The organism is Pseudomonas sp. HN2-3 (assembly GCF_020691745.1).
GTDB classification, from domain to species: domain Bacteria; phylum Pseudomonadota; class Gammaproteobacteria; order Pseudomonadales; family Pseudomonadaceae; genus Aquipseudomonas; species Aquipseudomonas capeferrum.
Genome location: NZ_CP085704.1, coordinates 2,956,076 through 3,012,008 on the forward strand (window position 1 = coordinate 2,956,076; position 55,933 = coordinate 3,012,008).

Sequence of the window (55,933 nt, forward strand, 5' to 3'; positions counted from 1 at the left end):
TGATCATGTATCACGATAAATGTCACCGTCAATTGCTGATTCTTTGTATCGCTTTTTAAGGTGCACCTCCCAGCCCATAAAATTTGACTTTAACGCTGTATTTGCTGGGCTTTAAAAGCCTAATCCGGGCCTGGCTTGAAGGAATATCTCGCATTAAGGGACACGTAATGCAATCTTTGCTATTGCTGTTCTGTATCAGAAAAGGCATATACTGGACCTCACCCGGGCAGGCCTCAGTGTTTTCCCCTGCCCCTGCAGACAATTCCAATAAATGCCGGCCCACGTGCCGTGCGTGCAGCCTGAGGAAACCGACATGCCTCGCTATCTCGTTGTGCAGGCGCCTGAGGACGGCGTCCGCCTGATCACCCTGCAGCGGCCCGAAGCCCTCAATGCGCTGTGTACCGAACTGCTCGCCGAGCTTGCGGCCGAGCTGGAAAGTGCCGAGCGCGACCCGGCAACCCTCGCCGTAGTGCTCACCGGCAGCCGCAAGGCCTTCGCTGCCGGCGCCGACATCCGTGAAATGGCCGAGCGCGACCTGGTCGGCATCCTCAATGACCCGCGTGTCGCCCATTGGCAGCGCATCGCCAGTTTTGCCAAACCGCTGATTGCAGCGGTCAACGGCTTCGCCCTGGGCGGTGGCTGCGAGCTGGTGATGTGCGCCGATATCGTCATCGCCGGCGAAGACGCACGCTTCGGCCAGCCCGAAATCAACCTGGGCATCATCCCCGGTGCGGGCGGCACACAACGGCTGTTGCGCGCGGTCGGCAAGCCGCTGGCCATGCAGATGGTTCTGACCGGCGAGCCGATCACCGCCCGGCAGGCCCAGCAGGCCGGCCTGGTCAGCGAGCTGACGCAGCCCGAGCTTGCCGTCGAGCGCGCCCTGCAAGTGGCGGCCAGCATCGCCCGCAAGGCACCGCTGGCCGTGCGCCTGGCCAAAGAAGCCCTGCTCAAGGCCGGGGACACCGACCTGGCCACCGGCCTGCGCTTCGAACGCCACGCGTTCACCTTGCTGGCCGGTACCGTCGACCGCGACGAAGGCATCCGCGCCTTCCAGGAAAAACGCCCGGCGCACTTCTTGGGCCAGTAACCCCCTCTTCCCCACCGACTGACGGAGCGAGCCTGTCATGGCTTTCGAGCACATCCTGTTTTCCATCGAGGACGGTGTCGCCCTCCTCTCGCTGAACCGGCCTGACCAGCTGAACAGCTTCAACACGCAGATGCACAAGGAAGTGCGCGAGGCGCTCAAGCAGGTACGCCAAGCCCCGCAGGTACGCGTGTTGCTGCTGACTGGCGAAGGGCGTGGCTTTTGCGCCGGGCAAGACTTGTCTGACCGCAACGTCGCGCCTGGCGCGCAAGTGCCGGACCTGGGCGAGTCCATCGAGGCGTTCTACAACCCGCTGGTGCGCGCCCTGCGCGACCTGCCGATGCCGGTCATCTGCGCGGTCAACGGCGTGGCGGCCGGTGCGGGCGCGAACATTCCGCTGGCCTGTGACCTGGTGCTTGCGGCCCGCTCGGCCAGCTTTATCCAGGCGTTCTGCAAGATCGGCCTAGTGCCGGACTCGGGTGGTACCTGGCAACTGCCGCGCTTGGTCGGCATGGCTCGGGCCAAGGCGCTAGCCATGCTCGGTGAACGCCTGAGTGCGGAAAAAGCCGAGCAATGGGGCCTGATCCACCGGGTGGTCGACGACGCCGCACTGCGTGACGAGGCGCTGGCCCTCGCCCGCCAGCTGGCGACCCAGCCGACTTACGGGCTGGCCCTGATCAAGCGTGCGCTTAACGCCAGTTACGACAATCACTTTGACCAGCAGCTCGAACTTGAGCGTGACCTGCAGCGCCTGGCCGGGCGCAGCGAGGACTACCGCGAAGGCGTCGCGGCGTTCATGGCCAAGCGCGCACCGGCCTTCAAGGGGTGCTGACATGAGTGCACTTAACGGTAACGCCCAGGTCGCGGTGATCGGCGCCGGTGCGATGGGGGCCGGCATTGCCCAGGTGGCCGCCCAGGCGGGGCATCCGGTTTGCCTGTATGACAATCGCCCAGGCGCTGCGGCCCTGGCCGTGCAAGGCATCGACCGCCAGCTCGGCCGCCTGGTCGAAAAAGGCAAGCTCGACGCTACCGCACGCCAGGCGATCAGCGCGCGCCTGCGGCCCGTGGAAGCGCTCGAAGCACTGGCCGATGCGCAACTGGTAATCGAAGCGATCGTCGAAAACCTGCAGGTCAAACAGGCACTCTTGCAGCAGCTCGAAGCCCTGTGCAGCGACAGCTGCATATTGGCCAGCAACACCTCATCGCTGTCGATCACCAGCCTGGCCGCCGGCCTGCGGCGGCCCGAACGGGTGATCGGCATGCACTTTTTCAACCCTGCGCCGTTGATGGCGTTGGTCGAGGTCGTTTCAGGCCTGGCCACCGCCCCCGCCTTGGCTGCCACGCTGTACGACACGGCCACGGCCTGGGGCAAGCAGCCGGTGCATGCGCGTTCGACGCCGGGCTTCATTGTCAACCGGGTGGCGCGGCCGTTTTATGCCGAGAGCCTGCGCCTGTACCAGGAAGGCGCCGCTGATTGCGCGAGCCTCGATGCGCTGATGCGTGACGCCGGTGGTTTCCGCATGGGCGCTTTCGAGCTGACCGACCTGATCGGCCACGATGTCAATTACGCCGTGACCTGCTCGGTGTTCGGCGCCTTTTATGGTGACTTCCGCTTCCAGCCCTCGCTGGTACAGAAAGAGCTGGTGGATGCCGGCCGTCTTGGGCGCAAGAGCGGCCAGGGTTTCTACGATTACAGCGAAGGTGCGCTGCGGCCGCAGCCCGCCGAGGTGCAAAGCGCGGCGCGTGTCGAGTGCTGCGTGGTCGAAGGCAGCCTGGGCGTGATGCAGCCCTTGCTGCAGCGCATCCAGGCCAGCGGCATCCAGGTCACCGAGCGCCCGGGCAGCGGCCTGCTGCGGGTAGGTGATGCCACCCTGGCGTTGTCTGACGGCCGCCTGGCCAGCCAGCGCGCGCGTGAAGATGGGCTGCGAAACCTGGTGCTGGTGGACCTCGCGCTGGATTACAGCAAGGCCGAACGGATTGCCATCAGCACTTGCCCCGACACCACCCGCGAGGCGCGCGAACACGCCGTGGCGTTGCTGCGCCAGGCGGGCCTGAAGGTTTGTCTGGTCGCCGACCTGCCGGCCCTGGTGGTGTTGCGCACCGTCACCACGCTCGCCAACGAAGCTGCCGATGCCGTGCTGCAAGGCGTAGGCTCGGCAGCCGACATCGACCTGGCCATGCGCGCCGGGGTCAATTACCCGCGCGGGCCGTTGGCCTGGGCCGAGCAGATCGGCATCGGCTACACCCTGCGCGTGCTGGACAACCTGCAGCGCTGCTACGGCGAGACCCGCTACCGCCCTTCGCTGCTGCTGCGCCGCGTGCATGCCCAAGGAGGCCGACTGCATGACTGAAGCCCAACGAACCCCCGAGCAACTGGCACGTGCCTGCGCCGATGCAATGTTTTCCCGCGACCGCGCCACCCAGGCCCTGGGCGCTCGGCTGCTCGACGTCGGCCCCGGCCAGGCCCGCCTGAGCATGCCGGTGCGCGCCGACATGATTCAGGGCCACGGCAGCTGCCATGGTGGTTTCTTGTTCAGCTTGGCGGACTCGGCGTTTGCCTTCGCCTGCAACAGCTACGACGAAGCCACCGTGGCCTTGGGCTGCAGCATCGACTACGTGGCGCCGGCGTTCGAGCATGACGTGCTCACCGCTACCGCCAGCGAACTCACCCGCAAGGGCCGCACCGGCCTGTATGACGTGCGCCTGGAAAACCAGCGCGGCGAACTGATTGCCCTGTTCCACGGAAAATCCTACAAAGTGCGCGGCACGGTGTTGCCGCAGGAGACCCAGGATGACTGACCAGACCTTCGACCAGGCGTTGATCATCGACGCCGTGCGCACGCCGATCGGCCGTTATGGCGGCGCGTTAAGCAGCGTGCGCGCCGACGACCTCGCGGCCGTGCCGATCAGGGCGCTGATGGCCCGCCACCCCGAACTCGACTGGGCCGCCATTGATGACGTGATCCTCGGCTGCGCCAACCAGGCGGGCGAAGACAACCGTAACGTGGCACGCATGGCTAGCCTGCTGGCCGGCCTGCCCGATGCCGTGCCGGGCACCACCCTTAATCGCCTGTGCGGTTCCGGGCTGGATGCCGTCGGCAGCGCCGCCCGCGCCCTGCGCTGCGGCGAGGCCGGGCTGATGCTGGCTGGTGGCGTCGAGTCGATGTCGCGGGCACCCTTCGTCATGGGCAAGTCAGAGCAGGCCTTCGGCCGTAGCGCCGAGCTGTTCGACACCACCATCGGCTGGCGTTTCGTCAATAAACTGATGCAGGCGCAGTACGGCATCGACTCGATGCCCGAGACCGCCGAGAATGTCGCCGCGCAGTTCGGTATTTCGCGCGAAGACCAAGACGCTTTCGCCTTGCGCAGCCAGCACAAGGCGGCCGCCGCCCAGGCCCGGGGCCGGCTGGCACGGGAGATCGTGCCGGTCGAGATCGCCCAGCGCAAAGGCCCGGCCAAGCGTGTCGAGCATGATGAGCACCCGCGCGCCGACACCACCCTGGACCAGTTGGCCAGGCTCGGCACGCCGTTCCGTGAAGGCGGCAGCGTGACAGCAGGCAACGCTTCGGGCGTCAACGACGGCGCTTGCGCCCTGCTGCTGGCCAGCACTGATGCGGCCCGCCGCCATGGCCTGAAGCCGCGCGGCCGGGTCCTCGGCATGGCCGCCGCTGGGGTCGAGCCGCGCATCATGGGCATCGGCCCGGTCCCGGCGACCCGCAAGGTACTCGCGCAGGCCGGCCTGAGCCTGGCCGACATGGACGTCATCGAGTTGAACGAGGCATTTGCGGCCCAAGGCCTGGCGGTGCTGCGCGAGCTGGGCCTGGCTGACGACGACAAGCGCGTCAACCCCAATGGCGGCGCTATCGCCCTGGGGCATCCGCTGGGCATGAGCGGCGCACGGCTGGTGACCACCGCCCTGCACGAGCTGGAAGAACGCGGCGGCCGCTACGCCTTGTGCACCATGTGCATCGGCGTTGGCCAAGGCATTGCCCTGGTCATCGAGCGCCTCTGAGCACATCAGACCAATGGCCTGAGACTGAACACGACACGGGCAGTATGCTGCCCGCATGACACTCAAGGCCTTAGCGCCTACGTACAAGAACAATTCGAGTGAAGCCATGAACATGTACCACGATGCCGAACGCGCCCTGCTTGACCCGATCGAGACCGCCAGTGTCGACGAGCTGCGCCAGCACCAGCTGGACCGCCTGCGCTGGAGCCTGAAGCACGCCTACGACAATGTACCGCTGTACCGCCAGCGTTTCGACGAGTGCGGCGCCCACCCAGACGACCTTACCGCGCTTGAAGACCTCGCCAGGTTCCCCTTTACCGGCAAGAACGACCTGCGCGACAACTACCCCTATGGCATGTTCGCCGTGCCCCAGGAAGAGGTGGTGCGCCTGCACGCCTCCAGCGGCACCACGGGCAAGCCGACCGTGGTCGGTTATACCCAGAACGACATCAACACCTGGGCCAACGTGGTCGCCCGTTCGATCCGCGCGGCCGGCGGGCGCAAGGGCGACAAGGTGCACGTGTCCTATGGCTATGGCCTGTTCACCGGCGGCCTGGGCGCGCACTACGGTGCCGAACGGCTCGGTTGCACGGTGATCCCCATGTCGGGCGGCCAGACCGAGAAGCAGGTGCAACTGATCCGCGACTTCCAGCCTGACATCATCATGGTCACGCCCTCGTACATGCTCAACCTGGCTGACGAGATCGAACGCCAGGGCATCGACCCGCACGACCTCAAGCTGCGCCTGGGGATCTTCGGCGCCGAGCCGTGGACCGACGAGTTGCGCCGCTCGATCGAGCAGCGCCTGGGCATCAATGCCCTGGATATCTATGGCCTGTCGGAGATCATGGGGCCAGGGGTGGCCATGGAATGCCTGGAAACCAAGGACGGGCCGACCATCTGGGAAGACCACTTCTACCCCGAGATCATCGACCCGGTCAGCGGTGAGGTGTTGCCGGACGGGCAGCTGGGCGAACTGGTGTTCACCTCGTTGAGCAAGGAAGCGCTGCCAATGATCCGCTACCGCACCCGCGACCTGACACGCCTGTTGCCGGGTACGGCGCGGCCGATGCGGCGGATCGGCAAGATCACTGGGCGCAGTGACGACATGCTGATCATCCGCGGGGTCAACGTGTTCCCCACGCAGATCGAAGAGCAGGTGCTTAAAATAAAACAGCTTTCAGAGCTGTATGAGATACACCTGTATCGCAATGGCAACCTGGACAGTGTCGAGGTGCACGTGGAGCTGCGTGGCGAATGCCAGGTACTCGACGAGGCGCAGCGCAAATGGGTGGTGGCTGAGTTGAGCAAACAGATCAAGACCTACATCGGCATCAGCACCCAAGTGCGGCTGCAGCCTTGCGGCACGCTCAAGCGCTCCGAAGGCAAGGCATGCCACGTTTACGACAAGCGCTTGGCTGGCTGATCGTTCAGCGCTGAATCCTTTTTTCCCCGGGGCCACCAGGTGCTTGGCTTGGCATTTTCAGCGCCTATCAGATCGAGCGCCGCGCGGGCGGCGCTCGATCTCCGCCCCACCTCCAAACCCAAGACAGGCACCTAGCCGCCATCACCCTATCTCCCGACCAGCACATAGCAGCCGCTGTGGGCGCTTCTTCCCGGCAATCCGATACAAAAATATTATCTGATACCTAATAATCTGTTTGATGTTGTGTTTTGTATCGCTTATAAATGACTCATGCCCCACCCAGCCCTGAGGCAGGAGTCAGAACATGTACGCACAGCTAGTCGAAACCGGTGTAAAACGCGTCAAGTCGCTGGACGAGATGTCGCCTGAAGAGCGCAACTTCCAGGAAAAGATCGACGCCGAGATCAAGATCGAAGCCAAGAACTGGATGCCCGAGGCCTATCGCCAGACCCTGATCCGGCAGATCTCCCAGCACGCCCATTCGGAAATCGTCGGCATGTTGCCCGAAGGCAACTGGGTCACCCGCGCCCCAAGCCTTAAGCGCAAGCTGCAACTGATGGCCAAGATCCAGGACGAAGCCGGTCACGGCCTGTACCTGTACAGCGCCATGGAAACCCTCGGCGCCGACCGCGACGAAGAAATCGCCAAGCTGCACAGCGGCAAGGCCAAGTACTCGAGCATCTTCAACTACCCGACCCTGAGCTGGGCCGACATGGGCGCGGTAGGCTGGCTGGTCGATGGCGCCGCGATCGTCAACCAGGTGGTGCTGCAGCGCACCTCCTACGGCCCCTACTCCCGCGCCATGATCCGTATCTGCAAGGAAGAGAGCTTCCACCAGCGCCAGGGCTACGAGCTGCTGCTGACCATGATGCGCCACGGCACCCAGGCGCAGAAGGACATGGTCCAGGACGCCATCAACCGCCTGTGGTGGCCGTCGCTGATGATGTTCGGCCCAAGCGACGAGCACTCCCCCAACAGCGCCCAGTCGATGGCCTGGAAGATCAAGCGCCAGACCAACGACGAGCTGCGCCAGCGTTTCATCGACCAGACCGTGCCACAGCTCGAACTGCTCGGCTGCACCGCGCCCGACCCGCACCTGAAGTGGAACGAGGCCCGCGGCCACTACGACTTCGGCGACATCCAGTGGGACGAGTTCTACGAAGTCATCAAGGGCAACGGCCCGTGCAACCTGGAGCGTGTCGCCACCCGGCGCAAGGCCATCGAGGACGGTGCCTGGGTGCGCGAGGCCGCCGTGGCCTATGCGCGCAAGCAACAGAACAAGAACGCCGCCTGAGCGGCGATTGATGCGGAGATTGAAAATGTCTGTCTGGACCCTCTACGAAGTGTTCGTGCGCAGCAAGCACGGCTTGAACCACAAGCATGTCGGCAGCGTGCATGCCGCCGACGCCGCCATGGCCATCGAGAATGCCCGTGAGCTGTATACCCGCCGCAGCGAAGGCGTGAGCCTGTGGGTGGTGCCTTCGGCGCTGATCACCGCCTCCTCACCTGACGAGAAAGACCCGTTGTTCGCCCCTTCGGACGACAAGGTCTACCGCCACGCCAGCTTTTACGAACTGCCCGACGAAGTCGGACACATGTGAGGTTGGCCATGCATACACAAACGCTTATCCCGTATTTGCTGCTACTGGGCGACACCGCCCTGGTGCAGGGCCAGCGCCTTTGTGAATGGTGCGGCCATGCGCCGGCCATCGAAGAAGAGCTGGCCTTGATGAACGTCGGCCTCGACCTGGTCGGCCAGGCCCGCAACTGGCTGGAGTACGCCGCCGAGCTGCTCGATGACGGCCGTGATGCCGACGCCCTTGCCATGCGTCGCGACGAACGCGCCTACCGCAACCTGCTGCTGGTCGAGCAACCCAATGGCGACTTTGCCGTGACCATGACCAAGCAGTTCTTCTATGACGCCTGGCATTACCCGGTGCTGCAGGGCCTGGCCGCGTCCAGCGACGAACGTATCGCCGGCATTGCCGCCAAGGCACTCAAGGAGGTCACCTACCACCTGCGGCGCTCCGGCGAATGGGTGCAGCGCCTGGGCGGCGGCACTGACGAAAGCCGTCGGCGCATGCTCGATGCGATCCCCGCGCTGTGGCGCTTCACCGTCGAACTGGCGGCAGGCAGCGAAAACGAAGTGCGCCTGGCCGAGGCCGGCATTGCTGCCGACCCGCGCAGCGTCGGTGCGGCCTGGCTCAAGCAGGTGACAGCGATTTTCGATTCGGTGCAACTGCCGCTGCCCAAGGCGGCCAGCCATTTCTACCTGGACAGCCGCAAAGGCCTGCACACCGAGCACCTGGGGCTGTTGCTAGCCGAAATGCAGTTCCTGCCACGGGCCTACCCCGATGCAACCTGGTGAGCTGATTGCCAGCGACCTCGGCGCCCGTGCGGCCCGCGGCGATGACCTGGCCCGGGCCTGGGAAGTACTGGAGCAGGTCATGGACCCGGAAGTGCCGGTAGTCAGCGTGGTCGACCTGGGCATCGTCCGCGACCTCGACTGGCGCGCCGGCCACCTGCACCTGGTAGTCACGCCGACCTACTCCGGTTGCCCGGCGACCGAGGTGATCGAGGCCGACATCCGTGACGCGCTGCAACAGGCCGGTTTTGCTGCCCCTGCGCTGGAGCGGCGGCTGACCCCGGCCTGGAGCACCGACTGGATCAGCGAGCTGGGCCGCCAACGCTTGCGCGCCTACGGCATCGCACCGCCCGAGGGCAGCACCAGCAAGCGCAGTTTGCTCGGTGAAGCGCCCCAGGTGTGCTGCCCGCAGTGCGCCAGCCCCCACACCGAACTGCTCAGCCAGTTCGGCTCCACGGCCTGCAAGGCGCTGTACCGCTGCCGCGAGTGCCTGGAGCCGTTCGACTATTTCAAATGCATTTGAGCCGTGGAGAACACCATGAGCCAGTTTCACAGCCTGACCATCAAGCAAGTGCGTAACGAGACCCGCGACGCGGTATCCATCGCCTTCGACGTGCCTGAGCACTTGCAGGCGCAATTCAGCTTTACCCAGGGCCAGTACCTGGTCATGCGTACCCAGTTGGACAACGAGGAAGTACGCCGCTCGTATTCCATCTGCAGCGCGGTACAGGATGGCGAGCTGCGGGTAGCCGTCAAGCGCGTGCCGGGCGGGCGTTTCTCCGCCTTTGCCAATGACGTGCTCAAGGCTGGCCAGCAACTGGAAGTGATGCCGCCGTCCGGCAGTTTCCACGTACCGCTGGACCCTGCCCGTCATGGCCACTACCTGGGCGTGGCCGCAGGCAGCGGCATCACGCCGATCCTGTCGATCATCGCCACCACCCTGGCCAGTGAGCCGCACAGCCGCTTCACCCTGCTGTACGGCAACCGCTCCAGCTCCGGTGCGTTGTTCCGCGACAAGCTCGAAGACCTGAAAAACCGTTACCTGGACCGCCTGAACCTGATTTTCGTGTTCAGCCGCGAGCAGCAGGATGTCGACCTGTACAACGGCCGGATCGATGCCGACAAGTGCGGCCAACTGTTCGCCCGCTGGCTGGACGTCACCACGCTGGACGCGGCGTTCATCTGCGGCCCCCAGGCGATGACCGAAACCGTGCGCGACAGCCTGCAGGCCAACGGCATGGGCAAGGAGCGCATCCATTTCGAACTGTTTGCCGCCGCTGGCAGCGAAGCACGCCGCGAGGCCCGTGAGGCGGCGCGCCAGGTGGATTCGGCGCTCAGCCATATCACCGTGATCAGCGATGGCCGCGCCCTGTCGTTCGACCTGCCGCGCAACAGCCAGAACGTGCTGGACGCCGGTAATGCCATTGGCGCCGAGCTGCCCTACTCGTGCAAGGCGGGCGTGTGCTCCACCTGCAAGTGCCGGGTGATCGAGGGCGAGGTAGAGATGGACAGCAACCATGCGCTGGAAGACTACGAAGTGGCGGCGGGCTATGTGCTGTCGTGCCAGACCTACCCGGTGAGCGACAAGGTGGTGCTCGACTTCGACCAGTTGTAAACCCGCGCCGCTTTACAACACCGCATGTAACACCCGTGTGACCTCACAAAAAACAACTACAACACCAAGAGATCGCTGACCCATGACTCCCGAACGCATCGCAAGCATCGCCAACCACCCCGACTTCCAGCACCTGGTCCGGCGCAAGCGCCGCCTCAACGGCAGCCTGACCCTGGCCATGCTGGTGATCTACTACGGCTTCGTCCTGCTGGTGGCGTTCTCGCCCAGCACCCTCGGCCAGTCGCTCAGCGGTGGCGTGACCACCGTCGGCATGCTGGTGGGCGTGCTCATGGTGCTGTTGTCGTTCGCCCTCACCGGCATCTACGTGCACCGCGCCAACAACGTGCTCGACCCGCTCAACGACAAGGTCAAGCAGGAGTGCGCGCAATGAACTGGACCGCCATCTCGATGTTCATGGTGTTCGTCTGCTTCACCTTGCTGGTCACCCGCTGGGCCGCATTGCGGACCCGTTCGGCCAGTGACTTCTACACCGCCGGCGGCGGCCTGACCGGCATGCAGAACGGCCTGGCGATCGCCGGCGACATGATCAGCGCCGCGTCGTTCCTGGGCATTTCGGCAATGATGTTCATGAACGGCTACGACGGCCTGCTGTACGCCCTGGGCGTGCTCGCCGGCTGGCCGATCATCCTGTTCCTGATCGCCGAACGCTTGCGCAACCTGGGCAAGTACACCTTTGCCGATGTGGTGTCCTACCGCCTGGCTCAAACCCCCGTGCGCCTGACGTCGGCGTTCGGCACCCTGGTCGTGGCGCTGATGTACCTGGTGGCGCAGATGGTCGGTGCCGGCAAGCTGATCGAGCTGCTGTTCGGTATCAGCTACCTGTATGCGGTGATGCTGGTCGGGGTGCTGATGGTCGCCTACGTGACCTTCGGCGGCATGCTCGCCACCACCTGGGTGCAGATCATCAAGGCGGTGATGTTGCTCAGCGGTACCACGTTCATGGCCTTCATGGTGCTCAAGCACTTTGGCTTCAGCACCGAGGCGATGTTTGCCAGTGCCGTTGCCGTGCACGCCAAGGGCCAGGCAATCATGGCGCCGGGCGGCTTGCTGTCGAACCCGGTGGACGCGATTTCGCTGGGCCTGGGCATGATGTTCGGCACGGCGGGCCTGCCTCATATCCTGATGCGGTTCTTCACCGTCAGCGATGCCAAGGAAGCGCGTAAGAGCGTGTTCTACGCCACCGGTTTCATTGGCTACTTCTACCTGCTGCTGATCGTCATCGGCTTCGGCGCCATCGTCATGGTCGGCACCGAGCCGTCTTACCGCGATGCAGCGGGCGCGATCATCGGCGGCGGCAACATGGTCGCGGTGCACCTGGCCCAGGCGGTGGGTGGCAACCTGTTCCTCGGTTTCATTTCTGCCGTGGCCTTCGCCACCATTCTGGCGGTCGTGGCTGGCCTGGCGCTATCCGGTGCGTCGGCGGTGTCCCACGACCTGTATGCCTGTGTGATGCGCAAAGGCCAGGCCACCGAGCAGCAAGAGATGCGGGTTTCACGTATCGCCACCCTGGTGATCGGCCTGCTGGCAGTGGTGCTCGGGCTGGTGTTCGAGTCGCAGAACATCGCCTTCCTCTCCGGCCTGGTGCTGGCCGTGGCTGCGTCGGTCAACTTCCCTGTGTTGCTGCTTTCGATGTTCTGGAAGGGCCTGACTACCCGCGGCGCGGTGTGCGGCAGCATGGCCGGGCTGTTCTCGGCCGTCGTGCTGGTGGTACTGGGCCCGGCGGTGTGGGTCAACGTGCTGCACAACGAACAGGCACTGTTCCCCTACAGCAACCCGGCGCTGTTCTCGATGAGCCTGGCGTTCCTCGGCGCCTGGGTGTTCTCGGTCACCGACAGTTCGGCGCGGGCCACCGAAGAACGTGGCCGCTACCTGGCGCAGTTCATTCGCTCCATGACCGGTATTGGCGCCGCCGGCGCCAGCAAGCACTGATTTCGAGAACAACCATGTCGGGTACAACAACAATGAACCGCACTCGCTTCTCTTGCCTCACCTGGCTTGCCACGCTCGCCCTGCCCTTGCCGGCCATGGCGGACTTCGTCGGCGACAGCCATGCGCGCCTGGAACTGCGCAACCACTACATCAACCGCGACTTCCGCCAGAGCAATGCGCCGCAGGCCAAGGCCGAGGAATGGGGCCAAGGCTTTACTGCCCGCCTGGAATCGGGCTTCACCGAAGGCCCGGTAGGCGTCGGCGTGGATGCCATGGGCCAGTTGGGCGTCAAGCTCGACAGCAGCCGTGACCGCCGCAACACCGGCCTGCTGCCGTTTGGCCCGAACAGCCACGAGCCTGTCGATGATTACAGTGAGTTGGGCCTGACCGGTAAAGTGCGCGTGTCCAAGAGCACCCTGCGCCTGGGCACCTTGCAGCCGATCCTGCCGGTGGTGGTGTACAACGACACCCGCCTGCTGGCTTCGACCTTCCAGGGCGGGCTGCTGACCAGCCAGGAACTCAATGGCCTGACCGTCAACGCCGGGCGCCTGACCAAGGCCAACCTGCGCGACTCGTCTGGCCGCGACGACATCGGCTACGGCGCCGCCAGCAGCGACCACCTGGACTTCGGCGGTGGCAGCTACGCCATTACCCCGCAGACCAGCGTCAGCTACTACTACGCCAAGCTCGAAGACATCTACCGCCAGCAGTTCGTCGGCCTGGTCGACACCCGCCCGCTGGGCGAAGGCCTGAGCCTGCGCAGCGACCTGCGGTACTTCGACAGCCGCAATGATGGCGCCGAACGCGCCGGCAACATCGACAACCGCAACTTCAACGCCATGTTCACCCTCGGCGTCAGGGCGCACAAGTTCACTGCCACCTGGCAGCAGATGTCCGGCGACAGCGCCTTCCCCTTCGTCAACGGCGGCGACCCGTTCACCGTCAACCTGGTGACCTACAACACCTTCACCCGCGCCGGGCTCGATTCGTGGCAGGTGCGCTATGACTACGATTTCGTCGCCATGGGCATCCCTGGCCTGAGTTTCATGACCCGCTACACCGACGGCCGCCACGCCGAGACCGCAACCGTCAGCAACGGCCGTGAGCGCGAGCGCGACACCGACCTCACCTACGTCATCCAGAGCGGCCCGTTCAAGGACGTCAGCCTGCGCTGGCGCAACGTCACCTTCCGCTCCGGCAATGGCCTGACCAATGCTGTGGACGAGAACCGCCTGATCATCGGCTACACCCTGGCGCTGTGGTAACAGCGCCCTCAAAAGGAGAACAGCATGTCTGACGCCCCAACCCTGCAGAGCTTCATCGCTGGCCGCTGGATCGGCCAGCACGGCGCCCAGGCCCTGCGCAGTGCCTTGAACGGCCATGTCCTGGCCTACAGCCATGAAGAACGCCCAGACTTCGCCGAAGCCGTGGACTTTGCCCGCGCCCGTGGCCTGGCCGCACTGATGGCCATGGACTTCCAGCAGCGCGCAGCCCGCCTCAAGGCCCTGGCGCTGTACCTGGCCGAGCACAAAGAGCAGCTCTACGCCCTGTCACACCACAGTGGCGCCACCCGCGCCGACAGCTGGATCGACATCGAAGGCGGCAATGCCACGCTGTTCGCCTACGCCGGCATCGGCAGCCGCGAACTGCCCTCGGGCAACCTGGTGCACGAAGGCCCGGCGATACCATTGGGCAAGCAAGGCCATTTCGCCGGCAGCCATATCCTGGTGCCGCGTGCTGGCGTCGCCGTGCATATCAATGCGTTCAACTTCCCCATCTGGGGCATGCTGGAGAAGTTCGCGCCCACCTTCCTGGCCGGTATGCCGTGCATTGTCAAACCCGCCACATCCACCAGTTACCTGACCGAAGCCGTGGTGCGCCTGATGCACGCGTCGGGCCTACTGCCGGCTGGCAGCCTGCAACTGGTGATCGGCAGCACCGGCGACCTGCTCGACCGCCTTCAGGGCCAGGACGTGGTGACCTTCACCGGTTCCGCCGATACCGCAGCCAAATTGCGTGTCACGCCGAACCTGATCCGCAACTCGGTGCCCTTCACCGCCGAGGCGGACTCGCTGAACTGCGCGATCCTCGGCCCGGACGTTACCCCGGACAGCGAAGAGTTCGACCTGTACATCAAGGAGGTGGTGCGTGAAATGACCACCAAGGCCGGGCAGAAATGCACCGCCATCCGCCGCGCCATCGTACCGGCCAAGCACATCGATGCCGTCGCCACCCGCCTGCGCGAGCGCTTGAGCAAGGTGGTGGTCGGCGACCCTTCGCTGGAGGGCGTGCGCATGGGTGCCTTGGCATCCCATGATCAGCAACGTGACGTTGGCGAGCGGGTCCGCAGCCTGCTGCAGAGCTGCGACCAGTTGTTTGGCGCCAGCGACGGGTTCGCGCCGCGTGGCGAGGGCGTTGCCGAAGGGGCGTTCTTTGCGCCGACCCTGCTTCAGGCGCGCGACCCGCATGCCGAAGGCGGTGCCCACGATATCGAAGCGTTCGGCCCGGTCAGCACGCTGATGGCCTACGACGACCTTGACGAAGCCTTGGCCTTGGCTGCCCGCGGCAAGGGCAGCCTGGTGGCGACCCTGGTCACCGCCGACCGAGCCGTTGCCGCCAAGGCCATCCCACTCGCCGCCGCCTGGCATGGTCGCCTGCTGGTGCTGGACCGCGAAGCCGCGCTGGAGTCCACCGGCCATGGCTCGCCGCTGCCCCAGCTCAAGCACGGCGGCCCTGGGCGCGCCGGTGGTGGCGAAGAGCTCGGTGGCCTGCGTGCGGTCAAGCACTACCTGCAGCGCGCCGCAGTGCAAGGCTCGCCGAGCATGCTCAGCGCCGTGACGGGCGAGTATGTGCGCGGTGCCGAGGTAATCGAAAGCGAAGTGCATCCGTTCCGCCGCTACTTCCAGGACCTGCGTATCGGTGAGTCGCTGCTCACCCACCGGCGTACCGTGACCGAAGCGGACCTGGTCAACTTCGGCTGCTTGTCGGGTGACCACTTCTACATGCACTTCGATGAGATCGCCGCCAAGGAGTCGCAGTTTGGCAAGCGTATTGCCCATGGTTACTTCGTGCTGTCGGCGGCGGCGGGCCTGTTCGTTTCCCCCGGCGCTGGGCCGGTGCTGGCCAACTATGGCCTGGACACCTTGCGTTTCATCAACCCGGTGGGGATCGGCGACACGATTCAGGCGCGCCTGACCTGCAAACGCAAGATCGACCAAGGCAAGACCAGCCCGCTGGGACAGCCGCAAGGTGTGGTGGCGTGGGACGTCGAGGTGACCAACCAATTGGGCGAGCTGGTGGCGAGTTACGACATTCTCACCTTGGTGCTGAAGAAGCCTGATTGAACGCGGGCCTAGGGTAGCCGCGCTTTACCGTTGGTCAGGGCGCGCAGCTATCGGACTGACCTCCCTCGGCGCTGGTCGCTCTGAGTTCATGAGGGGTGGTCAATGGCTTCGCCTCTCACTCCTGTATTGGGCCCGCCTGATCGCGGGCCCTTTTTTATCGAAGCAGGCTTCAACCAAGCGGAGGGTTGCGAGATGAAAGACAGACTGCACATGGGGGGTGGCAGCGTCGAAGATGACTGGCCAGAGCTGGAACCTGACAGGCGCCAGGACCAGGTGGACGACCCGGATGCCGATCCGAACCTGACCGATGATGACGAAAACCGCCCCGGGGTGCCTGCCAGCGACCCTGAATCGGGCGCCTGATTGCCGAATCGATGGGCTGCAGTGCAGCCCATCGCCGCACCACCGATCAGCCCACTACTGCAGGGTCACCCACTGGCTGATTGGGTTTACTCCCGGAAATACGCCAGCTCACCGCCGTAATCCCGTAGCGTTCTGCCATCGGCCTGCTCACTTTCTTGATTTTCTCCCGCCCGAACTTGGGAATGATGCCGATGCCCGCATCACAACTTGCCCAATGCCAGGCTTCGGCGTTGTCCAACCGTTCAAGACGAATGATAAAACTGCGCGGCTGACCATGCAGTTGATAATCGATGATGTAAAGCTGTGGACCAGGCATCGCAGGGGCCTCCTCTTCTCCATGGATGACTCACTGATTGATCGGGGCAGTGCGAGAAAATTCAAAATTTTTGCCGACCTTCGGTACCAGTGGCCCCGGATGGCGTTGAAGCGGGTTTAACGTGGCGCCGAACCCGCTCACTAGGCCCTGGGTCACGAGTGTCGCCCGCCACCATGGCTGTTCTGCCCACCCTTGCGTCCGGCTTGCGACGCCCGTTCACGGTCGTTGGCGAAGTTGCCGCCGGACACTTTCCCGCCCTTGTGCCCCGCGCGGGACGCCTTTTCCCGGTCATTGGCGAAATTGCCCGGGTTGTTCTCCTTGGTGCCGCCGCGCTGGCTGGTCCGCTCTTGTTCAAGCGCCATGTCGTTTCTCCTTGCGATGGAAGGGTTGTCTGCGCAATGCCTTAGTTCCGAGCCAGTGATCAGCGCCAATGCTCAATCGTTTTGCACGGGGCTGACGGGTGGCATGAAACGGCCGCAGGCCAAGTGTTTGCGCCGCAGCCTCAGGCATGCACACTCCACTGGGTGCTTTGCGATTCGATCGGCATCTCGTCAATGGCGTGAATCAACCCGTTCTCCAGCGCCTCCTCGGGCCCCAGTATCCGCGGATACGCCATCAGGTAACGGGGCACATCCAGCACTTCGGCACTGCCCTGGGTCCGTTCGGCGACGATCTGCGCGTAAAGGCGCAGGTCGTAGTCCAGGCTCATGGCGTATTCAGCCATCCTGGCATGGTCGACCGAGCCATGCAGCGTCCAGTGAAAGGGGTGAAACAGGAACTTGCTGAACGCACAGGCGGTGCGGTGCTCGCCTGCCAGAAACAGGATATTGCCCATCGACTCCACCGTGCCCAGGTTGTGGGTGTGCAGCGGAATCGGCAACGCGCGCAGGAAGTTGTACAAGGTGAACCCATAACTGCACTCACCGCCCATGGTGGCGATGTTCAGTTGCAGCAATTCGGCGCCTTGTTGCATGGCCCGCGAGCAGGTGCTGATCAGGTTGCCGCAGGTGGATGAGTTGATCGGGCCGGTGAAATGGATGATATGTCTGGCCATGCTTGCCTCCAGGGTGGCGGGTCATCCATTGAATGGGCAGGCCCTCATTGGTATGCGGTGGAGACGCCATCGGCGGCAAAGTTCAACTCTGCTCGCGCTCCCGTTGGTCAACCGTGCTGAACCTCACAGGCCCGTGCCAGTCGCAATTTCAGAGTGACCTCTCAAAGAGCTGGCAATGAGGAAGGCAGCGTGAGCGAGATCCGCATCGGAATTTCAGGGTGGCGCTACGGCCCTTGGCGCAGGGATTTCTACCCCAAGGGGCTGCGCCAGGACAGCGAACTGGCGTTTGCCTCGCGGGCAGTCAACAGCATCGAGATCAATGGCTCGTTCTACAGCCTGCAAACCCCCGAACGGTATCTGGGCTGGCGTGAGGAGACGCCGGACGGTTTCGTGTTCTCGGTCAAGGGGCCGCGCTATATCACCCATGTACGCAGGCTCAAGGATATCGAAGAGCCGGTGGCCAATTTCTTTGCCTCCGGGCCGTTGTTGCTGGGTGACAAACTGGGCCCCATCCTGTGGCAGTTTCCGCCCAACATGACGTTCGACGAAGCACGCTTCGCCCGGTTTTTCGAACTGCTCCCGCGCAACCGGGACGCCGCGCGCGAATGTGCCAAAGGGTGTGCCGAGCGCCTCAAGGGCAATGGCAGTACCGACATCGATGGCAACGCACGTCTGCGCCACGCCGTGGAAATCCGCAACGAGAGCTTTCTGTGTGAAGCCTTCGTCAAGCTGCTGCGCAAACACCGTATTGCGCTGGTAGTGGCTGACAGTGCAGGCAAATGGCCATATGTCGAAGATATCACCGCCGACTTTGTCTATTTGCGCCTGCACGGCGACGTGGAACTGTACAGCAGCGGCTACACCGCGCACGCCTTGCGCCGCTGGAAGCAACGCATCGTGCGTTGGAGCCAGGGCGGCCAGGTGGAAGACGCGCAGTTGATTGTGCCCGGCGCGCCACCCCAGCGTGCCTCCCGCGACATTTATTGCTACTTCGACAACGACCAGAAGGTGCATGCGCCCTACGACGCGCGACGCCTGCTGGAAAAGCTGAAACTCGATTACGACCTGGTCACCGAGCCTGGCGTCGCACCGGAGGTCGAGCTTTGAACCGAACCCTGCCAGCCCCCCGCTGCATCATCGACAACGTCACCACGGTGCATCGGCTGAACGTGCTGACCATCAACGTGCACAAGGGCTTCACTGTATTCAACCGGCGTTTCATCCTGCCGGAGCTGCGTGAGGCCGTACGCGCCACCGGTGCCGACCTGGTGTTTCTTCAGGAGGTGCACGGCAGCCATCAGCAACATGCCATACGCCATGCGGCGTGGCCGGAAATCCCGCAGTACGAGTTTTTGGCCGACAGCATGTGGCCGCAGTTCGCCTATGGGCGCAACGCCGTGTACCCCCATGGCGACCACGGCAACGCCCTGCTGTCGAAATTCCCGATCCGCCAGTTCACCAACCTCGATGTCTCCATTCAGGGCAATGAACAGCGGGGCCTGCTGCACTGTTGCCTGGACGTGCCAGGCCATCAGCAGGTACACGCGGTGTGCGTGCACCTGGGCCTGCGCGAGGCCCACCGCCAGCGCCAGGTGCGCTTGTTGCTGGAGCTGCTCGACAGCTTGCCGCCCAAGGCGCCGGTGATCATTGCCGGCGACTTCAATGACTGGCGCCTGAAGGCCGATGCGGTGTTGTCCGAACACCTGGTCGAAGCCTTTGGCGAGCATTTCGGGACCCCGGCGCGCAGCTTTCCGGCGCGGTTGCCGCTGCTGCGGCTCGACCGTATCTACCTGCGCAATGCCATGCCGGGCAAGGCGCAGGTGTTGGCGAAGTACCCGTGGTCGCACCTTTCTGACCATGTCCCCCTTGCTGCGGAGATAAGCCTATGAACCGACCTTGGCTAGAGGGCAACAGCGTGCAGTTGCTGATCAACGGCGAACAGTACTACCCCCGCGTATTCGAGGCGATGGCCCAGGCGCGGGAAGAAATTCTGCTGGAGACGTTCATCATTTTCGATGACAAGGTCGGCCAGCAGTTGCAGCAGGTGCTGATAGCGGCCGCTGGCCGTGGTGTGCGCGTCGAGGTGGCGGTCGATGGCTACGGCACTGCCGACCTGCCCGACGCCTTCATCTCGGCGATGACCGACGCCGGCGTCAACTTTCATGCCTTCGACCCCCAGCCCAGGCTCGCGGGCATGCGCACCAACCTGTTTCGCCGCCTGCACCGCAAGATCGTGGTGATCGATGGGCAGCGCGCGTTCATCGGCGGCATCAACTACAGTGCCGACCACCTGGGCGACTACGGGCCCATGGCCAAGCAGGACTACGCAGTCGAGGTCACCGGCCCCGTGGTGGCCCAGGTGCACGCCACCAGTCGGCGCCTGATGTCGCCGGTGCTGCAGCCCCCCAGCGAGGTGCGCCCGGTCACCGAGCCTACCGGGGCGATCACGGCCGTGCTGGTCGAGCGCGACAATGGCCAGCGCAGCACCGCCATCGAAGCGCAGTACCTGCAAGCCTTTCGTGCTGCCCGGCAGCGTATCGTGGTGGCCAATGCCTATTTCTTTCCGGGCTACCGGTTGCTGCGCGAACTGCGTAATGCAGCGCGGCGCGGGGTGGCCGTGACCTTGATTCTGCAGGGTCAGCCCGACATGCGCTGGGTGCGGGCCTTGTCGCGGCTGCTGTACAACTACCTATTGCGCGACGGGGTGCGTATTCACGAGTACTGCAGCCGACCGTTGCACGGCAAGGTCGCCTTGGTCGACGACCAGTGGGCCACTGTAGGTTCAAGCAACCTGGACCCGTTGAGCCTGTCGTTCAACCTGGAGGCCAACCTGTTCATCCGCGATCGTGGGTTCAACCAGCAGTTGCACCAGCATCTGCAGGCGCTGGCCAGCGAACAATGCAAATCGGTCACCCTGGAACGGATGATCCGCGGCTACTGGTGGCGGGCACCGCTGATCTTCCTGTGCTTCCACGCCATACGCCACTTCCCGCGGATAGCCGGCTGGTTCCCGGCGCACCGTCAGCGCTTGCGCTCGGTGCAACCGGAAGTCGAAGCCCACGGCGATTTTCACGAGGGGCAGACCTGATGGCGCGCACACGGTGGCAAACCTGGGCCAAGCGCCTGTTCACCTTGCTGTTCCTGTTGCTGATACCCGCCTTGCTGTACATGCTGGCGCGCAACCTTGACTGGAACGAGGTGCGTCAGTCACTGCTGGCCTACAAACCCGGGACCCTGGCCATCGGCTTGGTCATCGCCTTATGCAGCTACCTGACGTTTGCCAGTTACGACCTGCTCGCACGTGCCTACACAGGGCATACGCTGCCCGCCAGGCAGGTGTTGCCGGTGGCGTTCGTGTGCTACGCCTTCAACCTCAACTTCACCACATGGGTGGGCGGCGTCGCCTTGCGTTATCGGCTGTATGGCCGGCTTGGCCTGGACACCGCGACGATCACCCGCATCCTGACCTTAGGCCTGTTGACCAACTGGATGGGCTACATGCTGCTGGCCGGTACGGTATTCGCCCTGCGCTTGGTGAAACTGCCCGAAAGCTGGGCGGTGGGCGCTACAGGCTTGCAACTGATCGGGTTCGGCTTGCTGGCCATCGCCCTTGCCTACCTGCTGGCCTGCGGCTTTGCAAAAAAACGTACCTGGCAGTGGCGCGAACATGAAGTCACCCTGCCGGCCTTGCGCCTGGCGCTGTGCCAGGTAGCCCTTGGCGCCAGCAACTGGGCGTTGATGGCGCTGCTGATCTTCTGGCTGCTCCCTGAAAAGGCCTTTTACCCGTCGATTCTCGGGATCCTGCTCATCAGTTGCGTGGCAGGTGTGGTCGCGCACATCCCGGCAGGCCTTGGCGTGCTTGAAACGGTGTTCCTGGCCTTGTTGCACGGCCAGATCCCTCAAGGCACGCTGGTAGCCGCGCTATTGGGGTATCGAACGCTGTACTACCTGATCCCCCTGGTGCTGGCAGTCGTTACGTATCTGATTCTGGAAAAGCGCGCCAAGGCCATGCGCCAGCGCGATAACCCAGCCTAGCGCGGTTCAAGGGCCTTGGCCCGGGAGGTAGCGTATGCGAGTCGCTCTGTTGATGATGATGCTCACAAGCTTTGCCAGCACCCATGTGCTGGCAGAGGCCTGCAATGTGCTCACCCGTTCCTCCAGCGAAGCCGTCAAGCCGGTTGAGCAGCACACCTGCTACAGCTACAGCAACCTGCCTGCCGAAGCGATCAACTGGTCGTGCAGCAACGAGAGCAAGGACATGCTCAGTACGCAGAAGCAGAAAGTCGCGCGGTGCGCGGATGGCAGCGTAGGCAGTTGCATCGCGCCCTTGACCCAGGAAGCCTTGGCCAACCCCAAAGCCGGGGGTGGGCAACCTTCGACACGGCCGGCGTTGTCCAAGGATGCGCGGGTGATTACCTACTATTACGACACACCCAGCCTTGGCCAGGCGCGGGCAGATTGCGAGCGCAGCGACGGGATCTGGCAAACGCATTGACCCGTAATGGCGCCTTTTGGGGCTGCTCGCAACCCCAAAAGGCGGTCCAATTCACACCGCGCTGTCGTCGTCCTCGACTGGCCGCGACGCCTCAGCGCAATCACAACCGCTCATGCGGCACGGCTCGCCATTGCGATGCCCCGACGCACAGGCTTCACAGCAATACGCCTTGCCCTCTTGTTGCACGGCATTGACATCCACCGTGCAAGAACAGTGGGCACAGGCACAGCGTTGCTCATTCATGGGGTTTGTCCTCCTCGTCTACTACGTCATCGGTCCAGGGTTCACCGTCCAGCGGCGCCGAACGCGCCAGCTCAGCCTCGTCCAGGCCGAACCCGCCGCCAATTTCGCCCGCACCGACCCGCCGCAAGGACTGGTCAGCCGGGCCCTCGCCGTCACCGGCTTCATACGGGTCACGGGCACCGGTCTCGTCCAGCAAGGTGTCCGGGCTCATGTCGTCATAGGTGACATTGTCTTCATGGAGGCTGTCGCTCAGCGCCTCGCCGCCCGTCATGCCGGCTTCGGCGACACGTTTGGGCGCAAATTCCTGGTCGACTTCACGGGCAGGTCGCTCGTCACCCACCCGCCCTTCGCGTTCGTCGTTATGGTCATCGAAGTCCAGCTCGTGGACACTGCCCATGCGGTCTTCGGTGTCGTCGATTTCCGCTGGCGTGTAAGGCTTGGGTTCATCGGGGCGAGACATGTGCGTTCTCCGTCAGTTGGCTACAACCGGTCGACTGCGCTACCCCCGGGAAGATTCAGAGTTTTTCACGCCGGCGTCTGAACGGCATTCTTTACCCCGGCGCCTGAACGGCGCTGCGCGCGCGATGCAGGGCATTGGTCAGATGCAGCCGCATGGCGGCCCGAGCGGCATCGGCGTCGTGATGCTCGAGCGCAACGTACAGCTGCTCGCGCTCACGCACGTGCTGGGCGCGTTGCCCGTCGCTGAGCGTGCGTTGTGCGCCGCTCATCAGGGTATCGGCCAGGTGCTGCATGGCATCGATGAAAAAGCTGTTGCCGGTGCACAGGGCAATCTGCAGGTGAAACTCGAAGACGATACGGGTGCTGTCCTTGTGCAGCGGCCCCACGGCATTGGCATCGTCCAGCGCCGCGCGAATGGCCAGCAACTGGCCGGGTGTAGCGCGTTGCGCAGCCAGGGCAGCGCACTCCACTTCGAGGCTCAGGCGCAGTTCGAGCAGTGCCACCGCATCCAGGGCGCTGCCCTTTTCATGTGGATGAGCTTGAAGGTCGCCCGGCCGGATGGTGTCCATCACGAACGTACCGATGCCACGCCGGGTTTCTACCAGGCCCTCGGCCTGCAGCCGCGACATCGCCTCGCGAACCACGGTACGGCTGACCTTGCGCGCTTCGGTGAAGGCTTGCTCGGTCGGCAGCTTGGTACCGGCCGGCAGTTCGCCGGCCAATATGCTGCGCGACAACTCCAGCACCAGTTGCTGGGCCAGGCTGACGCGTCGATCAGGGTTAACACGCTCCATGGGAGGATCCATTCAAACCAGACGATGGAGGATTGTAACCGCAGTTTTGCCGCAAAACGCACTATAATGCCCGCTGATCAGCCAAGAGCACGACGATGTCGGACTTCAACGCCACCGCCCAAATCAAACCGCGCCGCCTCGCCGAATCGCTGGTCGAGCGCTTTGCCCAACGCATGCGCGAGGGCACCCTCAAGCGCGGCGACAAACTCCCCACCGAAACCCAGATCATGGCCGCCGAAAGCGTCAGCCGGTCGGTGGTGCGTGACGCCTTGTCGCGGATGCAGGCGGCCGGCCTGGTCGAGACCCAGCACGGCGTCGGTACCTTCGTCCTCGATATGCCAGCACCGGAAGGCTTCAACGTCGGGCCGGCGACCATCATGCTGTTGTCCGACGTGCTCGACCTGCTGGAGTTTCGCCTGAGCCTGGAAGTGCAAGCCGCCGGCATGGCAGCCGAACGGGCCACGCCCCAGGCCATCGACGAACTGGAGCAGGCGCTGAAGGCGCTGCTGCAAGGTCCGGAAAAGTCCGGTAGCACCACCAATGCCGACTTCCAGTTCCACCTGAAAATCGCCAAGGCCGCTGGCAACCCCTACCTGATCGACATCATGAAGCACCTGGGTACCAAGCTGATCCCCCGCACCCGGATGAACTCGGCCTACACCGGGCAAAGCAATCGCAGCACCTACCTGGCAGGCATCAACGCCGAACATCAGCAGATCTTCGACGCCATCGTCAGCAGGCAGGTCGATGCCGCCCGTGCGGCGATGTTCCTGCACTTGAGCAACAGCCGCATGCGCCTGCGTGAGGCGCAGAAGCTTCAGGCGGTCTACAGCGAGTGAGCGGGCTCAGGGGCTGGCCGTACATCCTTGAACACCAGCCCTTCGCTGCTACCGACCTGCCAGGGGTTGCCGGTGCCGGCTTCGCTGAAGTGAACCGCCTCGAACCGTGAGCCTTGCAGGCCGTCGATCTTCACCTTGGCGGGCCCGCTGAAGCGCACGCGCTCGAAGGCCAGGCCTTGGTGATAAGCCCCATGCAGGCTGTCGCCCTTGACCTCGATTGCCGCCAGTTGGGCGTTCTCGACGGTGACATCGCTGACCTGCACATCGCGGAACTGCCCCGCTATCGTCGACTTCTGGTAGTCCAGCTTGGCATTGGGGTCGTTGTAATCAAGGGTAAAGATAAACGCCTGCTTGACCGTGTTGCGCATCGCCGAATCGCGGAATACCACGTTACGCGCCCCACCCCCCATGAAGTTGGTGCTCTTCATGCGCAAGCCGGTATCGGTGCCGTCGGAGACGTTGTCCTCGGCCAGGATGTTCTGGATCCACGCCCCGGTGTGGCTGCCGGCGACGACCATGCCGTGGCCCTTGCGGAAGTAGTTGTTGAAGATCCAGGCATCTTCCTGGGGCTTTTGCCTGACCGCATCGGCGCCCGTGCCGGCAGCGAAGTTGACGCAGTCATCACCGGTATCGAAGAAGTTGTTGAACACCATGGCGCCACGGCTGTTGGCGAACTCGATGCCATCGCCGTTGTTGGCGTCGTAGGTCTTGTGCGTGGTGTTGGCCAGCACCACGTTTTCGGTCTCCAGGTTCATGATGCCGTGGTAGGCCGGGTTAAGCACGGTGAAGCCACCGTAGAAGACGTTGGTGACATTGCGCAAAGTGACCAGCGAAGAGCGCATCTGGCCATAGGCGTCCTTGACGTTCATGCCCTCGGCTACTGCACGTTCGACCTGGGCTTTGGCCAGCAGGCCGTCCTGCAGGTAACGGGTATTGTCGCTGGGCAGGTAGAACGGCAGCGCCTGGCCACGCTCGTCGAGCACGTCGGCATGGCGCTTCCAGCCGTTGCCGTCGATCACGCCCTTGCCGACAATGCGGATGTTCTCGAATGCCTGGTGCTTGCGTGGGTCACGCGGCAAGGCGTTGATCAGCGAGGCCGGGCGCACGGTGGTGGAGTACGGGTACTGGATGTAGCCTTGGCGTGGATAGTCCTCGGCGCGCTCGGAGCCCAGCAGCGTCGCGCCCTCGGCGATTTCCAGGGTCATGTTGCTTTTGAGGTACAGCGAGCCGCTCTTGTAGGTGCCGGCGGGCAGCAGCACTTTGCAGCCTGCTGTGCAGGCATCGATGGCACGCTGGATCGCGACTGTGTCGAGGGCGCGGCCGTCTCCCTTGGCGCCGTACTGTTTGACATCGAACAACGCCGGCACGGCGGTGGTGCGTTGGGTGATGACGGGGCTATCAGCCGACTCTTTGCCGTCGCGGCCCACCGAACGCACGGTGAAGCGGTATTCGGTGTCGGGCGCCAGGCCCTGCGCGGTGTAACTGTGGATGGCGATGCGGTGATGGAAATTGCGCGTGTCCTGCTGGTAGAAGCGGTCGATGTAGGGTTTGGCGGGCGATACCTGGCCGTTGTTGGCGTTGCTGCCCCCGAGCAGCTTGCCGTTGGCGTAGACGTGGTAGTCGGTGATGTCGGCGTGGTCGGCCGGTTTTTCCCAGACCAGGATGATCTGCTGGTCGTCATAGGCCAGCGTCGGCACCTGCAGCTTGGTGGGGGGCTCCATCGCCCACAGCGGCAGGCTGCAGCTGATGGCCAACGTGGTCAGAAGTGGTCTTGCGTACGGCATTTTTATCTTCCTTGTAGTTGCCATTGCGGTGAGGTGGCTGATCAGGCGGATGCCACGCGCGGCGACTCGGCACTGAAATCGCGGCTGGCTTGCACCAGCATGCGGGTGTAGTCGTGGCAGGCCAGGTCCTGGCTCAAGGCCTGGCTGTCCAGGCGCTCGACAATCCGCCCCTGCTGCATCACCGCCACCTTGTCGCACAGGTGGCTGACCACACCCAGGTCGTGGGTGACCATCAGGTAGGTCAGCTTCTCGCGCTGACGCAGGTCCGCCAGCAGGTTGAGAATCTCGGCCTGCACCGACACATCCAGCGCCGACGTCGGTTCATCCAGCAGCAGCACGCGCGGTTCGAGGATCAGCGCCCGGGCGATGGCCACGCGCTGGCGTTGCCCGCCCGACAACTGGTGCGGGTAGCGGTAGCGGAAGCTGTCGTTAAGCCCGACCTTGAGCAAAATGTCGTTGATGCGGTCGTCGCGTTCGCCCATGCCGTGGATGGTCAGCGGCTCGCGCAACGCGGTGTCGATGGTGTGCCGCGGGTGCAGCGAGCCGTAAGGGTCCTGGAAGACCATCTGCACCTTGCGAAAATGTTCCTTGCTGAGCTTGTGTTGCAGGGGCGCCCCGGCAATGCTCAGCGCCCCGCTCCAATGCCGGTACTGGCCGGCCAGGCAGCGCAACACCGTGGTCTTGCCCGAGCCCGACTCGCCGACCAGGCCGAACGACTCGCCGTCTTCTACCGTCAGGTCGACGTCGTGCAGCACCTGGTTGCAGGCAGCGCCCACACCGAAGCTCAGGTTCAGCGATTGTGCTTGGATCATGGTCATGTCAGTTACCTCAGCAGGTGAGCCACAGCGGGTCGCGTTGCAAGACCGGCAAGCGCGGCCGGCGGTTGTCCATACTCGGCAAGGCTGCCAGCAGGCCACGGGTGTACGGGTGTTCGGCGTACTGCAGGTCGCAGGCGGCCAGCGACTCCACCACCCGCCCGGCGTACATCACCAGCACCCGGTCGCAGTAGTTGCGGACCAGGTTGAGGTCGTGGCTGACGAAGATCAGGCCCATCTGCTGCTCGACCACCAGCTCTTCGAGCACGTTGAGCACTTGCTGGCGTACCGACACATCGAGTGCCGAGGTCGGCTCGTCGGCGATGATCACTTCCGGGTTGGTGATCACCATCATGGCAATCATGATGCGCTGGCCCATGCCGCCGCTGACTTCATGCGGGTACAGGTTGTAGACCCGCCCAGGGTCACGGATATGGACTTTTTCAAGCATCAGCAAGACCCGCTCGCGCGCTTCGCTGCGGCTGGCCTTGTGGTGCGCGAGGTACGCCTCGGCGATCTGCTCGCCGACCTTTACCACCGGGTTGAGCGAGTACTTGGGGTCTTGCATGATCATCGAGATGCGCTGGCCGCGAATCTTCTGCATGGCCTTCTCGCTGGCGCTGAGCAGGTCGACATCACCGAACTGCAGGGCCTTGGCGGTGATCTGCGTGCTACCGGGGTGCAGCTTGAGCAGGCTACGCCCGACCGTGGACTTGCCCGAGCCGGACTCGCCGACGATGGCCAGTTTTTCCCGGCCCAGGGTGAACGACACGTCGCGCACCGCATGGGTTTCTTTCTTGCCATTGACGAAGCGCACGTTGAGCGAATCGACAGTGAGTTTGAGCGTCGACATAAAGCCTCCAGTTACTCGCTACGCGGGTCGAGAATGTCCCGCAGGCCATCGCCCAACAGGTTGAACGCCAGGCTCACCAGCATGATCGCGGCCCCCGGCACGGCTACCAGCCACCAGCATTCGAGCATGTAGCGCCGGCCGGTGGAGATCATCGCGCCCCACTCCGGCAGCGGCGCCTGCGCACCCAGGCCAAGAAAGCCCAGCGCAGCGGCGGTCAGAATGATGCCGGCCATGTTCATGGTCAGGCGGATGATCACCGACGACAGGCACATCGGCACGATGTGGCGCAGGATGATCCGGGTCGGCGAGGCGCCCTGCAGCTCGACCGCGACGACAAAGTCGGCCTTGCGCAACGACAGCGTTTCGGCGCGCGCCAGGCGTGCGATCGGTGGCCACGAGGTCAGCGCGATGGCGACCACGGCATGTTCCAGGCCGGGGCCCAGCGCCGCGATGAACGCCAGCGCCAGGACCAGGCTGGGGAAGGAGATGAAGATATCGGTGATGCGCATGAAAACGGTGTCGACGACGCCGCCGAAATAACCCGACACGGTGCCGATGAACAACCCGATCGGGCCGACGATGACGGTTACCAGGGTAATGATGTACAGGGTGATGCGTGAGCCATACACCAGCCGGCTGAAGATATCACGGCCGTATTCGTCGGTGCCGAACCAGTGCGCTGCACCGGGTGCCTGCAAGGCATTGGCGAGGTTTTGCACCACCGGGTCATGGGTGGCGATCCAGGGTGCGAAGGCGGCCACCACGACCAGCAGCAAGGCCACCAGCAGGCCCGCCAGGGTCATCGGGTTGCGCAGCAGGTGGCGCAGCACCCGCAGGCTGCTCTTGTACAGCGCGTCGACGCTCGACGCGGGTGCGCGGTCGGCCTGCGCCTTGTCGCTTGAAACGGTAGAAGACAGGTTGGCAATCATCGGCATGCTCTCGATGTGAACTCATGGCCACCTGGGGCACCCGCAGGCGCCCTCGGCAGTGTTCAGCGTTGCTTGTAGACGCCCAGGTAACGGGTCGCCTCGGCGTCATCGCCGGTGAAGCCCTTGACGTCCACCGCGCTGACTGCGGTGTCGGTCATCTGCGAAATCATCATGATCGGGCCGACCTGTTCGTCGTAACGCTTCTGCGCCTGGTGGTACAGGTTCAGGCGCTTGCCAGGGTCTCGCTCGACCCCGGCCTGCTCGATCAGCGCATTGAGCGGTTGATCGAAGAACGATGCACGCCAGCCCTGGAAATTGGGCAGGCCGGCCGCGTCACTGTTGTCGGGGTTGTAAGCGAAGGTACGCAGGCTGAAGTAAGGGTGCGGGTAGCGCTCGGCGCCGCGGGCGACGATCATCTCGAAGTTGCGTGCGCGCATTGCGCCGTACACCTGGTTGCCGGTACCGGTGACGATGCTGGCCTTGATGCCGCCCTCGGCCAGGGTCGATTGCATGCGTGCGGCAATGTCGATGAAAGGCGGTTCGGACAACGTCCGCAGGGTGGTGCTGAAGCCTTGCGGGTAGCCAGCTTCGCTCAGCAACGCCTTGGCCTTGGCCACGTCCAGCCGGTAGCCAGGGTCTGGCAGGCGTGCGTCCAGGCCCAGTTGCATCGGCTGCTGGTTGAGCAGGCCATAGTGCGGCATGACCTGCTCGTCGATGCCTTTGTAGTCGATCAGGTAGCGCACGGCCTCGCGCACTTTCGGGTTGGCAAACTCAGGCTGCTTCATGCTCATCGCCACGTAGTACAGGGTGCCCCGTTGCAAGGGCTGAACCTGCAGCGTGCCGGTGCGCTCGACGGCCTTGATGTCGGGCGCGGCCATGCCATAGGCCAGGTCCAGGTCGCCGCGTTCAAGCATCAGGCGCAGCGACTGTGATTCGGTCATGTGCCGCACCAGCACCCGCTTCATCTTTGCCGGGCCTGCCCAGTAGCCGTCGAAACGGTTCATCACCAGCGCATCGTTGGCGCTCCACTTGGCCAAGGTGAACGGGCCGCTGCCGGCCTCGTTGGTGACCAGCCAGGCGGCGCCGAGGTCGCCATTCTTTTCATGTTTCAAGGCCTGCAGGCGGTCGACGATGACCGCACTGGGCGAAGTTGCCAGCGAGTCGATCAGCAGCAGCGGGTCGGTCGGCTGTGGCAGGTCGATGACCAAGGTGTGTGCATCGCTGGCGCGAATCAGTGCCTGAATGTTGTCGACGGTGTAGCCGTAGGCCTTCCAGGTAGTGGCCAGGCCGTAGTTGAGCTTCATCACGCGGTACAGCGACCAGGCCACGTCCTCGGCGGTAAGCGGGTTGCCGGAATGGAACGTAACGTCAGTGCGCAGGTGGAAGGTGATCTGCTTGCCGTCTTCGCTGATGGCCCAGCGTTCGGCCAGCTGTGGCAGGTGTTTTTCCGGGTTGCCCTGGTCGCGCTTGACCAGCGTGTCGTACAGGTTGGCATTGACTCCGGAGGCATCCAGGCCCGGCGCGTTGGCCGGGTCGATGGAAAACAGGTTGACCATGCTCATGCCGACGATCAACTGGTCGGCGGGGGTCTTGGCCTGCACGGCAGCCATTGGCCCCAGCGCCAGGATCGCACCCAGCAGGCTCATGTGCAGCGGGGGGAGTACAGTCTTCATGTGGGCGTCCTTCTTTTTATAGTTATGCAATGTGTTCACGCGGCCCGCTGGGGCTCAGCGGGTCCTTGGGTCGAACACCTTGTACAGGGCATCGCTGATCAGGTTGAGGGCGACGAAGATCAGGCCGATCACCAGCACGCAGCCCATCACCGCGTTCATGTCACCGAGCATCAGGCTGCTGGTGAGGTATTGGCCGAAACCGGGCCAGGCGAACACGGTCTCGATCAGTACCGCGCCTTCGAGCAGCGAGCCGTAGGCCAGCGCGACGACGGTCAGCAACTGCACGAGGATGTTGCGAAACGCATGGCCCCAGACCACCTGGCGCCGCGACAGGCCCTTGACCCGCGCTGTGATGATGTATTCCTGGGAGAGCTGCTCGAGCATGAAGCTGCGCGTCATGCGGCTGATATAGGCCACCGAGTTCAGCCCGAGGATAAGCCCCGGCAAGATGATGTGGCGCAGCGCACTGCTGAAGGCTTCCCAGTCACGCGCCAAGGCAGTGTCGATCAGCAGCAGGCCGGTCACGTCGGGGACCATGCCGTCATACGCAAGGTCGATGCGCCCTGCCCCGCCGGCCCAGCCAAGCCAGGCGTAGAACACCAGCAGGCCCATCATGCCCACCCAGAAAATCGGCGTGGAGTAGCCGAACAAGGTGATGACCCGCGCCACATGGTCGCCCAGCCGGCCCTGGTTGCTGGCGGCGACCACGCCCAGTGGCAGGCCGATGAGGATGCCGAACAGGATCGCCAGCGTGGCCAGCTCGATGGTCGCCGGGAACACCCGCTTGATGTCGTCCAGCACCGGGTGGCCGGTGAGCAGCGCATTGCCGAAATCGCCGTGCAGCAAATCGTTGAGATACAGCCCGAACTGGGTCCAGATCGGTTTGTCCAGGCCCATGGCCTGGTAGACCTGCTCATAGGTGGAGCTGTCGGCATCCGGACCGACCACGGCCAGCACCGGGTCCAGCGGCATCACCCGACCAATGAAGAACGTCAGCGCCAACAGGCCAAGCAAGGTCACCAGCACCGTGCTGGCCCGTCGGGCAGTGGCAGACACGCGGGTGCCCAGCACAGAGGCAGTCGAAAGCAACATAACAGGCTCCTGAAAAAGCGTTCAGCAAACACCGAGGCGTCAGGGGCGCGCACGCCCCCGTCCCGCTCATCGCGACTTGTAGACGTCTTTGTAACGGGTGGTGGCCGCGCTGTGGGCCTGATAGTTCTGCACGTCGTGGTACAGCACCACGGTGTCGGTCATCTGTGAAACCGGCAGGATCGCGCCAACCTGGGTGTCGAGCGTGTTCTGGATCTGCTGGTACTGGGCCAGCTGCCGGGCCTTGTCGGGTTCGACTTCGGCCTGCTCGATCAGGCTGTTCAGCTCGGGGCTGTAGAACGAGGTGCGCCAGCCCTGGAAGTTGCTCAGCTTGGCTTCGTCACGGTTGTCCGGGTTGTACACCAGGGTGCGCAAGCTCGAATGCGGGTGGCGCTCGGCACCGCCACCACCACGGCCGACCAGGATGTCGAAGCTGCGTTCGCGCATGGCGCCGTAGATCTGGTTGCCGGTACCGGTGACGATGGTGGCCTGTATACCCGCCTGGGCCAGGGTGGCCTGCAGGCTGGAGGCAATGTTGATGAAGGGCGGCTCGGTGAGCACGCGGATGGTGGTCTTGAAGCCGTTGGGGTAACCGGCTTCGGCCAGCAGTTGTTTCGCCTCGGCCACGTTCAGGCGGTAGCCTGGGTCGTCCAGGCGTGCCGGCAGGCCCAGCGGCAGTGGCCGTTGATTGAGCTGGCCGTAATGCGGCATGACGGTCTGGTTGATGCCCTGGTAGTCAATCAGCGAGCGTACCGCCTTGCGCACGCGGGCGTCGTCGTAGGGCTTTTGCTTCACGCTCAGCGCCACGTAGTAGAGGGTGCCGCGCTGCACGGTCTCGGTGCGCACCTTGTCGGACTTCTCCAGCGCTTCGATGTCTGGGGCGGACATGCCTTTGGCCAGGTCCAGGTCACCGCGCTCCACCATCAGCCGCAGCGACTGCGATTCGGTCATGTTGCGCATGACGATGCGCTTGAGCTTGGCCGGGCCGCCCCAGTAACCGTCGAAACGGCTCATCAGGATCACATCGTTGGCGCGCCAGTCATTGAGGATGAACGGCCCGCTGCCGGCAGCATGCGTGGTCAGCCAGGCGGCGCCGAGGTCATCGCCCTTCTGGTGCTGTTGGACCACCTTGCGGTCGAGAATGAAGGCACTAGGCGATGTCGCCAGGGTGTTGAGCACCAGCAGCGGGTCGGTCGGCCGCGGCAGCTCAAGGACGAAGGTGTGCGCATCACTGGCACGCATGTACTGGGCGACATTGCCTGCCGTGAAACCGTAAGCCTTCCAGGTCGAGGCCAAGGCCAGGTTGAGCTTGAGGATGCGTTGCAGCGACCAGACGACGTCCTCGGCACTGAAGGCATTGCCGGACTGGAACGTGACGCCCTCGCGCAGCTTGAACGTGAGGGTCTTGCGGTCATCGCTGACCTGCCAGCTTTGCGCCAGCGCCGGCACCAGTTGGTCCGGTTGCTGCGCATCCTGCACCAGCAGCATGTCGTACAGGTTGGCGTTGACCTCGGAGACGTCCAGCCCGGTGGCACCGGCTGGGTCCAGGGACAACAGGTTGATCATGCTCATGCCGACGATCAACTGGTCGGCGGGTGTCTTGGCCAAAGCAGTGGGTGCCGAGGTCATTGCCAGCGATGCGGCAAGGACCCCTGCCCAGAATGTGGGAAGTACGCTCATGTGAGATTGCCTTTTTATAGTTATTGGACTCTCGGGCGGCGCGCACTGTCGCGCGCCGCCATACACGGGTCAGAAGCGCTGCAATGTATGGGTCTCGACGTAGTCGAAGTCGATTTCTTCACCCAGGCCAGGCAGGTCCGACAGGTGGACGAAACCGTCCTTGTCCATCGGGTCGACCAGGCGTTTGAGGTAGGCCGGCACCTCGTCATAGTCGAGGAACGGGTGCAACAGGCCGCGCTCGTACCAGGTGCAGTTCTTGATGGCCCCGACCACGGCCAGGTTGGCTGCGCCGTTGCCGTGGATTTCGCAATCCATGCCGAACGCTTCGGCCATGTGCGCCACTTTCAGGCACGGTGCAATACCGCCGACCCCGGCAACCCCGGCGCGCAGGATGTCGCACACGTCATGCTTGACCCAACTGGCCCGGCTCAGGTGCTTGCCACCCAGGCTTTCCGGGCCCAGCACCGGGATGTCCAGCTGGCCGGCGAGCCAGGCATAGGATTCGGCAGAGTCTTCCATCATTGGTTCTTCGAACCAGGCGAAGTTGAGCTTTTCCAGGGCGCGGCCGATGGTCAGGGCGTCGGTACGGCTGTACCAGTGGTAGCCGTCGATCATCAGTGCGATGTCGGGGCCGACCGCTTCGCGCACGGCGGCGCAGGCCTTGATGTCCATGCTCACGCTGGGCGCGAAGGATACCGGCGGCATCCAGGTGTGCAGCTTGATGGCCTTGTAGCCACGCTTGACCAGGGTTTCGGCAAAACGCCCGTATTCCTCAGGGGTGGACAAGCCGCCTTCGAGCTCGTCGCCACACATGGTCGAGCCATACGCAGGCACCTTGTCGCGGTAGCCGCCAATCAGCTTGTGCACCGGCACGTTCAGCTTGCGCCCGGCCCAATCCCACAAGGCCTGCTCGACCAGTGCCAGGGCGCGATCGGTCAACTGGCTGGCGCTGCCGCGTTGCCAGTGCGCAAGGTCGTGCCAGATCTTCTCGCGATCAAAGGCATTGGCGCCTACCAGCACTTTGCGCACGAAACCATCGAGCACGTACGGGCGGATCAGTTCAGGGGCACCCAGTGCATAGCCTTCGTTGCCGCATTCGGTGGTGATGCGCAGCAACGCCATCTTGGCCTGGGTCACGTCACCGGGGTGGGCATGGCCGGCACTGTCGACAGCGCGGCGCGTGGGGTAGGAAAAAACCTGGACGTTTACAGCAGTGATGATCATGGACGTCTGAGCCTTCTTATTGGATTTGTGGCGGGTGAGTCACGCTCTGGAGGCAATCCTACGTCATCATACAACTTTTGAAAAGCACCCCTTTAAAACTTTCAAATCCGGCCTGTACGAGCACCTATTTGTGTCTTTTGGGACGTGTATCGCATTTTAATGTTCGTATCAAACCCTCTAGAAAGCGTATCTCAGGCGCTTAAAAAGAAGTCATCCGACAACCAGCCAAGAAATCGTAGACAACCCAAATGTTGTACGATAACTTTGCCGCATCTGATCGCGGCACCCTGCCCCCCACCGCATCCGATGGTGACCACCCGCTTCAAAACGACCTCAACAAAAACAAGAAAAGAAGATCGAATGAACACCACACTCCGCAATCTCATTGCTGTCAGCACACTCGGCCTGTCTTTCTATGCCTGCGCAGACTCGGCCAGCCTCAACTACCGCCACGGCTACACCGAAGACGACAGCATCCATTCCGACCGCATCAAGCTGAATTACCGGATGGAAACCGGCCTGGGGTTCGCCGCCGAGATCAAGTACAAGACCGCCGGCGACCGTGAGGACGTGGCCTACGACAACATGGTCAACAACGGCCATGAGTTCACCGTGGACTACAACTACAAGCTGAGCCCCAAGTCGACCCTTACCCCGGCGTTCCAGATGGACAGCTCCAAGGACGCCACCGCCTACAAGTTCGGCTTGAAGTACAGCTACAAGATCAGCGACACCTGGTACGTCGCCACCCGTGTGCGGCATGACGCGCGCAACCTCGACCGCGACCAGATCGATCATTCCAAGGCGGACCGAGCCAAGGACAACCAGAACACCACGCGCCTCGAAGGTTGGCTGGGCTACACCCCGAAAGGCCCGTGGGCCTTCGAGTACCAGTACATCCACTTCGATACCGACTACATCCGCTACGACAACAAGAAGAGCGACTACGAGCAGAACCTGATCATCAAGTACAAGCTCAACAAGCAGTGGGCGCCGTTCATGGAGGTGGGTGACATCAAAGTCAACGCCTATACCGATGACCGCCAGGCCCGCTGGCGTCTGGGCGTCCAGTACAACTTCATGTAATGCCGCGCTGCCGGGTGCCTGCCAGGTAGCCCGGCGTTATCGCTACCCCCAACGACCTTTAAAGCCAAGGTGCTGACCATGACCACACTCGCCTCGCCCACTTCGGGCAAACCCTTCAACCGCTTGCTGCTGACCGGCGCTGCCGGCGGGCTCGGGCAGATCCTGCGCGAAGCCTTGCAGGCCCACGCCACCGTCGTGCGCGCTTCCGATATCAGTGCGATGGCGCCAGCGGCTGGCGACCATGAAGAGGTGATCAGTTGCAACCTGGCGGACAAGGACGGGGTACTGGCGCTTGCCCAAGGCGTGGACGCCATCGTTCACCTGGGGGGCATTTCCACGGAGCGTGCGTTCGAAGACATTCTCGACGCCAATATTCGCGGCACCTTTCATGTCTATGAGGCCGCACGCAAGCACGGCATCAAGCGGGTTGTGTTCGCCAGCTCCAACCATGTGACTGGCTTCTACCCGCAGGACGAGACGGTGGATGCGCAGTCTGTGCGCCGCCCGGACTGCTACTACGGCTTGTCCAAGTCGTATGGCGAAGACCTGGCCACCTTCTACTTTCACCGCTACGGCATCGAAACCGTGAGCCTGCGCATCGGCTCGTCATTCCCCGAGCCACGCAACCTGCGCATGCTCTCGACGTGGCTGAGTTATGCGGACCTTGCGCACCTGGTAGAACGTGCGTTGCTCGCCGACAACGTTGGCCACACCGTGGTGTATGGGGTTTCGGCAAACCGTGAGCTGTGGTGGGACAACCGCTTCGCCGCGCACCTGGGCTTCAACCCGCAGGACAGTTCGGAGCGCTTTCGCGAGAAGCTTGCGCAACAGCCCAAGCCTGCTGCTGACGATGCCAGTGCGCACCTGCAAGGTGGCGCGTTCACCGCCGCCGGCCCTTTCGGTGACTGAAGGCGCCAACGCCAGCGGGCTCAGGCCATCAGGATGCTCACCAGCATCTGCGTTGGTGTGCTCAGCTCCACGTCCTTGCGCGTAACCACTTCGTACGGCTCACTGCGTGACTTCAACTGCAACGGCAGGCGCACCAGCATGCCGTGGTCCACCGCGACCTTGGCGACATCCCACGGCATCACAGCCAGCAACCCAGGGTCTTGCAGCAGCATCGACAAGGTGGTGAAGGTAGAAGAGGTTTCAATCGGGTACTGCGGAAAGCTCAGGCCCGCTTCGCGAAATTCGCGCTCCAGGGTCAGGCGCATGGGCATGTTGACCGGGAACACCAGCCAGCGTGAGCCGGCCAACTGGCCCAGGCTCAACGACTCACTGCCGGCCAGGGCGTGCCCAGGGTTGGCCACCAGCACCAACTGTTCCTGGTGCTTGGGCCGGCTGTCGTACGCGGCTGGGCGCGGGCTGACGCTGGTCCGGCAGATCACCACGTCCAGGCGGCCTTGGTCGAGCAAGTTGAGCAGGCGGTCGCTGGTGTCCTCGACCACCGAGACCGACAGGTCTGGCTGACTGTCGCGCAGGCGCGCCAAGCCTTCCACCAGTATCGGTACCGCGCCCATGATGGTGCCAACCGACAAGCGCCCCCCATGGCCTTGCAGAATCCCCAGCATTTCTTCCCGCAGGTGAGCCAGGTCATTACTGATCAGTCGCGCATAGCGCAGCACGCACCGCCCCAGGTCATTGGCTTCGAGGCCCTTGCTGGTGCGCTCGAACAGCACCGCGCCAAGCGTTGATTCAATCTCGTTGAGGGCCTTGGTTGCACCGGGCTGGGTGATGGACATTGCCTCGGCCGCTTTATGGATGGAGCCCAGCTCGTCGAGGCTGATCAATAGCCGCAACTGGCGCAAGCGAAGGCGAGAGGCCATGGAACTCAAGGATGGCAGCATAGGGGATCACTTTAAGTTATCACGGGGTCAGCAGCTCTCATTAGGCAGCAACGCCGGGGAAAATTAAAGTGTCGGCATCCCCACAAGAACAACACAGGAGCCAGCATGCGCCTGATCCAATTTGAAACCACCCCAGGCCAACGTTACGTAGGCGTAGTTGAAGGCGACCTGATCCAGGTCGTGCGTGATACCCACTCCATGCGCGAACTGGCCTTGGCCGCGATCGGCAAGCAGCACAGCCTGGCCGCCGAAGTACACGAGCGTGGCCTGTACAGCACCGAACAACGCTACAGCCAGGCCTTGAGCGAATGCCGGGTATTGCCCCCGCTGGACCACGAAGACCCGGCCCATTGCCTGATCAGCGGCACCGGGCTGACCCACCTGGGCAGTGCCTCGACCCGCGACAAGATGCACCAGCAGAAAACCGACGATGCCGCCACGCTGACCGACACTGCGCGGATCTTCCAGTGGGGGATCGAGGGCGGGCGCCCTGCGCCAGGCACCGCGGGCGTGCAGCCGGAGTGGTTCTACAAGGGCGACGGCTCCATCGTCGTTCGGCCCGGCCAGGCGTTGCAGAGCCCGGCATTTGCCGAGGATGCCGGCGAAGAGCCTGAACTGGCCGGCCTGTATGTGATCGGCGATGACGGCCAGCCCTACCGCCTGGGCTTTGCCATCGGCAACGAGTTCTCCGACCATGTGATGGAACGGCGCAACTACCTTTACCTGGCTCACTCCAAGCTGCGTAGCTGCTCGTTCGGCCCCGAACTGCGGGTGGGTGAACTGCCCCGCCACCTGGACGGCATCAGCCGGATTCGTCGCGACGGCCAGGTGATCTGGGAAAAGGCCTTCCTCAGCGGTGAGGACAACATGTGCCACTCTCTGGACAACCTGGAGTATCACCACTTCAAGTACGCCCAGTTCCTGCGCCCGGGCGATGTGCACATTCATTTCTTCGGCACGGCGACCTTGTCGTTCGCCGACCAGATCAAGCCCGTCGAGGGCGATGTGTTCGAGATCAGCCTGCCCGATTTCGGCGCCCCGCTGTGCAATGGCATTGCCGTGACACCTTCGGCCATCTCACCTGGCGAGGTGAAGACGCTCTGAACCGATGGCGGCGCAGGGCCGCGCCGCCGCGGCATTTCATAACAATCACAAAAGTGAGATGAGCATGAAGAACACCCCTTACACCGCGGCCTCGGCCGCCGCCACGGCCAGCTCAGACACCGCCAGACCGACTACTGTGCGCTGGCGGATCTTCCTGATCCTGCTGTTGCTGGCAGCGATCAACTACATCGACCGGGCTTCGCTGTCGGTGGCCCTGCCGTTGATTTCTGCCGAGTTCGAACTTACGCCCGCGCTTGAAGGGTTGATCCTCAGCGCGTTCTTCTGGTCTTACGCGCTGATGCAGATCCCGGCCGGTGTGCTGCTCGACCGCTTCCAGGTGCGCAATATCATCGGTGTCGCCACCATCGGCTGGGGCGCGTTCCAGGCACTGGGCGGCTTTGCCCATAACTGGATCACTCTGCTGGTCACCCGCATCGGCCTCGGTGTGGCCGAATCGCCGATCATGCCGGCGGGTGCCAAGCTCAACGGGGCCTGGCTGACCCCCAACGAACGTGGCCGAGGGGCGACCCTGGTCGACGGCGGCGCGCCGCTGGGCACCGCGTTTGGCGCCATCATCATCGCGGGGCTGATCACCTGGTTCGACTCCTGGCGCATCGCCTTCATCATCGCCGGCGTCGGCACCGTGGCGGCAGGTATCTGGGCCTGGTGGTACATCCGCAACCACCCCAGCGAACACCCGCAGGTGAACGCTGCCGAGCTTGCCTACATCACCCAGGCCAACGATGCCGCGACCCAAGCCAACGGCAACCGCAAAGCGGTGCTCAAGGAACTGCTCAAGAGCCGCTCGGTGCTGTGCATGTTCGCCGGCTACGCCTGCTACAACAGCGTGTTCTACGGCTTGTTGACCTGGATGCCGAGCTACCTGCACCAAGCCCACAACCTCGATATCAAGGCCATGGGTGGCGCCACCTTCCTGATCTTCATGTGTGGTTTTATCGGTGAGCTGATCGGCGGCTGGATCTCGGACAAATGGAAAGCCAACGGCGGCCAACCGAACACGGTGATGCGCAGCATGTTCGCAGGCTCGGCCGCCGTTGCCGCGCTGTGCATCCTGCTGGTGGCGTATACCCCGGATGCCGCGCGGGTCATCGCGCTGCTGTGCGTGGCGCTGTTTTTCATCCGCTGGTGCGGGATGTACTGGTGCCTGCCGGCCATTCTCGGGGGCAAGTCCAAAGCTGGCGTGCTGGGTGGCAGCATGAACTTCTGCGGCAACATGGTCGGCGTGCTGGTGCCGATCCTGATCGGCTTGATCGTGCAGTTCACCGGTTCCTACTTCCTGGCCCTGATCTTCTTCGTGGTCATGGCCTTCGGCCTGATGCTGTTCTCTGGCCTGATCGACTATCGCGAGCGCGGGCTGGCCTGAGCCCCGCACCCTATTTGAGGTGATTGTCATGCAACTCATTACAACAACAGGCAGCGAACACACTGCCAACGCCGTGATCCGACTCAACCCGCTCGATGACGTGCTGATTGCCCGCCAGGCACTGCCCGAAGGGCTGCTGCTGGACGAAGGCATCACCGTTTGCCAGGCCATCCCCGCCGGGCACAAGGTCGCTGCGCGCGACCTGGCTGTCGGCCAGCCTTTGCGCCGCTATGGCCAGATCATCGGCTTCGCCAGCCAGGCCATCGCAGCGGGCCAGCATGTGCACGTGCACAACCTCGCCATGGGCGACTTTGCCCGCGACTACGCCTTTGGCGTCGATGCCCGGGGTGTACAGGCGCCCAACGATGACACCTTCATGGGCATCGTGCGGGCCGATGGCCGGGTCGCCACGCGCAACTATGTGGGTATCCTTACCTCGGTGAACTGCTCGGCCACCGTGGCCCGGGCGATCGCCGACCACTTTCGCCGGGACATCCACCCCGAGGCGCTGGCGCCGTATCCGCAGGTTGATGGTGTGGTGGCGCTGACCCACGGGGTTGGCTGCGCCGTCGACCCCTCCGGCGAAGCCTTGGCCATGCTGCGCCGTACCTTGGGTGGCTATGCCGTGCACGCCAACTTTGCCTCGGTGCTGCTGATCGGCCTGGGCTGCGAAACCAACCAGATCCCCGACCTGCTCGCCGCGCAGGGGCTGGAAAGCAGCCACACCCTGCGCACCTTCACCATCCAGGGCAGCGGCGGTACCAGCAAGACCATCGCCAGCGGTATTGCCCAGGTCAAGGCGTTGCTCGCCGAAGCCAACCAGGTCGAGCGCCAGCCGGTCAGCGTGCGCCACCTCACGGTCGGCCTGCAATGCGGGGGCTCGGACGGCTATTCGGGGATTACCGCCAACCCCGCCCTGGGCAATGCCGTGGACCGGCTGGTGGCCGCAGGCGGCACCGCGATACTGTCGGAGACCCCGGAAATCTACGGCGCCGAGCATTTGTTGACACGTCGCGCGGTAAGCCAGCAGGTCGGTGAAAAACTGATCGCGCGCATCCAGTGGTGGGAAGCCTATTGCCAACGCATGGGCGCCGAACTGAACAACAACCCCTCTGCCGGTAACAAGGCCGGCGGCCTGACCACCATCCTGGAGAAGTCACTGGGGGCGGTGGCCAAGGCTGGCTCCAGTGACCTGGTGGATGTCTACGAATACGCAGAACCGGTGCGCGCCCATGGCCTGGTGTTCATGGACACGCCCGGCTACGACCCGATCTCCGCCACCGGCCAGGTCGCTGGCGGGGCCAACCTGATCGCCTTCACCACCGGCCGCGGTTCGGCCTACGGCTGCGCGCCCTCCCCGTCGATCAAGCTGGCGACCAACACGCGCCTGTGGGAAACCCAGGAAGATGACATGGACGTCAATTGCGGCGGCATCGCCGACGGCAGCATGACCATCGAAGAACGCGGCCAGCACATCTACCAGATGATGCTGCGCATCGCCTCGGGTGAACGCAGCAAGAGTGAACAACACGGCTACGGGCAGAACGAGTTCGTGCCTTGGCAGATCGGCGCCATCACCTGACGGTTCGCTTCACGTACCCGTTTTAACGTTTATTGGAGCTTTCATGACCCAGATTCTTGGTCACAACTACATCGGCGGCCAGCGCTCGGCGCAAGGCAGCACCCGGCTTTTCAGCCTCGACGCCAGCACAGGGGAAGCATTACCGGGCGTTTTCAGCCAAGCCACCGAAGCTGAAGTGGATGCGGCTGCAACCGCTGCAGCCGCCGCCTTCCCCGCGTATCGCAACCTGCCTGCCGAACGACGCGCAGTGTTTCTGGATGCCATTGCCGACGAACTCGATGCGCTGGGTGACGACTTCATCGCCACGGTCTGCCGCGAAACCGCCCTGCCCGCTGGCCGTATCCAGGGCGAGCGGGCCCGCACCAGTGGCCAGATGCGCCTGTTCGCCAAGGTGCTGCGCCGGGGCGATTTCCATGGTGCACGTATCGATCGGGCCCTGCCGCAGCGCCAGCCACTGCCGCGCCCGGATCTGCGCCAGTACCGTATCGGGGTCGGCCCGGTGGCCGTGTTCGGGGCCAGCAACTTCCCCCTGGCATTCTCCACTGCCGGTGGCGATACCGCCTCGGCGCTGGCCGCAGGCTGCCCGGTGGTGTTCAAGGCGCACAGCGGCCACATGGCCAGCGCCGAAGCGGTTGCCGATGCCATCTTGCGGGCGGCGGTACGCAGCGCGATGCCTGCGGGCGTGTTCAACATGATCTACGGCGGCGGTGTCGGCGAGTGGCTGGTCAAGCACCCGGCCATCCAGGCCGTCGGTTTCACCGGCTCGCTCAAGGGCGGTAACGCGCTGGTGCGCATGGCCGCCGAACGGGCGCAGCCGATTCCGGTGTTCGCCGAGATGTCCAGCATCAACCCGGTAATCCTGCTGCCTGAGGCGCTGGCACAGCGAGGCGCCACACTGGCCCGCGAACTGGCGGCATCGGTGACCCTTGGCTGCGGCCAGTTCTGCACCAACCCCGGCCTGATCCTGGGGCTGCGCTCAGCCGCATTCAGCCAATTTGTCGCGCACCTGCAAGCGCACATGGCCGACCAGCCGGCGCAAACCATGCTCAACGCCGGCACCCTAGCCAGCTATCGCCAGGGTTTGCAGCACCTGCACGCTCACCCCGGCATCAGCCACCTGGCAGGCGCCGAGCAAGGCGAGCGCCAAGCGCAGCCGCAGCTGTTCCAGGCGGATGTCGGCATGCTGCTGAACGGCGACCCGCTGTTGCAGGAAGAAGTGTTCGGGCCTGCGACCCTGATCATCGAAGTCGAAGACCAGGCGCAACTCAAAGCGGCCGTGCAGGCCCTGCGCGGGCAACTGACCGCCACGCTGATGGGCGAAGCAACGGAGCTGCCGGGCTTCGGCTGGCTGAGCGAGCTGCTGCAAGAAAAGGTCGGCCGCGTGTTGCTCAATGGCTACCCGACAGGCGTCGAGGTGTGCGATGCGATGGTGCATGGTGGCCCGTACCCTGCCACCTCGGATGCGCGCGGCACGTCGGTGGGCTCGCTGGCCATCGACCGCTTCCTGCGGCCGGTGTGTTTTCAGAATTACCCGGATGAGCTGCTGCCGCCGGCGTTACAGAACGCCAACCCGCTGGGGATCTGGCGCTTGGTCGATGGCGAGGCTAGCCGTTCAGCCTGCTGAGGGCCGCCGTGCAGCCGCCCCGACGAACACCGGGGTGCCCTGAGGGGGCGGCTGCCTATACGGAAATTTTGAACTCCCTTCGCACCGCCCTCTCCCACCTGAAGAGCCCCCGCGATTCTTCAGGACCCCGCCATGGCCAAGCCCCTGCAGGAGTACCAGCGCAAACGCGACTTCAACGCCACGCCCGAGCCCAGCGGTAACCGTGGCCAAGGCAAGCAGCCCCATGCCCTGCAGTTCTGCATCCAGAAGCACGACGCCAGCCACCTGCACTACGATTTTCGTCTGGAGCTCGACGGCACCCTGAAAAGCTGGGCGATCCCCAAGGGCCCTTCGCTAGACCCGAAGGTGCGCCGGCTGGCCGTACACGTCGAAGATCACCCGCTGGACTACGCCGACTTCGAGGGCAATATCCCGGAAGGCCACTACGGCGCAGGCGACGTGATTGTCTGGGACCGGGGCATCTGGGAGCCCGAGGGTGACGCGCAGCAGGCCTATACCAAGGGCAAGCTGCGTTTTCGCTTGCAGGGCGAGAAACTCAATGGCGTATGGAACCTGTTTCGCACCCACCTTGGGGGCAAGAAAGAACAATGGATGCTGGTCAAGTCGCACGATGGCGAAGCCCGCAGCGAGGCCGAGTACAGCATCGTCGAGGCTCAGCCCGACAGCGTGCTCAGCGAGCGGACCCTGGTCCCCAGGGTGCGAAAAACGGCCGGCAAGGCGGCGCCCCGTACGCCACGCAAACGCAAGGCCAGCGTCCAGCAGGCCGCGCTACCCGATACGCTGCAACCGCAACTGGCCACGCTGGTCGACTCGCCACCGGCCGGCGATTGGGTGTACGAGGTGAAGTTCGACGGCTACCGGATTCTCGCGCGCATCGACGGTGATGACATACGCCTGTACACCCGCAACGGCCATGACTGGACTGCCAAGCTGCCGCATCAGCAAGCCGCGCTGCGCAGCCTTGGCCTCGATTCGGCCTGGCTGGACGGCGAAATGGTGGTCAACGACGCCCATGGCGTGGCGGACTTCCAGGCCCTGCAGAACGCCTTCGATAGCGAAGACGATCAGCACATCCTCTATTACCTGTTCGACCTGCCCTTTCTGGGCGGCCAGGACCTGCGCCAATTACCGCTGCAAGAGCGGCGCAACACCCTGCAGCAGTTGCTGGACCAGGACGATTCGCAATGGCTGCGGTTTTCCGAAGGCTTCGATCAGCCAGTCGACTCACTGCTCGACAGCGCCTGCCGCATGAAGCTCGAAGGCCTGATTGGCAAACGCGCCGACAGCCCTTACATCGGCCGGCGCAGCGCCGACTGGATCAAACTCAAGTGCCAGCAACGCCAGGAATTCGTGATAGTCGGCTACACCGACCCCAAGGGCAGCCGCAGCGCCTTTGGCGCGTTGCTACTGGCCGTGCACGACGAGGGCGGCGCGTTGCGCTATGCCGGCAAGGTGGGCACCGGCTTCAGCGCGGCCACCCTGGGCAGCATTCATGCGCGGCTCAAGCCTTTGCAAACGGCCAAACCACCCTTGAGCCAACCACCGACCGGTGCAGAAGCGCGGGGTGTGCATTGGCTCAAGCCGACCCTGCTGGCCGAAGTGGCCTACGCCCAGATGACCCGCGACGGTGTGGTGCGCCACGCGGTGTTCCATGGGCTGCGGGATGACAAACCTGCCACCGCCATCGATCTGGAGCACGCCATGCCTGGCAAGTCCGTCGCCAAGCCCAAGGCTCAGCGCAAACCCGAGGCGCTGGGCGAACTGCGCCTGACCCACCCTGAGCGCATCATCGACGCCACCCGCGCAACCACCAAGCGCCAGGTGGCCGAGTACTACGCGCAGGTCAGCGAGTGGATTCTGCCGCAACTGAAAAACCGCCCCGTGGCGCTGGTACGTGCCCCCGATGGCCTGGCGGGTGAGCTGTTCTTTCAGAAAAACGCCGACCAGTTGCACATCCCCAATGTGGTCAGCTACGACAAGAAAGCGGCCGGCCAGGCCGCCATGGTCATCAACCGCGCCGACACCCTGCTGGGCGCGGTGCAAATGAACATGCTCGAACTGCATACCTGGAACGCCACCGACAAGGATTTCGACAAGCCGGACCGCTTCATCCTCGACCTGGACCCGGACCCTGCGCTGCCGTGGAAGGCGATGCTGGAGGCCACGCAACTGACTCTGACCCTGCTCGACGAGCTTGGCCTGAAGGTGTTCCTCAAGACCAGCGGCGGCAAGGGTATCCACCTCGTCGTGCCACTGACCCGCAAAGCGGGCTGGGACGAGGTGAAGGATTTCAGCCATGCCATCGTCGATTACCTGGCCAATCTGTTCCCCGATCGGCTCAGCGCCGTGTCGGGGCCGAAGAACAGGGTCGGGCGTATCTTCATTGACTATCTGCGCAATGGCCAAGGCGCTACCACCGCCTGCGCCTACTCGTTGCGGGCGCGAGAAGGCCTGCCGGTGTCCGTGCCCATCTGGCGCGAAGAGTTGGCGCAACTCAAGGGCGCCAACCAATGGCACATCGGCAACCTGCACGAACGCCTGGCCGAAGTGGACGACCCATGGGCCGACATGGGCAAGACCCGTCAATCGATCACCGCGCGCATGCGCAAACAGCTAGGGCTGGGCTGATGAGCATCATTCAGGACTTTGATCTGAACAACCTTGACCGCCTGTTGCGCGCCTTTACCGAACGGCCGCAGGCGCTCAACCTCGATACCCAGCTGCCAGCGCTGATCCAGGCGTTGCAGGCTGACCACCTTGACCTGCTGCCCTTGCCGGGCCAAGGCAACACCTTGCGGCGGTGGCAGAGCCTGGCACGCATCGCTGGCTGTGACATGGCCCTGGCCAAACTCTACGAGGGCCATACCGATGCCTTGGCGATCCTTGCCGAATGCGGCGCCGCGCACCATGCCCAGGAGGGTATCTGGGGCGTTTGGGCTGCCGAACCGCCGAATGCCCGCGCACGTATCGTCGAACGCCAGGGCGAGCAGGTGCGCCTGGCTGGCCGCAAGGCTTGGTGTTCAGGTGCCTTGCAGATCGACCGCGCGCTCATCACTGCCTGGGGTGATGACGAACAACCGCAGCTGGTAGCGATAGAGCTGTCGCACCCCAGCCAAGGCTTGAACATCGAGCACTGGCAAGCTGTGGGCATGGCCACCACGGCAAGCGTCGAGGTCGAGTTCAGCCATACACCCGGCATCGCCATCGGCAAGCCGGGGCAGTATCTGTCGCGCCCGGGCTTCTGGCACGGCGGGGCTGGCATTGCGGCCTGCTGGTACGGCGCCGCCGAGGCACTGGCCGATTACCTGCGCGAACACTGTCGCAACCCACGCCCGGACCCGCATGCCGACGCCCACCTGGGCGCGGTCGACGCGGCCTTGCTTGGCGCCAGGGCGGCGCTGCGCGAGTGTGCAGCCTGGATCGACCGCGAGCCAAGCGCGGATGCCAGCTTCGAGGTGCGGCGCACCCGCGCGCAGGTCGAACAGGCCGTCGAGCAGGTGATCCATCACGTGGGGCGGGCGTTGGGTGCCTCGCCGTTCTGCCGCAGCAGCCACTTTGCCCGGTTGAGCGCCGATTTGCCGGTCTTTATGCGCCAGAGCCACGCCGAGCGTGACCTGGCGGCCCTCGGACAGCAGCTGGCGAACCTGCCAGCAGGAGCTTGGCAGTTATGAATTTGATCGCGTCCAGCAACGGCACCCCCTGGGCTGACTGGCAGCATGCCGCGCACCTGGCCAGGGCCACCTGGATCGACCCCGGGCAACTGTGCCCGCCGGGGCGTCGCCTGGTACTGATCGCCCCCCACCCGGATGATGAAATTCTCATGGCGGGCGGCTTGCTGGCGGGCTTTCACGGGCGCGAAGAAGACTTGGTGCTGATTTCGGCCACCGATGGCGAGGGCAGCCACCCAGGCTCCAGGCACTGGACCGAGCACCGCTTGCGCAGGCAACGGCCGCTGGAGAGCCGCCACGCCCTGCAACAGCTCGACCTGGACCTTAACCGCCTGGACTGGCGCAGGCTGCACCTCAAGGATGGTGCGCTGCCGCGCGACGAGGCCTATCTGGTCAACCACCTGAGCCAGCTGCTCAAGCCCGACGACCTGCTCATGGCCACCTGGCGCAACGATGGCCATTGTGATCACGAAGCGGTTGGCAGGGCCGCCGCGCAATCGGCACTGGCGCGCAAGGTGCAACTGGTGGAGGTGCCGGTATGGGCCTGGCACTGGGCGCAACCGGACGACCCTCGCCTGCCCTGGCCGCGGGCTCATCGCGTGCAGCTCGATGAAGCCCGCCTGGCCCGCAAGCGCAAGGCCCTGGCTGCGCACGCCAGCCAGCTGGAGCCGGATGACGGCCAACCGCCCGTGTTGCCTGCCGCTTTGCAGGACTGCCTGCTACAGCCATTCGAACTGGTGTTCTTGTAAGGGAATCGACATGAGCCTCGACGCGCAATACTTCGCCGACCTCTACGCCAGCAGTGAAGACCCCTGGGCCTTCCGCACCCGCTGGTACGAAAAGCGCAAACGTGAGCTGGTCATGGCCAGCCTGCCTCGCCAATGCTACCAGCGTGTATTTGAACCGGCCTGTGCCAACGGCGAACTCAGCGCCTTGCTGGCCGAGCGTTGTGCCGACCTGCTGTGCCAGGACCTGGACCCGACCGCGGTGGGCCTGGCCCGTGAACGCCTCGCGAACGTGAGCCACGCCTCGGTTGAACTAGGCAAGTTACCAGGTGACTGGCCCGGGGGGCGCTTCGATCTCATTGTGTTGAGTGAACTGGGTTACTACCTCGACCCGACAGACTGGCTGCAGGTTATCGAGCAGTCGGTCGCCAGCCTGAGCTACGACGGCGGCTTGCTGGCCTGCCACTGGAAACACCCGATCGCGGGCTGCCCGCAGGATGGCCGCGAGGTGCACCGGATGCTGGGCAAGCATCTACCGCTGTATCCGGTGTATCGCCACGAGGAAGCGGACTTTCTACTCGAATACTGGTCATGCCAGCCCAGCGTGGTGGACCTTGACGAGACCTGCCCATGATCGCCGTAGTGATCCCCGCGCACAACGAGGCGCGACGCCTGGGGCGGTGCCTCAAGGCGGTCAAGGTCGCTGCCGCGCAGGCCGAGCAAGCGGGCTACCAGGTCAGCATCCTGGTGGTGTTGGACCGCTGCAGTGACGGTAGCGCGGCGGTGGCCAGGCGTCATGGCGTGCAGACGCTGGACGTTCACGCCGGCAACGTTGGCATGGCACGCAGGGCTGGGGCCGCCAAGGTGATCGAACAAGGCGCCAGCTGGCTGGCCTGTACCGATGCCGACAGCCAGGTGCCGCCGCATTGGCTGCTGTCGCAACTGGCGTTTGGGGCAGATGTGGTCTGTGGAACGGTGCATGTGGAATGCTGGCAGCCTTGGCAGAAGGCTGCCTTGCGTCGGCTGTACCTGAGCCGCTACGAGGCGCGTGAAGGGCATCGGCATATTCACGGTGCCAACCTTGGGGTCAGCGCGCAGGCTTATCTGCAGATTGGGGGCTTCCAGCCGTTGCCAGCGCATGAGGATGTACAGTTGGTGCGCGACCTGGAAGCGCAAGGGGCGCAGATTTCGTGGACGGCACGGCATAGTGTGGCCACCAGCAGCCGGCGGGACAGCCGGGCGCGGGAGGGGTTTGGGGATTATTTGGCGAGCCTTGAGGTGACGGTGTCGTGATTGGGGTCCTGGGGCTGCTTTGCAGCCCTTTCGCGACGCAAGGCCGCTCCTACACCGATCGCGTTCTTTTGGACTGCCCCCAAAATCTCAGCCATGACTCAAGAAGCCTTGCGCGTACGCTTGACAGGTTTCTTATCGGGCTCGGGCTTTTTCTTCCCCGCCGCCCCCTTGCCGCCCAAGCTGCGTTTGAGCAGTTCGGTAAGGTCGATAATATCGGCACCTTTCTCTGCAGGACCGCCCTCGCCCTTCTCCACCACGCTGATCTTGCCCTTGCTGGCTTTCTCTTCCACCAGGTCCATGATGGTCTGGCGAAACGCATCCTGATACTCATCCGGCTGCCATGAGCCGCTCATGTCCTCGACCAGCCGCTTGGCCATGTCCAGTTCACGTTTGTCCACTTTGGTATCGGTCACGCTCTTGTCCAGCTCCAGCGTCTCCAACCCGCGCACTTCCTCGGGCCAGCGCAGGGTGATCATCACCAGGGCATCATCCAGCGGGCGCAGCAGCGTCAAGTGTTGACGGGTATGCAACACCACCGTGGCCAACGCCACCTTGCCGGTGCTGGCCAGCGTTTCGCGCAGCAACGCATAGACCTTGCCGCCGCGGCGGTCGGGGCTCAGGTAATACGGGGTATCGAAATGCTGCAGGGGAATTTCGCCGGCATCGACGAACGAGAAGATATCGATGGTCTGAGTCGCTTCAGGCCGGGCCGTGCGGATCTCTTCCTCGCTGATCACCACATAACGGCCTCTCTCGTACTCTACACCTTTGACGATGTTGTCCTTGTCGATCTCTTTGCCGGTGACCTTGTTGATCCGCTTGTAACCGACCGGCTCCATGCTGCGTTTGTCCAGCCAGTCGAAATCGACCCGCTCGGTGCGCACCGCAGTATTCAGCGAGACGGGGATGTGCACCAGCCCGAAACTGATCGCGCCCTTCCAGATTGCCCTTGCCATGGTTAAGTCACCTCCCTCCAGCCCTGCGCCTATCGGAGCCTCTACTTGAAGTGACTGCGGCGCGCTGGGAAGGTTTAGTCAGGCTGCCCTGCGGCGGGCAGCGACTCGGTGCTTAGCTGAACAGCACGCGCTTGAAGGCCTCGGCGGCCAGGTGCACTTGCACCGACCAATCGTCTGCGGCTTCGCTGCCGGCATCGTCGGAAATGTACTTGAGGCAGACGAATGGAATGCCTTCGCTGCGGGCGATCAGTGCCAGTACGTAAGCCTCCATGTCGACCACATCGTAAGGTGCCTTGCCGTGGCTGGTCTCGAAATTGTCACCTGTGCCGCAGGTTTCAAGGGCAAGCCCTGGGATTGGCTCGCCGTGTTCGAGCAGAACGGGGATGTCCGACAGTGGCGTCTCGTAGCGGGCGAAGCCCAGCGGCGTGACATCCATGTCGCGCTGGACGAAACGGGTGCAGCACACCACTTCACCCTTGCCATGGCCCTGGCTGCCGGCCGAACCCAGGTTGACGATCAGCTTGGGCTTGCGCTGGGCGATGGCCTTGGTCAGCGCGATGGCAGCATTGACCTTGCCGATGCCAGTGAACACAGTGTTCACCTCGGCAAACACAGTGCCAGCCTCGGCCTCGAGGGCGAAGACGAACAGCGTGTCATCCAGGGAAATGTCGGGGAATTGCTTGATCAGCATCATGGCGCAGGGGGTCCGGGTGGCTGCAAAGGGCGCGGCCATTTTCGGACAACCCTGGCGAATTGCAAGCCCCGGCTACCGTTGCGTATGCCCTTGCCTGATCACCTGCTCGACCACGGCCTGTAGCGCTTCGGTAGCGTTCTTCCCGGCGGCGCACGCCTGCCCCAGGCATTCTAGCTGTCGGTCGGCACTGGTGCCCTCACGCAGGATACGCCGGGCATGCTCGAAGGCGCGTTCGGCGTCCACGGTGTCGACGGGGAACTGCCCCTGCAACTGCGCCAGCCAGCCTTCGGCCGTGACCGGCTGTTGCTGCTGGGTACCAATGAACTGGCCTTGGCGGCCGTAGCGCAGGGCGCGCCAGTAATTCTCCTGCGCGACCCAGCGCAACTCCCGGTTGAGGGGTGCGCGCGCTTGCCTTGGCTGCACGCTGTGCTCCACCAAGTGGCGAAACACCCCGGCGATGCTCAAAGCGTCCTCAAGGCAGGGGCAGCCATCACAGATACGCAGCTCGACGGTGGGGAAACGTCGCGACGGTCGGATGGCCCACCAGAAGTCACCGTCAGCAGCTAACGAGCCGGTGCGCTGAAGCAAGGCCCGGTAGCGTTCATAGGCAGACCAGTCGGCCAGCGGCTCGGGCAACCCCATGTGCGGCCACTCGCCACAAATGACCCGCCGATAGCTCATGTAGCCGGTACCCTGGCCCAGCCACAAGGGCGAGGATGTACTGAGAACCAGCAGCAGCGGCAACCAGTGCACCAGCCGATTGATCAATTGCATGCGGTCGCAGTCCGCCGGCACCCCCACGTGAACATGCAAGCCATTGAGCAGGCTGCGCCGCGCCACGTGCTGGTAGTCGTCGAACAACTGGCGGTAGTGCACGCACGGCGCAGGCTTGTGCCGCAGCCAGGCTGCATTCGGGTGGCTGCCCGCGCCATACAGGCCCATGCCTTGTGCCGCCAGCACCTCGCTCAATCGCTGCCGGGCCTGCAAGAAGAACTCGCGCGCCTCGAACAGGTTGGCGAACACGGGAGAGGCGACTTCTATCTGGCTGCGGAACATCTCCTGGGCAAAATGCTGCCCCAGTACTTCACGACACTGCCTGACCAGGCTCGAGGCAGGCATCGCCGGCACCTTGCCGGTAGCCAGGTCCACCAGCAGGTATTCCTCCTCGATGCCAAACGTACAAGGCAGGGCCATGCTTCAACCGTTACGGGTGACGGTAAGCGCAACGGCGGCAATGCGCTCGACGTGTTCATAGCCGGGTTCGTCAAGCTGTTCGCCAAACACGTCGGGGTCGATCTCCTGGTATACCCAGGAGAATTGCGGGCCCGCCAGGCGCAAGCGAACAGCCTCGAGCAGCGCGTCCCGGCCTTCGACAATCGCCACCCCGGTGTAGAGCAACAAGGTGCCCCTCATGCTCAGGCGTTCCCGGGCCTGTTCGACGATGCGCAGTGACAGCTCGGCGCCCAGCGCCCCGCCACCGTGGCGGTAGGTGCGCGCGTTGAGGTCGAGCATGTAGGGCGGATTGGCCACGATCAGGTCGAAGGTGCCGGTAACGCCGTAAAGCAAATCACTCGGCTCCACGGACACATTGCTGATGCCCGCCAAGGCCGCGTTGATGGCGGTATAGCGCAACGCCAGCGGGTTGATGTCCAGCGCGCTGACCTGTGCATGGGGGGCGGCGCGGGCGATGAGCAATGCCCCCACGCCACTGCCGCAGCCAATATCGACCGCGTGTTCCACGCGATCCGGGCAGCGTTGCAGATGGTCATGAATGACCTGGGCAAAGCGGTAGCTGTCGGGGCCGAAGAACACCGCGTCACTGGCGTGTGTGGGGTACGCCGAATGCACCAGCAGCAGGTCGTCCAGGCTCGACCAACGCACCTTGCTGGCCAGCAGTTCACCGCGCTGCTCCAGCACCTGCGCATGCTGCAACGCTTGCAATTCGTCGGCCGAAAGCAACGAAGGCGCAAACGGCCGGCTCCAGCCGAACACGTCGCGCAAGTTGCTGGCCTGCCGGGCGCTATCACGGGCGTTGTTGCGTGCATGGGTGGCGGGGGTTACACAGGTGAAGCGGTAACCGTCCGCACGCAAGCGCTTGCCTAGCTGCAGCAGTGCCAGGTCTGCCTGGGCTTGCTCTGGGTCTAACATCATCACTGACATCCTTCTTGAACCAGGCCAGTGGCATTGACGAAGGCCTGAGTGGCCAACAACCCCTCCGGCGACGCGTGACGGTTGCCGGCCATGCGCTGCACCAGGGCTTCCACAGTCTCTGGGCGCTGGCTGACCATGGGCCTGTCATCGGCCGACACGTTGATGTCCCAGCTACCCGGCATGACGCGCCGGACAGGCGCCTGCCAGTCGTCAGCGATCCAGTCGTGCCACAACTGCTTCTCGTAGGCCGTGAATACGCCGAACATGGCCGCAGCAGGTCCGTCGATCAGTTGCCACCAGCGGCTGTTTACCGGGTTCTCCCCGCGCCGGATCCACCCTTGGGCCTGCAGCGCATCGACGAAGGCTGGCATGGCGCCGGGCTCGGCCAGCCATTGATTGATGGTGCGCTTTTGCAAACGGCAATGGTCGGAATGCATGAACTGGCCATATTGGCGCTTGCGCTCCAGCGCTGCGAACAGCTGTGCCTGCAGGTCGAACTCGGCGACCAATGCGCTCGCTGGAGTGCCCAGGTCGTTCAACCGGTAGCCGCGCCGCACCCGTTGGTAGAAGTGCTGTGCGTCCTGTGCCGGGCACAGTTGCCGTAACGCCTGGATGGACAGCTGGGCATGGCCGCTGGCGGCGTTGTCGATGGTGACATGCAGCTGAAAGTAATGGCCGTCGATGCCCAGCTCCGCCAGTTCATAGGTGGTAATCAGCAAATGCAGCGGCGGTTGCTCGTAACCCAGGTTGTACCCCAGCACCTCCGGCAGGAATGCGTCACCGTGCTGCCCAAGGGCCAGTTGCACGGCACCTTGCAAGTAGCGCTGGTCATCCAGTTGCGGCAGTTCCAGGCAGCCTAGGCGGCTCAGCAGCCGCTGGTAGATCAGCACATGGTTGCAACGCGGGTCGCCATTACCCAGCTCTTCCAGGTAGGTGCGGATCAGCCCGTGGTAACGGGGGTCGCGCCAGTGCTGCAACGTGCCGTGCAGCCAGGCACCGTCCACCGCCTTGGTGGGTGCAACCTGCTGCAGAAACCACAGGGCATGGGCGCGGTTGCTGAAGAAGTGGCGTGGCGCACCTTGGCGGCGTTGCTGCAGGTAGTCGGCATAGGCCTTGGCGACTTCGCCGGCATGATGATCGCTCCAGGCAGGGAGCTGTGCGGGGGTGTCAGGCAAATCGTCCGGCCAGTGTTCTACGCGCGCGATTTGTTCACTCAACCAAGCGGCGCTTGTGGCGTCCGGGCCTTCCAGGAGATTCTGGTAGCGGTGTTGCAGGCTCAGGTGTGCTGCGCGAGCCCCTGCATCAGCAGCGGCCTTGCGGGTAATGACCGTCATGCCGAGCTCCTCTGAACTTATTGGGCCGGTTTTTGCCCCGGCATAGGCTCGGGGTCAGGCGCAGGCTGCGGCGCTGGCAGATCATCCGGTTTTTGCATTTGCAACGATGGCTTACTGGGGTCGGCGTCTTTGCCGGGGTGATTGTTGTCTCGGTCGAAACAACCACCCATCAGGGTCATGGCGCCCACCAGGGCGACCCAATGAGTCAATCGCATGGGAAGTCCTCCGTTGTGTTCAATTGCAGTGCCAGGTCGCCCCGGCACTGCGAATTCCTCAATTACGAACGGCCGCCTTTACGGCTGGTGTCGTGGGGCATGTTGCCCCCCGAAGACTGGCCACCTTTACGCCCCGCTTCAGAGGCCTTCTCGCGGTCGTTGGCGAAGTTGCCCGGGTTCTTGCTGCCGCCTTGGCTGCCTTCCTTGCCCTGGGTGCCGGTGCGGCTGTTCTCTTTGTTAGCCATGGTCGTGAAACCTCATATGACTTCAGGAAGCACGGCACTGTGCCGTACATAGGTTCGGAGTTCGGCGATATGGAGGGATTCGTTTTATTGCGACAGGTTCGGACCGGTGGCATTAAATAAGCGGCAGCTGCATATTTGGTGCACCAAGGGACGTCTGGCTCACTCGGTATCCGTTGTATCGAGCCGCGCCTGCCGCCGCCCCAGCCAGCCGCCGGTCGCCGCCCACCCCAGGGCTATCGCGGCCCCCATCAGCATCGCCAGTTGCGGATGCTCGGCCATCACGTCCAGTGCCCGCTTGACCCAACCGCTCAGGGCGTCACCGCCGCGGTAGACCACCGTGTCGATGAAGTTCTTGGCCTTGTACTTGTCCTCTGCCGACAGGACCGTGAACAGCATCTCGCGCCCAGGCCGCACCAGCGCATACTCACCGGCCCGGCGCACCACCATCACCACGACGAAGGCGGCGAACACCGGCGCCAGTGCCAGCCAGACAAAACCTGCAGCCATTACCAACGGCACCGCCACCAGCAGCACCCCCACGCCCATCCTTCGGGCCAGGCGTCCGGTCAGGAACACCTGGGTGAGGATCGCCAAGGCCTGGACCACGGTGTCGATCAGGCCGAACACCTGGGTTTGCCGTGTGCGGTCGGTGAAGGTCTCGCTGACGATGCGCGCCTGTTCGAAGTACAGGAACGTGCTGACGCTGGCCAGCAGTATCACGAACAGCGCGATACCTAGCAGATAGGGAGAGCGCAGTACCGCCGTGGCGCCGGCGAACGGGTTGCCACCCAAGGGTTTCGACGACGAGCGCTGCAGGTGCGCCGGCAGTGGATGACGGGCCCGCCAGTGCTGCAAGTACAGCGTTGCGCCAGTGCTGCCGAGCAAGAACAGGCCCGCCAGTACCAGCAGGCCGGCATGCCCCAGCGGCCCCACCAGCACGGTGCCCAGGATCGGCCCACTGAGCCCGCCCAGGCTGGCACCGGCCGCCAGCAGACCGAACAGGCGTTTGCCTTGCTCGGTGGAAAACAGGTCGGCAAGCACGCTCCAGGCCAGCGAGATGGTCAGCAGGTTGAACACCGACAGCCAGATGTAGAACGCCCGTGCCGTCCACAGACCGTCTGGATCACGGGCAAAGAGCACAGCGAAGAGCAGCAGGTTGCTGGTGAAAAAGCCATAGGTCCACGGCAGGATATGCCGCCGCCGCACTTTCGACGCCAGCCAGCCAAACAGCGGCAGGCACGCCAGGGTGGCAACGAAGGTGCCGGTAAACAGCCACTGCAGGTTGTCCACGCCACCGGCCACGCCCATGGTCTCGCGCACCGGGCGCAGCATGAAGTAACCGGTGAACAGCAGGTAGAACAACGACAGCCCGGCAAGCACTGCGGGCCCTTCACCTGGTTGAAGGTTCAAGCCGTTGCCCAGGCGCCGCCGCCAGCCTTGCATGGCGTCAGGCAAACTGCTCTATCAGCGCCTGTTGCTGCGCCTGGCTGAGCAGCGGCGTGTGCCCGGCCTTGAGCTGATCGAGCTGGCGATCCGGGCGGCTGGTGGCGGGTATGACCGTAGTTACTGCCGGGTGGCTGATGGCGAACTTGAGAAACAGCTGCGCCCAACTGCCGATG

54 protein-coding genes and 3 pseudogenes (1 of these 57 only partly in view) are annotated in these 55,933 nt (G+C 63.9%); 33 read left to right on the forward strand and 24 right to left on the reverse strand.

The genetic code is table 11. The features are described from left to right. Positions 1-313: 313 nt before the first annotated feature. From paaF to LJX93_RS13420, 16 genes and pseudogenes are all read left to right on the forward strand, one after another. Positions 314-1,087: a 2,3-dehydroadipyl-CoA hydratase PaaF gene (paaF, locus tag LJX93_RS13345; protein WP_095064476.1), complete on the forward strand. Its 774-nt coding sequence runs from the start codon at positions 314-316 to the stop codon at positions 1,085-1,087. Between the two features lie 37 nt (positions 1,088-1,124). Then, positions 1,125-1,916 (forward strand): 2-(1,2-epoxy-1,2-dihydrophenyl)acetyl-CoA isomerase PaaG, encoded by a 792-nt coding sequence (gene paaG / locus LJX93_RS13350; protein WP_033697900.1) that lies wholly within the window; start codon positions 1,125-1,127, stop codon positions 1,914-1,916. Between the two features lies 1 nt (position 1,917). Beyond that, entirely contained in the window at positions 1,918-3,435 is a 1,518-nt protein-coding gene (gene paaH / locus LJX93_RS13355) for a 3-hydroxyacyl-CoA dehydrogenase PaaH (protein ID WP_033697901.1), read from the forward strand. Beyond that, positions 3,428-3,883: a hydroxyphenylacetyl-CoA thioesterase PaaI gene (paaI, locus tag LJX93_RS13360; RefSeq protein ID WP_033697902.1), complete on the forward strand. Its 456-nt coding sequence runs from the start codon at positions 3,428-3,430 to the stop codon at positions 3,881-3,883. The genes paaH and paaI overlap by 8 nt, the downstream gene beginning before the upstream one ends. After that, positions 3,876-5,096: a 3-oxoadipyl-CoA thiolase gene (pcaF, locus tag LJX93_RS13365; RefSeq protein ID WP_033697903.1), complete on the forward strand. Its 1,221-nt coding sequence runs from the start codon at positions 3,876-3,878 to the stop codon at positions 5,094-5,096. The genes paaI and pcaF overlap by 8 nt, the downstream gene beginning before the upstream one ends. Before the next feature lie 106 nt (positions 5,097-5,202). After that, positions 5,203-6,522: a phenylacetate--CoA ligase PaaK gene (gene paaK, locus LJX93_RS13370; protein ID WP_033697904.1), complete on the forward strand. Its 1,320-nt coding sequence runs from the start codon at positions 5,203-5,205 to the stop codon at positions 6,520-6,522. 304 nt (positions 6,523-6,826) lie between these two features. After that, complete coding sequence (gene paaA / locus LJX93_RS13375) at positions 6,827-7,816, forward strand: 1,2-phenylacetyl-CoA epoxidase subunit PaaA (RefSeq protein ID WP_227697285.1); 990 nt, start codon at positions 6,827-6,829, stop codon at positions 7,814-7,816. Positions 7,817-7,841: 25 nt separating this feature from the next. Beyond that, positions 7,842-8,123: a 1,2-phenylacetyl-CoA epoxidase subunit PaaB gene (gene paaB, locus LJX93_RS13380; RefSeq protein WP_004374528.1), complete on the forward strand. Its 282-nt coding sequence runs from the start codon at positions 7,842-7,844 to the stop codon at positions 8,121-8,123. Positions 8,124-8,131: 8 nt separating this feature from the next. Then, positions 8,132-8,890 (forward strand): 1,2-phenylacetyl-CoA epoxidase subunit PaaC, encoded by a 759-nt coding sequence (gene paaC / locus LJX93_RS13385; RefSeq protein WP_156310172.1) that lies wholly within the window; start codon positions 8,132-8,134, stop codon positions 8,888-8,890. After that, positions 8,877-9,410 carry a 1,2-phenylacetyl-CoA epoxidase subunit PaaD gene (gene paaD / locus LJX93_RS13390; protein WP_033697907.1) on the forward strand — a complete coding sequence of 178 codons (534 nt, stop codon included), beginning with the start codon at positions 8,877-8,879 and terminating at the stop codon, positions 9,408-9,410. Before paaC ends, paaD begins: the two co-directional genes overlap by 14 nt. Positions 9,411-9,425: 15 nt before the next feature. Next, the gene (paaE, locus tag LJX93_RS13395; RefSeq protein WP_095064473.1) at positions 9,426-10,502 is read left to right on the forward strand and encodes a 1,2-phenylacetyl-CoA epoxidase subunit PaaE; all 1,077 of its coding nucleotides are present in this window, start codon (positions 9,426-9,428) and stop codon (positions 10,500-10,502) included. An 82-nt stretch (positions 10,503-10,584) separates the two neighbouring features. Continuing rightward, positions 10,585-10,893: a DUF485 domain-containing protein gene (locus LJX93_RS13400; RefSeq protein WP_012314487.1), complete on the forward strand. Its 309-nt coding sequence runs from the start codon at positions 10,585-10,587 to the stop codon at positions 10,891-10,893. Further along, positions 10,884-12,452 (forward strand): annotated as a pseudogene (locus LJX93_RS13405) (cation acetate symporter); the annotation flags it as partial. The gene LJX93_RS13400 and the pseudogene LJX93_RS13405, both read left to right, overlap by 10 nt. A gap of 32 nt (positions 12,453-12,484) precedes the next feature. Beyond that, the gene (locus LJX93_RS13410; RefSeq protein WP_033697910.1) at positions 12,485-13,717 is read left to right on the forward strand and encodes an OprD family porin; all 1,233 of its coding nucleotides are present in this window, start codon (positions 12,485-12,487) and stop codon (positions 13,715-13,717) included. 24 nt (positions 13,718-13,741) lie between these two features. Continuing rightward, positions 13,742-15,796, forward strand: coding sequence for a phenylacetic acid degradation bifunctional protein PaaZ (gene paaZ / locus LJX93_RS13415; RefSeq protein ID WP_033697911.1), 2,055 nt, complete (start codon positions 13,742-13,744; stop codon positions 15,794-15,796). A gap of 192 nt (positions 15,797-15,988) precedes the next feature. Beyond that, positions 15,989-16,159, forward strand: a complete 171-nt coding sequence (locus LJX93_RS13420) for a hypothetical protein (RefSeq protein ID WP_156056759.1) — start codon at positions 15,989-15,991, stop codon at positions 16,157-16,159. Positions 16,160-16,205: 46 nt separating this feature from the next. Here the strand turns inward: LJX93_RS13420 and LJX93_RS13425 are convergent, their stop codons facing one another. From LJX93_RS13425 to LJX93_RS13435, 3 genes and pseudogenes are all read right to left on the reverse strand, one after another. Then, positions 16,206-16,475, reverse strand: a complete 270-nt coding sequence (locus tag LJX93_RS13425) for a DUF6555 family protein (protein WP_077068408.1) — start codon at positions 16,473-16,475, stop codon at positions 16,206-16,208. A 152-nt stretch (positions 16,476-16,627) separates the two neighbouring features. Beyond that, positions 16,628-16,783, reverse strand: a pseudogene (locus LJX93_RS13430) (general stress protein); the annotation flags it as partial. Positions 16,784-16,977: 194 nt separating this feature from the next. Continuing rightward, positions 16,978-17,529 carry an ATP-dependent Clp protease proteolytic subunit gene (locus LJX93_RS13435; RefSeq protein WP_033697915.1) on the reverse strand — a complete coding sequence of 184 codons (552 nt, stop codon included), beginning with the start codon at positions 17,527-17,529 and terminating at the stop codon, positions 16,978-16,980. A 189-nt stretch (positions 17,530-17,718) separates the two neighbouring features. Here LJX93_RS13435 and LJX93_RS13440 point away from each other — a divergent pair, with 189 nt between their 5' ends. The 5 genes from LJX93_RS13440 to LJX93_RS13460 are packed head-to-tail and all read left to right on the forward strand — an operon-like array spanning position 17,719 to position 22,024. Beyond that, entirely contained in the window at positions 17,719-18,636 is a 918-nt protein-coding gene (locus tag LJX93_RS13440; protein ID WP_162525064.1) for a DUF72 domain-containing protein, read from the forward strand. Next, positions 18,633-19,418: an endonuclease/exonuclease/phosphatase family protein gene (locus LJX93_RS13445; protein WP_033697917.1), complete on the forward strand. Its 786-nt coding sequence runs from the start codon at positions 18,633-18,635 to the stop codon at positions 19,416-19,418. The genes LJX93_RS13440 and LJX93_RS13445 overlap by 4 nt, the downstream gene beginning before the upstream one ends. Continuing rightward, entirely contained in the window at positions 19,415-20,617 is a 1,203-nt protein-coding gene (gene clsB / locus LJX93_RS13450; RefSeq protein WP_033697918.1) for a cardiolipin synthase ClsB, read from the forward strand. Before LJX93_RS13445 ends, clsB begins: the two co-directional genes overlap by 4 nt. After that, positions 20,617-21,564: a lysylphosphatidylglycerol synthase domain-containing protein gene (locus LJX93_RS13455; protein ID WP_047583190.1), complete on the forward strand. Its 948-nt coding sequence runs from the start codon at positions 20,617-20,619 to the stop codon at positions 21,562-21,564. Before clsB ends, LJX93_RS13455 begins: the two co-directional genes overlap by 1 nt. 34 nt (positions 21,565-21,598) lie before the next feature. Then, entirely contained in the window at positions 21,599-22,024 is a 426-nt protein-coding gene (locus LJX93_RS13460) for a hypothetical protein (RefSeq protein WP_033697920.1), read from the forward strand. A gap of 51 nt (positions 22,025-22,075) precedes the next feature. Here LJX93_RS13460 and LJX93_RS13465 read toward each other — a convergent pair whose 3' ends face one another. The 3 genes from LJX93_RS13465 to LJX93_RS13475 all read right to left on the reverse strand — a co-directional run bounded on the left by LJX93_RS13465 (position 22,076) and on the right by LJX93_RS13475 (position 23,520). Then, the gene (locus tag LJX93_RS13465; RefSeq protein ID WP_084213343.1) at positions 22,076-22,267 is read right to left on the reverse strand and encodes a metallothionein; all 192 of its coding nucleotides are present in this window, start codon (positions 22,265-22,267) and stop codon (positions 22,076-22,078) included. Next, positions 22,260-22,727 carry a hypothetical protein gene (locus tag LJX93_RS13470; RefSeq protein ID WP_033697921.1) on the reverse strand — a complete coding sequence of 156 codons (468 nt, stop codon included), beginning with the start codon at positions 22,725-22,727 and terminating at the stop codon, positions 22,260-22,262. Before LJX93_RS13470 ends, LJX93_RS13465 begins: the two co-directional genes overlap by 8 nt. Before the next feature lie 91 nt (positions 22,728-22,818). Further along, positions 22,819-23,520, reverse strand: a complete 702-nt coding sequence (locus tag LJX93_RS13475; RefSeq protein ID WP_156310167.1) for a FadR/GntR family transcriptional regulator — start codon at positions 23,518-23,520, stop codon at positions 22,819-22,821. Positions 23,521-23,615: 95 nt separating this feature from the next. Between LJX93_RS13475 and LJX93_RS13480 the strand changes: the two genes are divergently transcribed. Continuing rightward, positions 23,616-24,359, forward strand: a complete 744-nt coding sequence (locus LJX93_RS13480) for a FadR/GntR family transcriptional regulator (RefSeq protein WP_047583192.1) — start codon at positions 23,616-23,618, stop codon at positions 24,357-24,359. On the opposite strand, the gene LJX93_RS13485 is transcribed toward LJX93_RS13480, so the two are convergent. From LJX93_RS13485 to LJX93_RS13520, 8 genes are all read right to left on the reverse strand, one after another. Further along, positions 24,347-26,143: a glycosyl hydrolase family 28 protein gene (locus LJX93_RS13485; protein WP_227697286.1), complete on the reverse strand. Its 1,797-nt coding sequence runs from the start codon at positions 26,141-26,143 to the stop codon at positions 24,347-24,349. The two genes, LJX93_RS13480 and LJX93_RS13485, sit on opposite strands and share 13 nt — an antisense overlap. Before the next feature lie 41 nt (positions 26,144-26,184). After that, positions 26,185-26,961 (reverse strand): ABC transporter ATP-binding protein, encoded by a 777-nt coding sequence (locus LJX93_RS13490; protein WP_033697925.1) that lies wholly within the window; start codon positions 26,959-26,961, stop codon positions 26,185-26,187. Positions 26,962-26,971: 10 nt separating this feature from the next. Beyond that, positions 26,972-27,811, reverse strand: a complete 840-nt coding sequence (locus LJX93_RS13495) for an ABC transporter ATP-binding protein (RefSeq protein ID WP_033697926.1) — start codon at positions 27,809-27,811, stop codon at positions 26,972-26,974. Between the two features lie 11 nt (positions 27,812-27,822). After that, positions 27,823-28,740, reverse strand: a complete 918-nt coding sequence (locus tag LJX93_RS13500; RefSeq protein WP_033700042.1) for an ABC transporter permease — start codon at positions 28,738-28,740, stop codon at positions 27,823-27,825. Positions 28,741-28,802: 62 nt separating this feature from the next. Continuing rightward, a complete protein-coding gene (locus tag LJX93_RS13505) occupies positions 28,803-30,413 on the reverse strand; it encodes an ABC transporter substrate-binding protein (protein WP_033697927.1) in 1,611 nt (536 codons plus the stop codon). A gap of 54 nt (positions 30,414-30,467) precedes the next feature. Beyond that, entirely contained in the window at positions 30,468-31,505 is a 1,038-nt protein-coding gene (locus LJX93_RS13510) for an ABC transporter permease (protein WP_033697928.1), read from the reverse strand. Positions 31,506-31,571: 66 nt separating this feature from the next. Next, on the reverse strand, positions 31,572-33,131 hold the full coding sequence (locus tag LJX93_RS13515) for an ABC transporter substrate-binding protein (RefSeq protein WP_227697305.1): 1,560 nt from the start codon (positions 33,129-33,131) through the stop codon (positions 31,572-31,574). 120 nt (positions 33,132-33,251) lie between these two features. Further along, on the reverse strand, positions 33,252-34,406 hold the full coding sequence (locus tag LJX93_RS13520) for a mandelate racemase family protein (protein ID WP_033697930.1): 1,155 nt from the start codon (positions 34,404-34,406) through the stop codon (positions 33,252-33,254). 360 nt (positions 34,407-34,766) lie between these two features. Here LJX93_RS13520 and LJX93_RS13525 point away from each other — a divergent pair, with 360 nt between their 5' ends. After that, positions 34,767-35,492 carry an oligogalacturonate-specific porin KdgM family protein gene (locus LJX93_RS13525; RefSeq protein ID WP_033697931.1) on the forward strand — a complete coding sequence of 242 codons (726 nt, stop codon included), beginning with the start codon at positions 34,767-34,769 and terminating at the stop codon, positions 35,490-35,492. A gap of 78 nt (positions 35,493-35,570) precedes the next feature. Next, a complete protein-coding gene (locus tag LJX93_RS13530) occupies positions 35,571-36,401 on the forward strand; it encodes an NAD-dependent epimerase/dehydratase family protein (protein WP_033697932.1) in 831 nt (276 codons plus the stop codon). Between the two features lie 20 nt (positions 36,402-36,421). Here LJX93_RS13530 and LJX93_RS13535 read toward each other — a convergent pair whose 3' ends face one another. Beyond that, positions 36,422-37,339: a LysR family transcriptional regulator gene (locus LJX93_RS13535; RefSeq protein ID WP_033697933.1), complete on the reverse strand. Its 918-nt coding sequence runs from the start codon at positions 37,337-37,339 to the stop codon at positions 36,422-36,424. A 105-nt stretch (positions 37,340-37,444) separates the two neighbouring features. Between LJX93_RS13535 and araD1 the strand changes: the two genes are divergently transcribed. The 9 genes from araD1 (at position 37,445) to LJX93_RS13580 (ending at position 48,719) form a co-directional block, all read left to right on the forward strand. Further along, positions 37,445-38,443 carry an AraD1 family protein gene (gene araD1 / locus LJX93_RS13540; protein ID WP_047583195.1) on the forward strand — a complete coding sequence of 333 codons (999 nt, stop codon included), beginning with the start codon at positions 37,445-37,447 and terminating at the stop codon, positions 38,441-38,443. A gap of 64 nt (positions 38,444-38,507) precedes the next feature. Further along, positions 38,508-39,827: an MFS transporter gene (locus tag LJX93_RS13545; RefSeq protein WP_177447951.1), complete on the forward strand. Its 1,320-nt coding sequence runs from the start codon at positions 38,508-38,510 to the stop codon at positions 39,825-39,827. 28 nt (positions 39,828-39,855) lie between these two features. After that, positions 39,856-41,409 (forward strand): UxaA family hydrolase, encoded by a 1,554-nt coding sequence (locus LJX93_RS13550; RefSeq protein ID WP_033697935.1) that lies wholly within the window; start codon positions 39,856-39,858, stop codon positions 41,407-41,409. A gap of 43 nt (positions 41,410-41,452) precedes the next feature. Further along, positions 41,453-43,033, forward strand: a complete 1,581-nt coding sequence (locus LJX93_RS13555) for an aldehyde dehydrogenase (NADP(+)) (RefSeq protein WP_227696050.1) — start codon at positions 41,453-41,455, stop codon at positions 43,031-43,033. A 132-nt stretch (positions 43,034-43,165) separates the two neighbouring features. Next, a complete protein-coding gene (gene ligD, locus LJX93_RS13560; RefSeq protein ID WP_227696051.1) occupies positions 43,166-45,661 on the forward strand; it encodes a DNA ligase D in 2,496 nt (831 codons plus the stop codon). Beyond that, positions 45,661-46,704 carry an acyl-CoA dehydrogenase family protein gene (locus tag LJX93_RS13565; RefSeq protein ID WP_227696052.1) on the forward strand — a complete coding sequence of 348 codons (1,044 nt, stop codon included), beginning with the start codon at positions 45,661-45,663 and terminating at the stop codon, positions 46,702-46,704. Before ligD ends, LJX93_RS13565 begins: the two co-directional genes overlap by 1 nt. Beyond that, the gene (locus LJX93_RS13570) at positions 46,701-47,450 is read left to right on the forward strand and encodes a PIG-L deacetylase family protein (RefSeq protein ID WP_033697939.1); all 750 of its coding nucleotides are present in this window, start codon (positions 46,701-46,703) and stop codon (positions 47,448-47,450) included. The genes LJX93_RS13565 and LJX93_RS13570 overlap by 4 nt, the downstream gene beginning before the upstream one ends. A gap of 10 nt (positions 47,451-47,460) precedes the next feature. Then, positions 47,461-48,060, forward strand: coding sequence for a class I SAM-dependent methyltransferase (locus LJX93_RS13575; protein ID WP_033697940.1), 600 nt, complete (start codon positions 47,461-47,463; stop codon positions 48,058-48,060). Then, positions 48,057-48,719 (forward strand): glycosyltransferase, encoded by a 663-nt coding sequence (locus LJX93_RS13580; RefSeq protein WP_033697942.1) that lies wholly within the window; start codon positions 48,057-48,059, stop codon positions 48,717-48,719. The genes LJX93_RS13575 and LJX93_RS13580 overlap by 4 nt, the downstream gene beginning before the upstream one ends. A 98-nt stretch (positions 48,720-48,817) precedes the next feature. Here LJX93_RS13580 and LJX93_RS13585 read toward each other — a convergent pair whose 3' ends face one another. The 9 genes and pseudogenes from LJX93_RS13585 to LJX93_RS13625 form a co-directional block, all read right to left on the reverse strand. Further along, positions 48,818-49,675 carry a Ku protein gene (locus LJX93_RS13585; RefSeq protein WP_227696053.1) on the reverse strand — a complete coding sequence of 286 codons (858 nt, stop codon included), beginning with the start codon at positions 49,673-49,675 and terminating at the stop codon, positions 48,818-48,820. A gap of 112 nt (positions 49,676-49,787) precedes the next feature. Beyond that, on the reverse strand, positions 49,788-50,369 hold the full coding sequence (locus LJX93_RS13590) for a nucleosidase (RefSeq protein WP_033697944.1): 582 nt from the start codon (positions 50,367-50,369) through the stop codon (positions 49,788-49,790). A gap of 72 nt (positions 50,370-50,441) precedes the next feature. Then, positions 50,442-51,563, reverse strand: coding sequence for a carboxylate-amine ligase (locus tag LJX93_RS13595; protein ID WP_227696054.1), 1,122 nt, complete (start codon positions 51,561-51,563; stop codon positions 50,442-50,444). 3 nt (positions 51,564-51,566) lie between these two features. Continuing rightward, a complete protein-coding gene (locus tag LJX93_RS13600) occupies positions 51,567-52,520 on the reverse strand; it encodes a methyltransferase (protein WP_033697946.1) in 954 nt (317 codons plus the stop codon). Further along, positions 52,520-53,854: an iron-containing redox enzyme family protein gene (locus LJX93_RS13605; protein ID WP_227696055.1), complete on the reverse strand. Its 1,335-nt coding sequence runs from the start codon at positions 53,852-53,854 to the stop codon at positions 52,520-52,522. The genes LJX93_RS13600 and LJX93_RS13605 overlap by 1 nt, the downstream gene beginning before the upstream one ends. A gap of 17 nt (positions 53,855-53,871) precedes the next feature. Then, positions 53,872-54,069, reverse strand: a complete 198-nt coding sequence (locus LJX93_RS13610) for a hypothetical protein (protein ID WP_033697948.1) — start codon at positions 54,067-54,069, stop codon at positions 53,872-53,874. 62 nt (positions 54,070-54,131) lie between these two features. Then, a pseudogene (locus tag LJX93_RS13615) lies at positions 54,132-54,251 on the reverse strand (general stress protein); the annotation flags it as partial. A gap of 222 nt (positions 54,252-54,473) precedes the next feature. Continuing rightward, positions 54,474-55,757, reverse strand: coding sequence for an NTP/NDP exchange transporter (locus LJX93_RS13620; RefSeq protein WP_047583203.1), 1,284 nt, complete (start codon positions 55,755-55,757; stop codon positions 54,474-54,476). A 4-nt stretch (positions 55,758-55,761) separates the two neighbouring features. After that, positions 55,762-55,933: the final stretch of an aldo/keto reductase gene (locus LJX93_RS13625; protein WP_227696056.1), read on the reverse strand. 737 nt of this gene lie beyond the right edge of the window; only the last 172 of its 909 coding nucleotides appear in the window; the start codon falls outside the window, past its right edge; its stop codon occupies positions 55,762-55,764.

Excerpts from the sequence above, each read along its gene's own strand:
- clsB (WP_033697918.1), top strand. The coding sequence starts at position 19,415 with ATGAACCGACCTTGGCTAGAGGGCAACAGCGTGCAGTTGCTGATCAAC.
- LJX93_RS13470 (WP_033697921.1), bottom strand. The coding sequence starts at position 22,727 with ATGTCTCGCCCCGATGAACCCAAGCCTTACACGCCAGCGGAAATCGAC.
- paaF (WP_095064476.1), top strand. The coding sequence starts at position 314 with ATGCCTCGCTATCTCGTTGTGCAGGCGCCTGAGGACGGCGTCCGCCTG.
- LJX93_RS13460 (WP_033697920.1), top strand. The coding sequence starts at position 21,599 with ATGCGAGTCGCTCTGTTGATGATGATGCTCACAAGCTTTGCCAGCACC.
- LJX93_RS13575 (WP_033697940.1), top strand. The coding sequence starts at position 47,461 with ATGAGCCTCGACGCGCAATACTTCGCCGACCTCTACGCCAGCAGTGAA.
- LJX93_RS13610 (WP_033697948.1), bottom strand. The coding sequence starts at position 54,069 with ATGCGATTGACTCATTGGGTCGCCCTGGTGGGCGCCATGACCCTGATG.
- LJX93_RS13485 (WP_227697286.1), bottom strand. The coding sequence starts at position 26,143 with ATGCCGTACGCAAGACCACTTCTGACCACGTTGGCCATCAGCTGCAGC.
- LJX93_RS13620 (WP_047583203.1), bottom strand. The coding sequence starts at position 55,757 with ATGCAAGGCTGGCGGCGGCGCCTGGGCAACGGCTTGAACCTTCAACCA.
- paaA (WP_227697285.1), top strand. The coding sequence starts at position 6,827 with ATGTACGCACAGCTAGTCGAAACCGGTGTAAAACGCGTCAAGTCGCTG.
- LJX93_RS13455 (WP_047583190.1), top strand. The coding sequence starts at position 20,617 with ATGGCGCGCACACGGTGGCAAACCTGGGCCAAGCGCCTGTTCACCTTG.
- paaD (WP_033697907.1), top strand. The coding sequence starts at position 8,877 with ATGCAACCTGGTGAGCTGATTGCCAGCGACCTCGGCGCCCGTGCGGCC.
- LJX93_RS13585 (WP_227696053.1), bottom strand. The coding sequence starts at position 49,675 with ATGGCAAGGGCAATCTGGAAGGGCGCGATCAGTTTCGGGCTGGTGCAC.
- LJX93_RS13475 (WP_156310167.1), bottom strand. The coding sequence starts at position 23,520 with ATGGAGCGTGTTAACCCTGATCGACGCGTCAGCCTGGCCCAGCAACTG.
- paaK (WP_033697904.1), top strand. The coding sequence starts at position 5,203 with ATGAACATGTACCACGATGCCGAACGCGCCCTGCTTGACCCGATCGAG.
- LJX93_RS13425 (WP_077068408.1), bottom strand. The coding sequence starts at position 16,475 with ATGCCTGGTCCACAGCTTTACATCATCGATTATCAACTGCATGGTCAG.
- LJX93_RS13510 (WP_033697928.1), bottom strand. The coding sequence starts at position 31,505 with ATGTTGCTTTCGACTGCCTCTGTGCTGGGCACCCGCGTGTCTGCCACT.
- LJX93_RS13530 (WP_033697932.1), top strand. The coding sequence starts at position 35,571 with ATGACCACACTCGCCTCGCCCACTTCGGGCAAACCCTTCAACCGCTTG.
- LJX93_RS13565 (WP_227696052.1), top strand. The coding sequence starts at position 45,661 with ATGAGCATCATTCAGGACTTTGATCTGAACAACCTTGACCGCCTGTTG.
- paaI (WP_033697902.1), top strand. The coding sequence starts at position 3,428 with ATGACTGAAGCCCAACGAACCCCCGAGCAACTGGCACGTGCCTGCGCC.
- araD1 (WP_047583195.1), top strand. The coding sequence starts at position 37,445 with ATGCGCCTGATCCAATTTGAAACCACCCCAGGCCAACGTTACGTAGGC.
- LJX93_RS13555 (WP_227696050.1), top strand. The coding sequence starts at position 41,453 with ATGACCCAGATTCTTGGTCACAACTACATCGGCGGCCAGCGCTCGGCG.
- LJX93_RS13500 (WP_033700042.1), bottom strand. The coding sequence starts at position 28,740 with ATGATTGCCAACCTGTCTTCTACCGTTTCAAGCGACAAGGCGCAGGCC.
- LJX93_RS13545 (WP_177447951.1), top strand. The coding sequence starts at position 38,508 with ATGAAGAACACCCCTTACACCGCGGCCTCGGCCGCCGCCACGGCCAGC.
- paaZ (WP_033697911.1), top strand. The coding sequence starts at position 13,742 with ATGTCTGACGCCCCAACCCTGCAGAGCTTCATCGCTGGCCGCTGGATC.
- paaH (WP_033697901.1), top strand. The coding sequence starts at position 1,918 with ATGAGTGCACTTAACGGTAACGCCCAGGTCGCGGTGATCGGCGCCGGT.
- LJX93_RS13605 (WP_227696055.1), bottom strand. The coding sequence starts at position 53,854 with ATGACGGTCATTACCCGCAAGGCCGCTGCTGATGCAGGGGCTCGCGCA.
- LJX93_RS13525 (WP_033697931.1), top strand. The coding sequence starts at position 34,767 with ATGAACACCACACTCCGCAATCTCATTGCTGTCAGCACACTCGGCCTG.
- LJX93_RS13570 (WP_033697939.1), top strand. The coding sequence starts at position 46,701 with ATGAATTTGATCGCGTCCAGCAACGGCACCCCCTGGGCTGACTGGCAG.
- LJX93_RS13535 (WP_033697933.1), bottom strand. The coding sequence starts at position 37,339 with ATGCTGCCATCCTTGAGTTCCATGGCCTCTCGCCTTCGCTTGCGCCAG.
- paaG (WP_033697900.1), top strand. The coding sequence starts at position 1,125 with ATGGCTTTCGAGCACATCCTGTTTTCCATCGAGGACGGTGTCGCCCTC.
- LJX93_RS13520 (WP_033697930.1), bottom strand. The coding sequence starts at position 34,406 with ATGATCATCACTGCTGTAAACGTCCAGGTTTTTTCCTACCCCACGCGC.
- LJX93_RS13435 (WP_033697915.1), bottom strand. The coding sequence starts at position 17,529 with ATGGCCAGACATATCATCCATTTCACCGGCCCGATCAACTCATCCACC.
- LJX93_RS13410 (WP_033697910.1), top strand. The coding sequence starts at position 12,485 with ATGAACCGCACTCGCTTCTCTTGCCTCACCTGGCTTGCCACGCTCGCC.
- paaC (WP_156310172.1), top strand. The coding sequence starts at position 8,132 with ATGCATACACAAACGCTTATCCCGTATTTGCTGCTACTGGGCGACACC.
- paaB (WP_004374528.1), top strand. The coding sequence starts at position 7,842 with ATGTCTGTCTGGACCCTCTACGAAGTGTTCGTGCGCAGCAAGCACGGC.
- LJX93_RS13600 (WP_033697946.1), bottom strand. The coding sequence starts at position 52,520 with ATGATGTTAGACCCAGAGCAAGCCCAGGCAGACCTGGCACTGCTGCAG.
- ligD (WP_227696051.1), top strand. The coding sequence starts at position 43,166 with ATGGCCAAGCCCCTGCAGGAGTACCAGCGCAAACGCGACTTCAACGCC.
- LJX93_RS13580 (WP_033697942.1), top strand. The coding sequence starts at position 48,057 with ATGATCGCCGTAGTGATCCCCGCGCACAACGAGGCGCGACGCCTGGGG.
- LJX93_RS13480 (WP_047583192.1), top strand. The coding sequence starts at position 23,616 with ATGTCGGACTTCAACGCCACCGCCCAAATCAAACCGCGCCGCCTCGCC.
- LJX93_RS13590 (WP_033697944.1), bottom strand. The coding sequence starts at position 50,369 with ATGATGCTGATCAAGCAATTCCCCGACATTTCCCTGGATGACACGCTG.
- paaE (WP_095064473.1), top strand. The coding sequence starts at position 9,426 with ATGAGCCAGTTTCACAGCCTGACCATCAAGCAAGTGCGTAACGAGACC.
- LJX93_RS13550 (WP_033697935.1), top strand. The coding sequence starts at position 39,856 with ATGCAACTCATTACAACAACAGGCAGCGAACACACTGCCAACGCCGTG.
- LJX93_RS13465 (WP_084213343.1), bottom strand. The coding sequence starts at position 22,267 with ATGAATGAGCAACGCTGTGCCTGTGCCCACTGTTCTTGCACGGTGGAT.
- LJX93_RS13495 (WP_033697926.1), bottom strand. The coding sequence starts at position 27,811 with ATGTCGACGCTCAAACTCACTGTCGATTCGCTCAACGTGCGCTTCGTC.
- LJX93_RS13490 (WP_033697925.1), bottom strand. The coding sequence starts at position 26,961 with ATGACCATGATCCAAGCACAATCGCTGAACCTGAGCTTCGGTGTGGGC.
- LJX93_RS13505 (WP_033697927.1), bottom strand. The coding sequence starts at position 30,413 with ATGAAGACTGTACTCCCCCCGCTGCACATGAGCCTGCTGGGTGCGATC.
- LJX93_RS13420 (WP_156056759.1), top strand. The coding sequence starts at position 15,989 with ATGAAAGACAGACTGCACATGGGGGGTGGCAGCGTCGAAGATGACTGG.
- LJX93_RS13595 (WP_227696054.1), bottom strand. The coding sequence starts at position 51,563 with ATGGCCCTGCCTTGTACGTTTGGCATCGAGGAGGAATACCTGCTGGTG.
- LJX93_RS13400 (WP_012314487.1), top strand. The coding sequence starts at position 10,585 with ATGACTCCCGAACGCATCGCAAGCATCGCCAACCACCCCGACTTCCAG.
- LJX93_RS13515 (WP_227697305.1), bottom strand. The coding sequence starts at position 33,131 with ATGACCTCGGCACCCACTGCTTTGGCCAAGACACCCGCCGACCAGTTG.
- pcaF (WP_033697903.1), top strand. The coding sequence starts at position 3,876 with ATGACTGACCAGACCTTCGACCAGGCGTTGATCATCGACGCCGTGCGC.